The organism is Leptothrix discophora (genome assembly GCF_030705305.1).
GTDB lineage: Bacteria > Pseudomonadota > Gammaproteobacteria > Burkholderiales > Burkholderiaceae_C > Sphaerotilus > Sphaerotilus discophorus.
Genome location: NZ_JAUZEE010000014.1, coordinates 1 through 56,064, shown reverse-complemented (window position 1 = coordinate 56,064; position 56,064 = coordinate 1). Strand labels below are relative to the sequence as shown.

Sequence of the window (56,064 nt, the reverse complement as noted above, 5' to 3'; positions counted from 1 at the left end):
GCCCCTCGCGAATGAAAGCGGTGTTTGTCCTGACCTTGTCGAGCCCAAACCGAAGCCTCGCGACAAATCGTCGCGGGCACGGTTGATGCGTGGTGGGCCGCCGGCGCAGCCGTCTGGCGGTGCGCCGTGACACGATGAACCCCAACGACGAGGAGACCGACCCGATGCACGCCGCACCCCGCCCGATGCCCCTGCATGCCAGCATGCCCGAGGGCGATGCCACCGCCCCGGCGCTGGACCTGATCTTCATCGAGGGCTACACCGGCGAGACGGTCATCGGCATCCACCCGTCGGAGTTCCACCGCACGCAGCCGCTGGTGATCGACGTGCAGGCCGGCCTGCCGCGTGCGCTCGCCTGCGACAGCGATCACATCGCCGACACGATCGACTACGGCGTCGTGCGCGACCGGCTCGATGCGCTGATGCGCGACCACGGCGTCACGCTGCTCGAAGCCCTGGCCGAGCGCATCGCGCAGATGCTGCTGGTCGACTTCGGCGCGGCCTGGGTGCGCGTCAAGGTGGTCAAGCCGCGCAAGTTCGACAACGTGCAGGCCGTGGGCGTGCAGATCGAACGCCGCCGCGCGGCCGGTCAAGCGCAGCGAGCGGCCGCCCGTGCGCCGCAAGCCGGCGCGCAGGTGCTGCGCTGGATCGGCGCGGGCACCGTGCCGCAGGCCACGCCGCCGCGCGTGGCCGATGGCGACGAGGGTTCCTGGCGCTGAAGCGGCACCGGCCGGCCGTCACGAACTGACCACATGAGCCGGCCAGACCAGCCGGCCAGACACGAAAAAAGAGCGGGCCTGCCCTGACAGACCCGCTCGACAAGTTCCCCTGTTTCCCGGAAGACACACCGCCTTGCCGCGCCCGGTCGGAGCCGGCCGGCAAGGCCGTCATGGGCTCATCGAGTGAGCCAGCGGCAGGCGGCTCGCGCCTGCCGCGTCAACGCGTCACTTGGCCGCGAACGGGTGGGCGGCGCTGCCCTTGCGTGCGACGACCTCGGCGGCGGTCGGCGAGTTGGCCACGGCGCGGGCCAGGGCTTCCTTGGTCGCGGCGTAGTTGTAGTCCTGGATCTTGCGGTCGTCCTCGGCGGCCCAGTGGATGAACACGCCCACCGAGATGAAGACGTTGTCGGCCTCGTCGGCCGGGATGGTGCCGTCCTCGACGCTGTCGGCCACGGCCATGGCCACCGCACGCTGCGCCGGGCCGAACATCTGCACGGCCTGCTTGGCACCCTTGATGGTGACCTTGTTGAACATCACGGTCGCGGGCTTGCACAGCAGGTTGGGCGCCACCACCGCCAGCAGCGAGGTGAAGCCGTCCTTGTTGTTGGTCAGGCAGTTCGCGAAGGCGGTCTCGGCAGCGCTGCCGCGCGGGCCGATGATGAGGTCGATGTGGGCCACCTCGTTGCCGTCGCCGACGAGCGACTCTCCCACCAGCATGCGATCGATCTTTGCCATGATGTTTCCGTCTCCAATTGAAGGTTCTGTGGTGTGACGGCCGGCCACTCAGGACGGCGCCCCCACCCTCACCTAATCACGTTCCGTGCCACCCGGGGTGTCACCTGGGGACGGTCCCGATGCCTGGGCGTCAGGCGACCAGCGCGGCCAGCATCAGCGTGGCGACGGTGAGGTCGGCGCTGGTGCCGGGGTTGATGCGGCGCGACTTCAGGTCGTGGTCCCAGGCCGTCCAGGCCGGATCGGCATCGAGCGCCGCGCCACCCGCCGCCCGCTCCCGCCAGACCCTGGCGTCGACGAGGACACTGTGTGCCACGGCCTCGCCGTGCTTGCGAACAATGTGTGAATCGTGGTCGCTGGCCAGCCAGGCGAGGTAGAGCCGCTGCACCGCCGCGACCGAGGCCGCATCGGCCGGCACGTCGAACGGGTCGTCCGACGGTGCGGGCGCGACGCCCCTGCCGGCCAGCGCCGGCAGGCCCAGGTCGAACAGCTCGGCCAGTCCGTCGCGGTACTGGCGCGCGATGCGATCGCGGTCGGCCGCCAGCACCATGGCCTCGCGCAGCGTCACGCTGGGCGCCTCGTGCACGTCCTGCGCCTCGGCCGATCCCAGGCCGCCCGGATGGGCCTGCACGATGGCCCGGTAGGCGGCCTCGGCATCGGCGACGTCGAGGTCGGCCAGCACCGCCTGGACGGCCGTCCGCAGGTCACCCGGCGAGGTGCAGGCCTCGGCCGCCGCCGCGATCGGCGCGCACAGCAGCACGATGCCGAGGTTGGTGTTGCAGCCGACCCGCGACCAGCTCGCGGCGATGGCCGCCTCGATGCGCGCACCGACCGGCGCACGCGCCGCACACAGCCCGTCGACCGAGGCGGCGGCGCTGTCGAGGAAGGTCCGGGCCTGCATGCCGTGGCCGCCCGAGGCGGCGCTGACGTTGCCCGGCTTGCGCACCGCGACGTCCCAGGCGCAGGCGCGCAGGAAGGCGCGGCGGATCGCGGCGGTCGGCACGGCTCAGGCCCGCCGCATCGAGACGGCCCGCAGCGGAGCGGTCGCGACCGGCTGCGGCCTGGTGGCGGACAGGCCGGCCATCTTGCGGTCGATCAGGTCATCGACCAGGGCCTGCGCGACCGCGAAGGGCGTGACCTGCTGCAGACCACGCCAGGCGGCCACGCCGTTGACCTCCAGCACCTGCAGCGGGTGCCGGCCGGCGGCGGGCATGAGGTCGACGCCGGCATAGTCCAGGCCCAGCGCCGCGCTGGCGGCCTCGGCGATGCCGGCCAGTGCCGGCGTGAGTTCGGCCGCCTCGCAGCGCGCGCCCTGGGCGACGTTGTGGACCCAGTGTTCGCTGACGCGCCGCATCGCGGCCACCGCCCGGCCACCGATGACCATCACGCGCCAGTCGTGTCCGGGCTGCGCCAACGGCGGCAGGAAGCGCTGCAGGTAGTGGTGACCGCTGCGCTCGGCTGGCAGGTCGACCCAGCCCTCGGGCGTCGCGCCGACCTGCATCAGGCCCTTGCCCTGCGAGCCGAACAGCGGCTTGCGGACCAGCGCATGGCCGGCCGCGCCCTCGCGCACGAGGATGCGCCGGGCCCGCGCCGCCGACTCGGTCGCCCAGGTCGGCGGCATCGGGATGCCAGCGGCGTGCAGCAGCAGGCTGGTCATGCCCTTGTCGACGCTGCGCTCGATCGCGCGGGCCTCGTTGTAGACCGGCACGCCCAGCGCCTGCAGCGCATGCAGCACGGCCAGCCGCTGGGTGACCTGCTCGAAGCTGCCGGCGGCGATGCCGCGCACGATCACCGCGTCGGGCAGCGTGCGGCCGTAGCCGGGCAGCAGCAGGCCATGCGGGCCGGCGGAGGTGTCGATCTCGCAGTCGGCCAGGTCGATGCAGCGCCCGACACCACCGCGCGCGCGCAGCGCCTTCTGCAGCTGGCGCGTGTGCCAGCCGATCTCGTCGGTCATGATGGCCACGCGCAGGCGGTGGACGGCGGGCGGGCTCGGCAGGCTCATCGCGTGAGCCTCTCAGGCTTCTTGCAGCCAGTGGGGCAGCAACAGGCCCAGGTCGGTCCGGCCGGCATGGAAGGTCAGGCCGCTGTCGAGGTGGCTGACCCAGACCTCGGCCGGCGCGAACAGCATCGGGTCGATCTTGTAGAAGTCGTGGCCGGCCGCCTGGAACAGCTCGGCAAAGGGCTTGCCGTGGTCGGGCGAGTTGATCGCCGGCAGTTGCCGGGCCAGCGAGCGCGCCGCCTCGACGCTGCCGCGCACGGCCAGCCGGACCTGGCCGCCGTAGAGGATCGCGTCGTTGCTGCGGCCCATCGCGGCGACCCCGTCGGCGACCGGCGCGGGCAGCGGCGCGCTGGCGCTGCCATCGACGATGTCGGCCAGCGCGAAGTGCAGCGCATGGGCCTTGTGCAGCGCCACCTCCAGCACGCGGGCCACCACCTGGGTCAGGCCGGCCAGGCTGCGGGTGGGCGTGAGGATCACCGTCAGGCCCTCGGCCGGCAGGTGGCAGTCGCGCAGGATCTTGGCCAGCACGACCGGCGGCGGCATGCGGTCGACCTCCAGCACGATCACGCCGGCATCGCCGTCATCGACATAGCCCAGCTCGGCGTAGAGCGGCTCCTTGCGGGCCAGCGCGCGGGCCGGGCCGGAGCCGAGCGCGAAGAACTTCTTCGCGCCGGTTTCCTCGGCGCTGGCGGCCAGGCTCCAGCCGGCGTACTGGCTGCCCAGGCAGGCCAGCACCGGCTGCGCGCTGGCGACGTCCAGCCAGTGCGGCCAGCCGGCCTGCGGGGCCAGCCGCTGCGTCACCGTGCCCAGGCCGCCGAGGCAGACCTCGGCGATGCGCAGGCCGGCCTCGACGCTGCCCGGCACCGCGATGCCGGCGTCGATCAGGCAGACGCCCTCGGCCGTGCGGCTGACCGCCAGGCCCAACGCGTCGGCGCGCGCGAGCAGGTCGCGCACGATCGGCGCGGCAAGGCGGTTGACGGACAGGCGCGAGCCGGCCAGCGGCGGTGTGCGGGGAGGATGGACGGTGTCGGTCATGCAGGGATCTCGATCGGGAGGTCGGGCGTCTCGTCCTGCGCCGCCGGCGGCGCGTCGATCAGCAGGGCCTGGGCGGCGGCAACGCGGCGTTCCAGCAGTCGCCGCACCAGCGCGGCGTCGCCATGGGCCGAGGTCGCGACGACCTGCACGCTGCACACCGGGGCACCGGCGTGCAGCGGCTGCGGCCCGGCCGGCAGGTCGTGCAGGCCCAGCGTCGCCGCCTGGGCCTGCAGCCGGGCCACGCCGGCGGCACTGAGCAGGCCGTCGACGGGGCTGCGCACCAGCTCGCAGCCGCGCAGCCGGCCCTGCGCACCGCCGCGCCAGGCGGCGAGCGCCAGCGCATCGGGTGGCGCACCGTCGCGGCAGGCGCGCAGATGGGCCTGCACCAGGCCCGCGCCCGGACCGGCCCAGGTGCCGGCGGCGTGGTCGGGCTCGCCGGCGCCGTAGAGCACCAGGCTGGCGGTCGGCCGCGGGTTGATCTCCAGCACCTGCCAGCGCCCGGCCACCAGCAGCAGGTCAATGCCGACCAGGCCACGCAGCCGGAAGCGCCGCACCAGCCGGTCGGCCAGCGTCTGCAACTGGGCCTGCGATCCTGCCGTCCACGGCAAGGGGCCGATGACGCCGCCGTGGCCGTGCGAGGCGCCGTCGGGCCCGGCATGGGTCAGCAGCCGGTTCAGGCCGAGCAGCGCGGCCCGGCCACCGTCCTCGCCGGCCGCAGCGACCAGCGTCAGCGACATCGCCTCGCCCAGCAGCCGCTGCTGCCAGTACAGGCCGGGACCGCCGGGGGCCGCCGCCACGCCATCGGCCGGCTGGACATGCGCGCCGCCACAGGCGGCCAGGTCCTTGCGCAGCCAGCCCGGCGTGTTCACCGGCCGCAGCGAAACGGGCGGGTGCTCGATGCCCAGCGCCTTCAGTGCACCGAAGAAGCGTGCCGGGTCGCGCAGCACCGCGATGTCGGCGGCGGCGCTGCCCAGCACCGGCAGGTCGGCCAGGTCGGCGCCTTCGCGCGCGAAGCCGCTGCCCAGCAGCAGGCCCAGCGGCGCGGGCAGGCCCTGCGCCGCACACCCGCGCAGCGCCTCGGCCCAGGCCGCGCGCAGGCTGGCCGGGTCGATCTGCCAGACGCCCGGCTCGCCCCCCGTGGCGCGCGCCAGCGGCAGCCAGTGGCGGCAGGCCGCGCGGGTGTCGGCGTCGCCGAACAGGTCCAGGCCGATGACCTCGCAGCCGTCGCGCCGGGCGGCCTGCGCCAGCGCCCGCACCGACAGGCCGGCGACGACCAGGACCGGCGCGCTCATCCGGCCGCCGCCACGCTGACGGCCAGGTGGGCGCGCGCGGTCTCGAAGGCCTCGGCAAAGCCCAGCACCTGCGGGCTGCCGGCCTCGTGCATGCGCCGCATCAGCTGCTGCTGGGTCTGGTACTTGACGTTGCCGATCGCCAGCGCGCCGATGCCCAGGGCCGCGCTGCCGGGGATCGGGGCGTTGCGGGCCATCACGTCGACGCCGGCGATGCCGGCCGGCGGCACCGCGTTGACGTCGGCCGCCACCCGCAGCGAACCGGCCACGGCCAGGTCCTCGGCGGAGACGACCTGCACGCCGGCGGCGGCGCAGGCCAGGATCACGTCGGCCTCGGCGATCGAGGCCCGCACGGCCGCCCGGTCACCGCCGCTGACGCCTTCGAGCCGGACGCCGAAGCGCCGTGCGGTGGCCTGCGCGGCCTCGTCGGCCACGTCGATGCCGTTGCGGCTGGACAGCGCCACCGAGGCCCCGGCCTGCGCCGCCAGCACGCCGGCGATGCGGCCGACCGGCCCGGTGCCGCCCAGCACGACCACCCGCCGGCCGGCATAGCCGTCGGCATGGCCCTGCTGCTTCAGGCCAGCCTCGACGCAGGCGACCATGGCTGCCGCGGTCGTGTAGGCCCCGCTCGGGTCGGCCATCAACGAGACCGTGAACGGCCCGACCAGCGCCTGCTTCGCGGCGTCCAGCATGTCGGCGGCCAGCAGCGCGTCGCGCCCGCCGATGAAGATGCCGGTGCGCGCCAGGCCCTTCGGGCTGCGCGAGAAGACCGTGTCCTGCGTCAGCCCCCGGATGCCCGCCAGCGCCACGCCGCAGTACGGCGTGATGACCTGCCAGCCGGCGTCGGCGGCCATGTTGATGTCGAAGGGGCTCATCTGCGAGCCGGGCGTGAACATATGGAGGACGTAGGGGCGTTCCATGGCGGACCTGCGGGATGTCGTCGGAGGAATGGGCGCGGCTCAGGCCACGCAACGGGCCGGATCGGCGGACCACCGCGCGGCGAGTCGCTCGGACACGCGGGCGCCGCGGTTCAGGGGTGTGGCGATGCGCCACTGCAGGCCCGGCGCGATCTGGCCGGCGGCCTGCGCCGCGCCGATCAGTGCCTGGGCCCGCGCCGCCGAGGGCAGCAGCGCGAAGGCGGTCGGGCCCCAGCTGGTCTGGCCGATGCCCGCACCGGGTGGATCGGCGGGCGAACCGGCTGCCGGGCCCTCGCCGGGGACGGCAGCGGCCGAACGCAGCCAGCGCATCAGCCGGCCGACCGCCGGGCTGGTGTAGGGCTCGCCGTCCTGGGCCGGCGCGAAATGGCCGCCCAGCACGTCCTGGATCGCCGTCAGCCCAGCCGCCGCGACGCCGAAACCGGCCCCGGCGAAGCCCGGCAGCAGGCGCATCAGCGTCTCGTGGCAGATGGCGGCGGCCTGTTCGCGCGACAGCGGCGGCAGGCTGGCCAGCGCGGCCCGTTCGGCATCGCCCGACAGGCCGCGGCTGGACGGATCGGTCACGACCAGCACGCGCCAGCCTTCGGGCACCGCGATGCGCGACAGCAGCGGCGCGGGCGAGCCGTCGGCCAGCGGCCCGCCGTCGAGCAGCAGCCCGCCCGCGTCGAAGCCGGCGATGCCCACGCCCGAGCGCAGCCCCCGGCCCAGCCAGGCGGCCAGCGTGGCGCTCGGCAGGTCCAGCCCATGCCAGCGGCAGAAGGCCCGGCCGACCGCCAAGGCCAGCTGGGTGCCCGAGCCCAGCCCGGCATGGGCCGGCAAGCACGCGTGCAGCGTCAGGTGCAGGGCGGGTTCGTGGCGACCGCTGCGCTGGCGCAGCGTGTGCAGGTGGCGGGCGGCGCGTTCGACCTCGGCCTCGGGCACGCCGGGGTCGGCGCTGACGCCGGCACGGCCAGCGGCCGCTTCGGCACGTGTCGCGGCGCGCAGGCTCAGGCGGGTCTGCGGCGCGTCGACGGTCAGGCCGATGCTGCCGAAGGGCCGGCCGAGCGTGCCGGCCGGATCGAGGAATCCGAGGTGCAGCCGGGCCGGTGCCTCGACGCCAACCACGCGGGCGGTGCTGCCGGCCGGCGCATCGGGTGCATCGGGTGCATCGGGTGCATCGGCGGCATCCGTGCCGGGCGGCAGGATCGAAGGAGGTGGGGTTCTGCTGTGCATCGTGAAGCCGGTTAGCAAGCGATATTCCACATGTGGTTTACCCGCGAAACGGGTGCCTGGCCGCCGCCTCGGACGCCCCGGACACGCCCCGGACGCCCCCGGCCTGCGGGCCGGCGGCACACACTGTCACGCCGGCTGCGCCGATCATCGCCCCAGCCCACCCACCGCCTGCCATGCGCGTCCCCCTGCCCCACATGCCTGCCTTCCTGATCCGCCCCGGCGCCGAGCGCGATGCGCGGGCCTTGGCCACCGTCCTGAACCACTACATCGAGCACAGCACCTCGACCTTCATGACCGAGCCGGTCTCGGTCGACAGCCGGGTGACCTTCATCTGCGAACGCAGCGCCGAGCTGCCGATCTGGGTCGCCGAGCTTGACGGCCAGTGCATCGGCTGGGCCGCGCTGTCCCTGCACCAGCCCCGCAGCGCCTACGGCCACACGGCCGAAAGCTCGGTCTACCTCCACCCCGACCACCTGGGCTGCGGCTACGGCACCGCGCTGATGACGCAGCTGGTCGCGAGCGCCCGCCAGATCGGCTATCACAGCCTGATCGCCGGCGCCTGCACCGAACAGCTCGCCAGCATCCGCCTGCACGAGCGCGTCGGCTACACCCGTTGCGCCCACTTCCACGAGGTCGCCCGCAAGTTCGGCCGCTGGCTGGATGTGGTCTACCTGGAGCGGCTGATCGGGCGGGAGTGAGCGGGGGCCGTTCCATGCTGTGGCAAGCTCGGCGCGATGCAACCGCGAGGCCATGGCACATGCACGAGCATCCCCAGACCCGCTGCGCCCCCACCTGCGCCCATCCCGCCGTCCGGCTGCGTCCGCTGGTCCGCGACGACCTGGCGGCGTGGTTCGCGCTGCTGGCGCAGCCAGCCGTGCATGGGCCGACCAGCTGGAACGTCGGCCGCGCCGAGGACCTGATCGGCCATGTGCTCGGCAACGAATCGGACGCCGCCGACGCCCCCCGGCGCTGGGCCGTGCTGGCTCGGGACGGCGGCACGCTGCTGGGCACGGTCGGCCTGCATTCGGTCTCGATGGCGGACCGCCGGGCCGAGATCGGCTACGAGCTGGCCCCCGAGGCCAGGGGCGCCGGCATCGCCACGGCGGTTTGCCGGGGCGTGACCGACTGGGCGCTCGGGCCGGCTGGCCTGGTGCGGGTGCAGGCCACCGTGCGGGTCGGCAACGACCGTTCGCAGCGCGTGCTCGAACGCAGCGGCTACCAGCGCGAAGGCCTGCTGCGGTCCTACCGCCACGTGCGTGGCATCCCGGACGACTTCTGGATCTGGGCGAGGATCGGACCCTGAACCGGCTTCAACGGCGCCAGCCCTCCGATACCGGCACCCATACCGGCACCCACACCAGCACCGATACCAGCACCCACACCCACACGCCACACCGACCACGCTTGCCCATGCCCCGCCAGCTCATCTCTTCCGGCTCCCCCTTCGAGGCCGACATCGGTTACTCCCGCGCCGTGGTCGTCGGCGACTGGGTCTTCGTCTCCGGCACCACCGGCTTCGACTACGCCAGCATGGCCATCAGCGACGACGTCGGCGAACAGGCCGCCCAGTGCCTGCGCAACATCGCCCGGGCGCTCGAACAGGCCGGCAGCAACCTGCACGAGGTCGTGCGCGCGACCTACGTGCTGCCGGACGGCGACGACTTCCCGGCCTGCTGGCCGGCGCTGCGCACGGCCTTCGGCGAGGTCCGCCCGGCGGCGATGATGATCAGCGCCGGGCTGGCCGATCCGCGCATGAAGATCGAGATCGAGGTGACCGCCCTGAAGGGCTCGGCCGCCTGAGCGCCGGCACGGATCCCCGTCCCTTCCTCCACGCTTCCTCAACCACCCCACGGAACCCCATGAACTGGATCGACCTGGTCGCCACCCTTGCGGTGCTGCAATTCATCGTCTTCGGCCTCCTCGTCGGCGCGGCGCGAGGGCGCTACGGCGTGCACGCGCCGGCCGTCACCGGGCACGAGATGTTCGAGCGCGCCTACCGCGTCCAGATGAACACGCTGGAGCTGCTCGTGGCCCTGCTGCCGGCCCTCTACCTGGCCGCTCGACACTGGCCGGCCGGCTGGGTTGCCGCCGCCGGCGGCGTCTACCTGGTCGGCCGGATGGTCTACCGCCGCGCCTACCTGCGCGATCCGGGCAGCCGCAGCCTGGGCTTCGGTTTGAGCGCCTTCCCGATCCTGGCGCTGCTGGGCGCGACGCTGGTCGGCCTGGTGACGGGCCGATGAACGACGGCGCTGTCGATGCGGATTGACGCGGGTCAAGTCAGCAACGAACCTTTGCATCGGCAACAGCCCCACCCCTGGCCGATGCAGTCCGGTGGCCAGATACTCCGGCCGGCCGCGAAACGTGACGCAAACACGCATCGCGGACCGGTTCACTCACCCCTTGGAGCACAACACCATGTCGATGCAACGTCGCGTTTTCCTGATGACCGTGGCCGCCTCTGGCGCCGCGATGAGCCTGGGCGCCCGCGCCCAGACCATGGTTGACCCGAAGGACGCCCAGGCGGCTGCGCTCGGCTATGTCGCAGACGCCACGAAGGCCGACACGAAGAAGTTCCCGAAGTACGCGGCCGGCCAGAACTGCGGCAACTGCGCCATCTTCCAGGGCAAGGCCGGCGACAAGGCCGGCAACTGTCCGCTGTTCGCCGGCAAGCAGGTCGCGGCCGCCGGCTGGTGCAGCGCCTGGAACAAGAAGGCCTGATCCAGGGCCTGAACGAGACCGCCCACCCGCGGTCCCGGGCGCCGGCCTAGCGGTCGGTGCCTGACCCGGCGTCCGGCTCGGACGCCGACGGCGCGAGCGGCTCGCGCGGCAGCGTCAGCGTGAAGCGCGCGCCACGTCCCGGTGCCGAATCCACCCCCAGCGTCCCACCCATCAGCTCGGCCAGCGCACGGGCCAGCGCCAGCCCCAGGCCGGTGCCGCCGTGTTCATGGCTGATGCGCGCATCGGCCTGGCGGAATCGCTCGAAGATCAGCTCGTGCAGCTCGGGCGCGATGCCCGGACCCGTGTCGCTCACATGCAGCCGGATGACCGGCCGGCCGGCGGTCTCGGCGGTCTCGGCCGACAGCGTCACCCGGCCCTCGCGGGTGAACTTCAGCGCGTTGGACATCAGGTTGTTGAGCACCTGCTTGAGCCGCAGTTCGTCGCAGACCAGCGTGGCCGGCAGATCCGCCGCCAGGTCCAGGTCCAGCGCCAGGCCCTTCTCGTTGGCGGTGACCGCGAACAGCTCGGCCACGCCGCGCAGCAGCGGCGCCAGCTCGACCGGTGCATGGCGCACCGGCATCGCGCCGGCTTCCACCTTGGCCAGGTCGAGGATCTCGGTCAGCAGCGCATTCAGGTGCTCGGCCGACTTGCGGATCAGCCCGGCCTGTTCCCGATAGCGCGGGTCGCCGATGCGGACCTCCATCAGCTCGGCGAATCCGCGGATGCTGGTCAGCGGCGTGCGCAGCTCGTGCGAGATCGCGGCCAGGAACTCCGACTTCGCCTGGTTGGCCGTCTGCGCCCGCGCCTCGCTCGCGGCCAGCTCGCGGTTGCTGGCTTCCAGCCGCCGCACGCTGTTGGTGAAGGCGTAGAGCGCCAGCCCGACCGCGGCGGTCAGCAGGCCCATCAGCCCGACCAGCGCGTTGCGCATCGCCACCCAGTCGGCCAGCGCGTCGTCCAGCGACGCGCCCACCAGCACGAACAGCGGGAAGCCGGTGATGCGGCGCAGCGCGATCACGCGGTCGATGCCGTCGACGCCGCTGCGGGCCTGGTAGGTGCTGGTGGTCGCGAGCGCCGGCTGCGACATCGGCCCGGCGCCGGCGATGCGCTGGCCCATGCCGGCGCGTCGGCCGTCGACCACCCGGGCGCGCACCATCAGGTCCTCGCCGACCAGCGTCACCACGCCGTCGCGGCCCAGGTCGACGCTGCTGTAGACGGTCTCGAAATAGGCCGGATCGACCGAGGCGACGACCACGCCGAGCACGCGGCCGTCCGGCCCGTCGATGCGGCGCGAGAGCTGCAGGGTCCAGCGCCCCGAGACCTTGCCCAGCACCGGCTTGCCGATGAACAGGCCCTTGGCGAACAGGCCCTGGGCCGAGCGGTCGACCAGGCTGGGCGTGAGATGCGCCCGGATGTGCTCGCGCTCGCTCAGGTCGACGCGGCCGGTGCGCGAGCCGTCCGGATCGAGGTTGCTGCCCATGAAGTGCCCGTCCGGCCCGACCAGCGACAGCTGCACCAGGATGTTCGGCACCAGGCCGGTCTCCTTGGCGAACTGGGTCAGCTGGCGCAGCGGCTCGTCGCCACTGCGGACCGCCTCGCTGACCCGCTGCGTCGCCTGGTCGACCGTGGCGAACACGCGCACGCTCATTTCCTCCAGCGCGCGGGCCAGGTTCATGTTCTCGCGGGCCCGCGAGTCCAGCGCCTCCTGGCGCTCGTACTGCAGGAAGGCGGCGGTCGCGATCCAGGCGAGCGCGAGCAGCAACAGGCCCGCCAGCCCGATCGAGCGGCTCAGGGTGCGCTGCGAACGGCGGGCATCGGGACGGCTGGATGAGGTGGTGTCGGGGGCCAGGGTCGCGGTCAAGGGTGGGTTTCCAGCCTGGGCTGGAACCCAGGCGCGAGGATGGTAGCGGGGCCGACACGCCGCTCGGGCATGCTTGATGCAACACCACGTCCCGTGGCCCGGAACTTCGAAAGGAACACCATGTCCCGCATCCTCAACGCCCGCCTGCGCGACCGTGTGGGCCTGCACACGCTGCGCCTGTCGGGCGGCCGCATCGCCGCGATCGAGGCACAGCCCGGCCTCGTCGCCAGCGGGCTGGCCGACACCGACGCGGCCGGCCACCTGGTGGTCGCGCCCTTCATCGAGCCGCACATCCATCTGGACGCCGCGCTGACCGCCGGCCAGCCGGCCTGGAACATGAGCGGCACGCTGTTCGAGGGCATCGAGCGCTGGTCCGAGCGCAAGGCGCTGGTCACCCACGAGGACACCAAGGCGCGCGCCCATGCGACGCTGCAGATGCTGGCCCGCCACGGCATCCAGCAGGTCCGCACCCATGTGGACGTGACCGATCCGAGCCTGGCCGCGCTGCGCGCGATGGTGGAGGTGCGCGACGAGGTCCGCCACCTGGTCGAGCTGCAGATCGTCGCCTTCCCGCAGGAGGGCATCGAGTCCTACCCGGACGGCCGCCGGCTGATGACCGAGGCGGTGGCGATCGGCGCGGACGTGGTCGGCGGCATCCCGCATTTCGAGAACACCCGCGAGCAGGGCGTCGCGTCGATCCATTTCCTGATGGACCTGGCCGAGCGCCACGGCTGCCTGGTCGACGTGCACTGCGACGAGACCGACGACCCGCACTCGCGCTTCCTGGAGGTGCTGGCCGAGGCCGCCCGCCAGCGCGGCATGGGCGCACGCGTGACCGCCAGCCACACCACCGCGATGGGCTCCTACGACAACGCCTACTGCGCCAAGCTGTTCCGGCTGCTGTCGATGTCGGGCATCGGCTTCGTCTGCTGCCCGACCGAGAGCATCCACCTGCAGGGCCGCTTCGACACCTACCCGAAGCGCCGCGGCCTGACCCGCGTGCCCGAGCTGGACCGCGCGGGCATGACGGTCGCGTTCGCGCAGGACTCGATCCAGGACCCGTGGTATCCGCTGGGCAACGGCAACATCCTGCGCATCCTCGAAGCCGGCCTGCACATCTGCCACATGCTGGGCCACGTCGACCTGCAGCGCTGCCTGGACTTCGTCATCGACCACCCGGCCCGCCTGCTGGCCCTGGGCGAGCGCCACGGCATCGCCGAGGGCCGTCCGGCCAACCTGCTGATCCTGTCGGCCGACAGCGACGTCGAGGTGCTGCGCAGCCAGGGCCATGCGCTGCTGTCGATGCGCGAAGGCCGGGTGCTGATGCGGCGCACGCCGGCCGAGGTGACGCTGGCGACGTCCTGAGCGCGGCCTGTCGCCACGATGAACAGCCCGCTCGGCGCGGGTTCAGACACGTTCGGGAATCATCGCGGGATGACGCACGACACCTCCCCTGCCGGCCTGCCCGGCGACGCCCCCATCCTCATCATCGGCGCCGGCCAGGCCGCCACCTTCGCGGCCGAGGCGCTGCGCAGCGGCGGCCATGTCGGCGAGATCACCTTGCTGGGTGACGAGCCGATCGGTCCCTACCACCGGCCGCCGCTGTCCAAGGCCTGGCTGGCCGGCCAGAGCGGCGATGCCCAGCTCGCGCTGCGTCCGCCCGCGATGCTGGAGAAGAAGCAGATCCGCCTGCGCACCGGCAGCCGGGTCGTGGCGATCGACCGCGCCGCCGCCACCGTGACGCTGGCCGATGGCGAGACCCTGCCGTGGGCCGGACTGGTGCTGGCCACCGGCGCCAGCGCACGCCGCCTGCCCATCCCCGGCGTGGACACGCCCGGCGTCTGCGTGCTGCGCAGCAAGGCCGACGCCGACGGGCTGGCCGCCGGCCTGGCCGACTGCCGCGCCCAGGGCCGGCCGCTGGTCGTGATCGGCGGCGGCTTCATCGGCCTGGAGGTGGCCGCGACCGCGCGCCAGCTGGGTGTCGCGGTGACGGTGCTGGAGGCCGCGCCCCGCCTGCTCGGCCGGGTGCTGACGCCCCTGATGTCGGACTGGTACGCGGCGCTGCACCGCCGCCACGGCGTGGAACTGGTGCTGGATGCCCGCATCGAGGCGATCGAGGCCGAGGCTGGCCGCGTCAGTGCCGTGCGGCTGGCCGATGGCCGCCTGCTGCCGGCCGGCCGGGTGCTGCTGGGCGTGGGCGTGGCGGCCAACGACAGCCTGGCACGCGAGGCCGGTCTGGCGTGCGACCGCGGCATCGTCGTCGACGCCTGCGGCCGGACCGCCGACCCGCGCATCGTCGCCGCCGGCGACTGCACCGCCCGCCGGCTGGACGACGGCACGCTGCTGCGGCTGGAATCGGTCCAGAACGCCACCGAGCAGGCCCGCTGCGCGGCGGCGGCGCTTCTCGGCCAGGCGCGGCCCTTCACCGCGACGCCGTGGTTCTGGTCCGACCAGTACGACCACAAGCTGCAGATGGCCGGCCTGTCCCAGGGCGCCGACGCGGCCGTGCTGCGCGGCGATCCGGACGGCGGCACGCCTTTCTCGCTGTGGCATTTCCGGGCCGGCCAGCTGGTCGCGGTCGACACCGTCGACGACGCCCGCACCCACCTGCTGGCGCGCAAGCTGCTGGACGCGGGCCAGGGGCCGACGCCGGCCCAGGTCGCCGATCCGGCCTGTGACCTCGCGTCCGTGGCCACGCCGACCGGCGCAGGCTGAACGCCACCGCCCGCCCTTTCCACCCGCCCCTTTCCACCCGCCCCTTCACTTCCGCCCCTGAACGACCCGGCAGCGCCGCAAGGCCTGCCGGGTCGCTGCATGGCGGGGCTGGAAACCGCGCGCCGGACGGTTCGGCGGCGGCTCACAAGTCCACACAACTGGTCACCATCCATCGGCGGTTCTTCCATTTTTTTGGGATAAATTTCCCAATATGGAAGTTCACACCCGTCTCCAGACCGTGCTCGAAGCCGCTGTCGCGCGGCTGCTGCGGCCGCTGTTCCGCGTGCTGTTGCGCCAGTCGATGTCCTTCGTCGCCTTCGAGGCGATCGCCAAGCGCGTCTACGTCGAGGTGGCGATGCAGGACTTCGCCATCGAGGGCAAGAAGTCGTCGATCTCGCGCGCGTCCATCCTGTCGGGCCTGACCCGCAAGGAGGTCACCCGGCTGGTCGTCGAGGCCACGCAGCCGGTGCACCGCGAAGGCGCCGACGTGATCGAGGGTGAGCCGCCGCGCCAGCGCTACAACCGCGCCGCCCGGGTCCTGACCGGCTGGGTCCGTGACGCCACCTTCCACGATGCCGCCGGCAACCCGCGCCCGCTCGACCCGAACGACACCGCCACCGGCTTCGGCGCACTGGTGCGCCGCCACAGCGGCGACATGCCGGTGCGGGCGATGCTCGACGAGCTGCTGCGCGTGGGCGCCGTGCGCCGCACCGAGGACGGCCGCATCGCGTTGCAGAACGCGGCCTACGTGCCGGCCGACGGCCCGCTCGACAAGCTCGACATCCTGGGCCAGGACGTCGCCGACCTGATCGCGACCATCGACCACAACATCCAGCACGGCGCCGACAACCCGCGCTATCAGCGCAAGGTCATGTACGAGGCCATCCCGGCCGAGGCCCTGCCGGCCTTCCGCCAGCTCGGCGCCAGCCAGGCGCAGCGCCTGCTCGAACAGCTCGACCGCTGGCTGGCCGACCACGACACCGACCTGCCCGCCCCCGGCGACACCCAGGCAGGCCCGCGCCTGCGGGTCGGCCTGGGCATCTATTACTTCGAGGAGCCCGCCGCCGCGCGGACGCCCGACCCGACCGATCCGACTGGAGCATCGTCATGAGATCCAAGACCCTCGCGGCCATCGCCGCCAGCACCCTGGCCCTGCTGTTGACCGCCTGTGGTGGCGGCGGCGGTGGCATCGGCGGCACCGGCGCGGCCGGCAACGGCACCTTGCGCGTGTCCATGACCGACGCGCCGTCCTGCGGCTTTGACGAGGTCAACGTGACGGTGACCGAGGTGCGCGTGAACCCGAGCGCCACCGCGCCCGATGGCACCGGCGCCGGCTGGTTCCGCATCGTGCTGCCGAACCCGCAGAAGACGAACCTGCTGGACCTGCAGAACGGCGTCCTGCAGGAACTGGGCGAGATCCCGCTGCCGGCGGGCACCTACCAACAGATGCGGCTGGTGCTGGCGTCGAATACCGGTGCCACGCTCGCCAACAGCCTCGTGCTGACCGGCGGCACCGGCGCCGAGGTCGCGCTGGACACGCCGAGCGGCCAGCAGTCCGGACTGAAGATCAACACGACCGCCGACATCACCGTGCTGCCCGGCCAACGGGTCGACTGGGTCATCGACTTCGATGCCTGCAAGTCGGTGGTCAGGCGCGGCAATTCCGGCCGCTACAACCTCAAGCCGGTGCTCACCGCCTTCCCGCGCGTCACCGATGCCGGCCTGCGCATCGTCGGCTGGGTCGATCCGTCGCTGCTGGCCGGACCGGTGAGCGTGTCGGCGCAACAGGGCAACGGCGTGGTGGTCAAGGCGACCGCGCCGGTTGGCCCGGGCCTGCCCGATGCCGGTCGCTTCGAGCTGCCGGGCCTTGCCGCCGGCAGCTACAACCTGGTCATCAGCGCCGCCGGTCGCGTCACCGCCGTGATCACCGACGTGCCGGTCGCCGCGATCTCGCCGACGCAGGTCAACAGCGCGGCGTTGCCGATCGACCTGCCTGCGGCCGCCAACGCCGGGCGCACCGTCGCCGGCACCGTCACGACGACGCTGCCGCCGCCGCTGGCCGGCGAAGTCCGCGCCATCCAGACGCTGGCCGGCCCCAGGACCATCGAGCTGCGCTGGACCGCGATCGACGCCGACACCGGCGCCTGGACGATGGCGCTGCCCACGGGCGCGACCTACACGCTGCCCTACGCGGCGCTGCCGGTGGCATGGCCCTTCGCCCCGGACGCGGCCAGCGCCGGCCGCTACCGGCTCGAAGCCCGCGATGGGTCGGGCACGGTGAAGTCGGCCGACATCGACGTCAACGTCGCCGTTCCGGCCTTCCCCGCGGCACTGACGCAGGACTTCTCCTTCCTGCCCTGAGGGGCCTGCCCCGTCAACGCGCCACCGGCTCCACCCAGTCCGCCGCGAGCGTCACCGTTTCGCGCTGGTGGATGGCCGCCGAGCTGCTGCCGACGCGGATCTCGAAGGTGCCGGCCTCGGCCCACCAGGCCGCCCGGTCGACGTCGTAGGCGGCGAAGGCGCGCATGTCCAGGCTCAGGCTCACCGTGCGCGACTCGCCCGGCTGCAGCGCGACCTTGGCAAAGGCCTTCAGCTCCTGGGGCGGGCGGGCCAGCGTGCTGGCCGTGTCGTGCACGTAGAGCTGCACCACCTCGCTGCCCGCGCGCGGGCCGGCATTGCGCACCGTCACGGTGGCGGTCAGCGTGTCGCCAGGCTGCAGCGTCGTGCGGTCCAGCGCCAGGCCGGTCTGCTCGAAGCGGGTGTAGGACAGGCCGTGGCCGAACGGGAAGCGCACCGCATGGCCGCGCGCCTCATGGTGGCGGTAGCCGATGAAGACGTCCTCGCCGTAGCGCACATGGCCGTCGACGCCGGGGTATTGCGCCGGGTCGCCGAAGGCCACGGAGTCCTCGATGCGCAGCGGCCAGGTCTGCGGCAGGCGGCCGCCGGGCGCGGCCGCGCCGGTCAGCACGTCGGCGATCGCGAGGCCGCATTCCTGGCCCGGATACCAGGCCTGCAGGACCGCCGGCACCGCGTCCAGCCAGGGCAGCAGCAGCGGCGAGCCGCTCTGCAGCACGACGACGGTGTTCGGGTTGGCGGCGGCGACGCGGGCGATCAGCTCATCCTGGGCATGCGGCAGCGCGATGCCGGGGCGGTCCAGGCCCTCGTTGTCCCATTCGGCGTTCAGGCCGGCGAAGACGATGGCGACATCGGCCTTCGCGGCCGCGTCGACCGCGGCGGCGATGTCGGCCTCGCCCATCAGGCGGCTGGCACCGACCCGCAGCGCATGCACCCCGAAGCCACCGCCCTCGACCGCGGTGCTGAACTCGACCTGCAGCTCGACCACGTCGCCCGCCTGCAATGTGCGGTGGTGCAGCACCTCGTCGCAGCCGAAGGTGAAGTAGGTGTCGCCGCGCCGCCAGCCGGTCCAGGCATCGAGCACCGGCTCGCCGTTGAGCGTGGCGCGCGCCAGGCCGGTCGAGACCAGCGAGAAGGCGTGCAGGCCCTCGGCCTCGGCGACGAAGCGCAGCGTGGTGCGGGCCGAGAAGTCGTAGGGATCAAGCCCGGCGGGCAGGCTGCCGAACCACATGATCTCGGTGTTGGGCGAGGTCTGCGTGGCGACCACCGGGCCGTCGAAGCGGTCGTTGGCCCAGAAGTCCACCGTCATCGGCACCGGCATCAGCGGCGTCCAGCGGTGGCTGTCGGCACCGGGCCGGTGGACGAAGTCCACGCCTGGGCAGGCCGCCTGCAACGCGGCCATCGGCGCGCTGCGGTGGTGCGCGTTCACGTTCGCGCTGCCGCCGCCCATGATCTGCGGCGTCACGGCGGCATGGCCGATCAGCGCGACGGTCTGGCCGGCCTTCAACGCCAGCGGCAGGGCGTCGGCGTCGTTCTTCAGCAGCACCGCGCCTTCGGCGCCCAGGCGGCGGATCAGCGCGCGGTGGGCCGGCAGGTCGTCGTCGCGCTCGGCCGGGATGACCGGGTCGGCGAAGCTGCCGACCCGCTCGGCCAGCTGCAGCACGCGGCGGGCGCAGGCCCGCACCGCATCGGCCGGCAGGCGGCCGTCCTGCACGGCGGCGACGAGCTTATTGCCCCGCTCGCGGGTCGGTCCGGGCATCTCCAGGTCGCAGCCGGCCAGCACGCTGCGCACGGTGTCGTGGTGGGCCATCCAGTCGGTCATGACCAGGCCGTCGAAGCCCCACTCGTCGCGAAGCACCTGCGTGACCAGGCGGTGGTGGTCGGCCATGAAGGTGCCGTCGACGCGGTTGTAGCCGGTCATCACGCACTGCACCTTCGCCACCTTCACCGCGCGCTCGAAGGGCAGCAGGTACAGCTCGCGCAGCGGCCGCTCGGGGATGTCCGAGCTGACCGTCATGCGCTGGTACTCGCTCTCGTTGCCGACGAAGTGCTTGATGGTCGCGGCCACGCCGGTCGACTGCAGGCCGTTGACGTAGGCCACCGCCATCTCGGAGGACAACCACGGGTCTTCCGAATGGCACTCGAAGTTGCGGCCGTTGTAGACCGTGCGCTGCAGGTTGACGGTCGGCGCGAGCAGCACGCGCGCGCCCTTCAGGCGGGCCTCCACGCCCAGCGCCGCGCCGGTCTCGGCAATCAGCGCGGGGTTCCAGGTCGCGGCCAGCGCGATGCCGACCGGGAAGCAGGCCGTGCTGGGGCCGTCCTTGAAGATGCCGCCGCGCGCGCCGTTCGGGCCGTCGCTGACCTTGACAGACGGCACGCCCAGGCGCGGGATCGGGACGGTGGTCCAGAAGTCGGCGCCGGCCAGCAGGCTGACCTGCTCGTCCAGCGTCATGGCGTCCAGCAGGGCTTCGATGTTGACGGGTTCGGTCATGGGGTACTCGGTGTTGGATGGGGTGGATCAGGCCGGCAGGACCAGCGGGGTCCAGGCGGCGTTGGCGCGGCTGCTGGCCAGCACGGCCTCGACGAAGGCGAGGCTGCGCACGCCGTCGTCCAGGCCGGGCACGCGGGCCGGCGTGGCGCGGCCGGCGCGGGCGTCGCGCAGGTCCTCGGCGAAGTCGCGGTAGAGGTTGCCGAAGGCTTCGAGGTAGCCCTCCGGATGGCCCGGCGGCGTGCGGGTGGCGGCCGCGGCGACCTCGGGCAGGCCGGCCATGCCGCGCGTCAGGCGGCGCGCCGGTTCGCCGGCCGGGTGCCAGGTCAGCTCGTTGGGCCGGTCCTGGTCCCAGTGGATCGCTGCCTTCGTGCCATAGACGCGCAGGCGCAGGTGGTTCTCCTCGCCGCAGGCGACCTGGCTGGCCCACAGCAGGCCACGCGCGCCCTGGGCATAGCGCAGCTGGACCTGGACATGGTCATCGACCCGCCGGCCCGCCACGAAGGTCGTGCAGTCGGCGCTGATCTCGGCCGGGCTCAGGCCGATGACGAACTCGGCCAGCTGGGCCGCATGGGTGCCGATGTCGCCGAGGCAGCCGGCCGGTCCGGCCAGCGCCGGGTCGGTGCGCCAGGCGGCCTGCTTCTGGCCGCTGGCCTCGAGGTCCGAGGCCAGCCAGTCCTGCGCGTACTCGACCTGAACGATGCGCACCGTGCCGAGCTGGCCGGCGGCGACCATCGCGCGGGCCGCGCGGACCAGCGGGTAGGCGCTGTAGTTGTGCGTCAGCGCGAAGCGCACGCCGCGCGCGGCGGCGCGCTGGCGCAGGTCCAGCGCATCGGCCAGCGTGGTGGTCAGCGGCTTGTCGCAGATGACGTGGATGCCGGCCTCGATGAAGGCGCAGGCGACCGGGTGGTGCAGGTGATTGGGCGTGACGATGGCGACGGCCTCGATGCCATCGGGCCGCGCGGCTTCGGCGCGCGCCATCTCGCGGTAGTCGCTGTAGCAGCGGTCGGTCTCGATGCCGAGTTCCGCACCGCTGGCCCGGCACCGCGCCGGGTCCGAGGACAGCGCGCCGGCCACCAGTGCGTACTGGCCGTCGAGGCGGGCAGCGATGCGGTGCACCGCGCCGATGAAGGCGCCTTGCCCGCCGCCCACCATGCCCAATCTGATCGGGCGCCGCTCGCCGCGCGGGTCTTCTGACTGGCTCATCGCATGATCCTCCTCAGCCGATGCCGAGCATGCGGCGGTTGGCGGTCTCGTCGGTGCCGGCGGCCGCGAAGTCGTCGAAGGCCTTTTCGGCCACGCGGATCAGGTGATCGCGGATGAAGGGTGCGCCCTCGGCCGCGCCCTGCTCCGGGTGCTTGATGCAGCACTCCCACTCCAGCACCGCCCAGCCGCGGTAGCCGTGCTGGGTCAGCCGGCTGAAGATGCCGGTGAAGTCGACCTGGCCGTCGCCCAGCGAGCGGAAGCGGCCGGCCCGGTCCTTCCAGCCCTGGAAGCCGCCGTAGACGCCCTGCCGGCCGGTCGGGTTGAACTCGGCATCCTTGACGTGGAAGGCCTTGATGCGCTCGTGGTAGCAGTCGATGTAGGCCAGGTAGTCCAGCTGCTGCAGCACGAAGTGGCTCGGGTCGTAGAGCAGGTTGGCGCGCGGGTGGTGGCCGACCCGTTCGAGGAACATCTCGAAGCTGGTGCCGTCGCACAGGTCCTCGCCCGGATGGACCTCGTAGCAGACGTCCACGCCGGCCGCATCGAAGGCATCGAGGATGGGACGCCAGCGCCGCGCCAGTTCGTCGAAGGCGGTCTCGACCAGCCCGGCCGGGCGCTGCGGCCACGGGTAGAGGTAGGGCCAGGCGAGCGCACCGGAGAAGGTCGCGTGCGCGTTCAGGCCCAGGCGCTGCGAGGCCTTCGCGGCGAGCTTGAGCTGCTCGACCGCCCAGGCCGTGCGCTCGGCCGGCTTGCCGCGCAACGCGGCAGGCGCGAAACCGTCCATCGGCAGGTCATAGGCCGGATGGACCGCCACCAGCTGGCCCTGCAGGTGGGTCGACAGCTCGGTGACCTGCAGGCCATGCTGCGCGAGCGTGCCGCGCACCTCGTCGCAGTAGGTCTGGCTCTCGGCGGCCCGCGCGAGGTCGAACAGCCGCGCGTCCCAGCTCGGGATCTGCACGCCGGCATAGCCCAGCGAGGCCACCCAGCGGCCGATGCTGTCCAGGCTGTTGAACGGCGCCGCATCACCGGCGAACTGGGCCAGGAAGATGCCCGGTCCGCGGATCGGGCTCAGGGACGAATGGCTCGTGTTCATCGGACTTCCCTCGCGTTCAGACGCCCAGGTGCTCGCGCAGGCAGGCGCGGCTGCCACGCAGCGTGGCCTCGAAGTCGACCGGCTTGTCGTGCTCGAACACGAACAGGTCGACGCGCGACTTCAGCGCCGCGAACAGCGCTGGCCAGCCGACGATGCCCTGGCCCAGCACGGTCCAGCCGTCCTCGGCCACCGCCGTGCCGGGCGGGGCGATGTCCTTGGCATGCACGGCCAGCAGGCGGTCACCGTGGCGGGTCGCCCAGTCGAGCGGATCGGCACCGGCGCGGCGCACCCAGCCGAGGTCGGCCTCCCAGCCCAGCTGGGCCGGCGTGGCGGCCGAGAAGATCCAGTCCAGCGCCGGGCGGCCGTCGTAGCTCAGGAGTTCCCACTCATGGTTGTGATAGGCCACGCGCAGGTCCGGCAACTCGGCGCGCAGCAGGTCCGACAGCCCGGCCAGGCGCTGGCCCAGCGCGACCCAGCCGGCGCCGGTGGCCGGGCGTTCGCCCATCGGCAGCCACGGCATGACGATCAGCCGGCAGCCCGTCAGCCGGCAGGCCTCGATCAGGCGGACGCGCTCGTCGGCGTTCTCCAGCAGCGCCAGGCCGACGTGCATCGACGACAGCTTCAGCCCGTGCCGATCGAGCGTGGCGGCGAAGTCCGCCGCCGGCAGGCCGTGCGTGGCGACGCTCTCGACCCAGTCGAAACCGGTCTGCCGCAGCAGCGCCAGCTGGTGGTCGAGGTCGCCGGACTCGCGGATGGAATAGATCTGGACCGATGCCTTCATGGTCGACTCCTGGGCAGGACGTGGGGTGGGGTTCAGAACAGCTTCTGGTCCAGCGGTGCCGGACGTTCGCAGGTGGTGGACAGCGTGACCGGGCCGCCCTGCTCGGCGGCCTTCAGCGTGCTCTCCATGACCTCCAGCACGTGCAGGGCCATCTCGGCGCTGCAGCGGTGCGGGCGGTTCTCGGCGATGGCGCGGATCATGTCGACCAGGCCCAGGCCACGCGCATTGGCGTGGTAGGGGCGCTTGTCGGTGGCGCGCTGCCAGTCGTCGGTCTGGACGTTCCAGCGCACGTTGCCGCCGAACTTGTTGGGGTCCGGTCCGAGCAGCGTGCCGTTGTCGCCGTAGAACTCGAAGGGCTCGTGGCCATGCTTCCAGACGTCGAAGCTGCTGGTCAGCACGATCTGCGGGCCATGGGCGAAGTCGAGGTGGGCGATGACGTGCGTGGCCACGTCGACCGGCAGCTTCTGGCCGGCCCGCTCACCCAGCGGGATGGTGCGCACCGCGTGGGTCCGGTGGGCGATGGCACGCACCGACCGGACCGGGCCGAAGTGGTTGACCAGGTGGGTCAGGTGGTAGACGCCGACGTCGAACAGCGGGCCGGCGCCGGGTTGGTAGAAGAAGGCCGGGTTCGGGTGCCAGTGGTCCGGGCCGTGGTTCATGAAGAAGCCATAGCCGTGCCGCACCGGACCGATCGTGCCGGCGTCGAGCAGCGAGCGCACGGTCTGTGCGCCGGCCCCCAGGAAGGTGTCGGGTGCGCAGCCCAGGCGCAGGCCGGCCCGGCGGGCGGCTTCGACCAGTTCGAGGCCCTGCGCATAGGTCGCGGCCATGGGCTTCTCGGAGAACAGGTGCTTGCCGGCGCCCAGCACCTTCATGCCGATCGCGTGGTGGGCCAGCGGCGGGGTCAGGTTGAGGATGACCTGGGCCTCGCTGTCGAGCAGCTCATCGACCGACATCGCCACCAGGCCGAACTCGGTCGCGCGGCGCTGGGCCGCCGCCTTGTCGCCGTCGGCCACGCCGACGAGCCGCAGCTTGCCGCTGCGCTGGGCGCGCAGGATGTTGCGCAGGTAGGCAGGGAAGATGTTCCCGGTGCCGATGATGCCGAGGGTGGTGGTCATGGTGATGCGGTGGTCTGTGGGTGGCGGGTGAAGGAGGGCCAGGGGCTTGCGCCTCAGCGATCGAAGGCCAGCGGCGCGTGCGGGCCGGCGGCCACGGTGCCCCGCCAGATCACCTCGGCGAGGTGGCCGCGCTGCACCGGCAGGCGGGCGTCGTAGCACTCGTTGAGCAGCAGCCGGCAGCCATCGGCGCTGACCACGGTGATGGGCACGCGCACGGTGGTCAGCGGTGGCGAGGTGTAGCGGGCGAAGGCCGAGTCGTCGTAGCCGAGCACGGAGACATCGTCCGGCACGCGCAGGCCGGCCAGGGTCAGCGAGCTGATGGCGGCCATGGCCATCAGGTCGTTGGCGACAAACAGCGCCGTCACGCGCGATGCACCAGTCACCTCGCCCCGGATCGCCGGCATCAGGCGTCGCGTGGCCTGGTCGCCGGTCGAGAAGTGGAAGGTGCCGCCGCACTGGTGTTCGGGCCGCACGAGGATGTCGTGGCGAGCCAGTTCGGCATAGAAGCCGCGCATGCGGGCGGCGTTGTCCGGCGCATCGTCGGGGCCGGCGATGGTGGCGATCTCGCGGTGACCTTGCTGCATCAGCGCCCGCGCGGCCAGCACGCCGGCCAGCTCATGGTCGACCGAGAAGCAGCGGTCCTCGTGACCGGGCACCGTGCGGTTGACGATCACCGTGCCGGGCCGCCGCTGCAGCAGGCCGGCGATGTCGTCGTCGGTGAGGCTGTGGCTGGCGATCAGCAGGCCGTCGCAGTCGCGGTCGAGCAGGAAGTCGATGCCGTCGAGCGCCTCCTGGCGCATCGAGCCATGGCCGCAGCCGTTGGCCGCGATCATGTGCCGCCCGGCCGCGCGCAGCACCTCGTCGACGCTGCTGAGGATGGACGAATAGAACGCGCCGTCAAAGCTCGGCACGTAGACGCCGATCGCGCCCGAACGTCGCAGCGACAGCGCACGGGCGATGCTCGATGGCCGGTAGTCCAGCCGCTCGGCCGCCGAGCGCACGCGGGCGATGGTGTCTTCGGCGACGGAGCCGTTGCCGGACAAGGCGCGTGAGGCCGTGGCCACGCCCACGCCGGCCAGCTTGGCAACGTCCCGGATCGTGCTCATGTCTGCCCTTCGCCAGGCGCATGCGCCTGTCGATCCCCCGAGGGGATGGCGGTCCGGCTTGGGGCGGCCCGGCGCTCGTCCCGCCGCGATGACGAAGCGGGATGGCTCTGCGTGGCAGATCGCGCGCGCATGACCTCAGCCCGCCACCTGCAGGTCGAACAGGCTGACGGCCCGCAGGCCGTCGAGCGGGCCTTCGACGCGGATCTCGCGCGACTCGCCGGCCAGCAGGTCGATGAAGTTGTCGGCGAAGCTCGTGCCGGTCGCTTCGAGCCAGACGCCCTTGGCGGGCCGCGCGGCGGTGAGGCGCAGCAGGCCGCCGGGCAGGGTCTCGACCGCCAGCTGCGGGTCGCCGACCGGATGCCAGCGGTGCGGCTCGGGCCAGGCCATGGCGCGGGCCTGCAGGTCGTCGGCGTGCAGGTCCAGGGTCGCGACGACGGCGGCCTCGCGGTCCTGCAGCCAGCGCGCCGGCACGGCCAGCTCGGTGCTGGCGTTGCCAGGCAGATCGACGTGTTGCTCGTGTTGATCGAGGGTCTCGCCGTCCAGGGTGTGCAGCGTCCAGCTTGCCTTGGCGTCCAGCCGGCGATCCAGCGACGACATCGCCCAGGCACTCGCACCCGCGGCATCGCGCCGCACCGCGCAGGCCAGCGGCGCGAGCGCACGGCGGATCACGTGCCAGGCCGGCTTGCGCTGGCCGGCGCTGTCGACGATGGCCCAGCTCGACACCGGCCAGCAGTCGTTGAGCTGCCAGACCAGCGCCCCGCCGCAGGCCCGTGCACCGGGCCGCTGCCAGCGGCGCCGGAAGGCCTCGTAGGCATGGCGCATCGCCTCGGCCTGGACGAACTGCGTGGCCTGCACCTCGGCCGCCAGCGTCGTCACCGGCGGCAGGTTGTCGGCCAGGTAGACGGCCAGGCGGCGATGGCCGTCCGCGCCGACCACCGACGAGGCCTTGTTGTGCCATTGCAGCGTGCGGCTGCCGGGACGGCGCTCGGCCGCATCCGGGATGGCCGCATGCAGGACGTCCAGCGACGGGTGCGACTGCAGGCCGAACTCGCTGACGAAGCGCGCGCCGACCTCGGCATAGCGCTGGTAGGGCAGCATCAGCTGGTGCCAGACCTCCCAGCTGTGGCGGTCGCCGGCGCTCTTGTCCTGCGAGTTCTGCAGGCCGTCGCCGCCGGGCGTGTAGGGGCTGCCGGGCCAGTAGGGCCGCTGCGGATCGAGCGCGGCGCACAGCGTGGGCAGCAGCTGCTCGTAGATGCGGCGGGCCTCGAAGCGCACCGTGTCGCTGCCGGGGCCGTGCGCACCGACCGATTCGGCCAGCGTGTAGTCCTCGTTGTTGCCGCACCAGATCGCCAGGCTGGCCCGGTGGCGCAGCCGCGAGATCGCCGCGCGGGCCTCGGCCTCGACGCTGGCGACGTAGGCATCGTGGGCCGGGTAGAGGCCGCAGGCGAACAGGAAGTCCTGCCAGACCAGCACGCCCAGCTCGTCGCAGGCGTCGTAGAAGGCATCGTCCTCGTAGATGCCGCCGCCCCAGACGCGCAGCATGGCGTGGCCACCGTCGACCGCCGCCTGCACGCGGTCGCGGTAACGGGCCGGTGTGACGCGTTCGAGCAGCAGGTCGTCCGGGATCCAGTTGGCACCGCCGCAGAAGAAGGCGCGGCCGTTGACCTCGAAGTGGAAGCTCAGGCCCGGCTCGCCGGCCACCGGCTCCTGCACCAGCCGGATGCGGCGCAGGCCGAGGCGGCGCTGCTGGCGGGACAGCTCGACCTCGCCTTGCAGCAGCCGGGTCGTCAGCGTGTAGAGCGGCTGCGCGCCCTGCCCGGCCGGCCACCACAGGCGTGGCGACGCGATGGCGAGGCCGCAGCGGTGATCGGCGCTGGCGGCGGCGCGTTGGCGTGCCACCTCGTGGCCGTCCGCATCGACGAGCACCTGCTCGACCTCGATGCCATCGAGCACGCCCGACAGCCGCAGCTCGACGTCGACACGGGCACGCGCCAGGTCGTCGGCCAGCCAGACGGGGCTGTGCAGCGACTCGATGCGCACGTCGTCGGCCCGCAGCCGCACCGGCCGCCAGGGGCCGGCGGTCAGCAAGGTCGGGCCCCAGTCCCAGCCGTAGTGGTAGGGCGCCTTGCGCACGTAGAGGCGGCTGCTGTCGCCGTTCCAGAGCGGCCGGGTGCCCAGGCGGGCCTGCAGCATGCGGCCGTGGCGCAGCGCGCTGTCGCAACGCAGTGCCAGCCGGTGCGGGCCAGGCGCGAGGTCGACGTCGACCTCGACGGGCACGAACATGTTGTCGCTGCGGGCGATCAGCCGGCCGTCCAGCCAGACCTGCGCGATCGTGTCCAGGCCGTCGAAGCGCAGCGTCGTGCGGCGGCGGGCCTCGTCGGCACCGACCTCGAAGTCCAGCCGCCAGAGCCAGTCGCGCTCGGCCACCCACTGCACGTCGGCCTCGTGGCGGGCGAGGTAGGGGTCGGGGATGCGGCCGGCCTCGATCAGGTCGCGGTAGACCGTGCCGGGCACCTGCGCGGGCAGCCAGCCCTCGGTCGACGCCTGCAAGGCCGCGTCATCCAGCGCGGGATCGACCTCGCGCAGTTGCCAGCCGGCATGCAGCAGGCGGTCGATCGAGGGCGATGGCGTCATTGGCAGGTCCTTGCGCATGTCCGTCCTTCGGGTCGCGGGTCGCAGGTCGACAGTGGAACCGGTTTCGTCGCACGGCCATGAAAACCCCCGTCGACGGCGCCCGGCGGCGCCCTCGCGGGGGTCGCCGTCAGCTCAGAGCCGGTCTTCGCTGCCGGCGTCGAACATGGAGGCACGCGGCAGGTCGAAGCCGAAGTACACGGCCTCGTCCGGCTGGCCTTCCCACTGGTCGTCGACGATGGCCGACAGCGTGTTCTCGCCGACCGTGAACCAGATGATCTTCTGCGGGCCCAGCGGCTCGACCACCGAGATCGTGCCCTGGTGCGGCGTGTCCGGGCTCACCGAGTGAGCCAGCCGGACCTGCTCCGGTCGCACGCCCAGCACGACGTCGCCGTTCATCGCCGCCTTCTGGAACGGGTAGGCCGACACGTCGGTGCTGAAGGCCGGGCTCTCGAAGCGCAGGCCGCCGTTCGTGTTGAGCCTGCCGCGCAGCACGTTCATCGTCGGCGAGCCGAGGAAGCCGGCGACGAACAGGTTGACCGGGCGGCTGTAGATCTCGTCGGGCGAGCCGATCTGCTGGATCACGCCGGCCTTCATGACCGCGATGCGGTCGGCCAGCGTCATCGCCTCGACCTGGTCGTGGGTGACGTAGATCATGGTCGCGTCGAGCGTGCGGTGCAGCTGCTTCAACTCGCGGCGCAGCTCGGCGCGCAGCTTGGCATCGAGGTTGGACAGCGGCTCGTCGAACAGGTAGACCTTGGCGTCGCGCACGACCGCACGGCCGATCGCCACGCGCTGGCGCTGGCCGCCCGAGAGCTGGGCCGGGCGGCGCTTGAGCAAGGGCGTGAGGTGCAGCATCTCGGCCGCCTTGCTCACGCGCTTGTCGATCTCGGCCTTGGGGATGCCGGCCACGCGCGGGCCGAAGGACATGTTCTTCTCGACGTTCATCGTCGGGTAGAGCGCGTAGGACTGGAACACCATGCCGATGTCGCGGTCCTTGGGATCGGCCCAGGTGACGTCGCGTTCACCGATCCGGATGCTGCCCTCGGCCACCTCGTTGAAGCCGGCGATGGTGTGCAGCAGGGTGGACTTGCCGCAGCCCGAGGGCCCGAGCAGGACCAGGAACTCGCCATGCGCGATGTCCAGGTTCATGCCCTTGAGGATGGTGTTGCCCCCGAGCACGATGTCGAGGTTGTCGATGGTGACGCTGGCCATGATGGTTGTCTGCTCTCGTTTCGTGTTACCCAGCCACCGGGCCTGCAGGCCCGGCGTCGTTCGTCAGGCACGAGGCCCTGCGCAGGCAGGCCCTCGTGTCCGGTCTCACCCTTTGACCGCGCCTGCAGCGATGCCGCGCACGAACCAGCGACCGGAGAAGAAGTACACCGCCAGCGGCACCAGCGAGGTCAGGATGGTGGCGGCCATGTCGATGTGGTAGCGACGCTCGCCCAGGGTCGTGTTGACCAGGTTGTTGAGCTGCACCGTCATCGGGTAGTTTTCCTTGCCGGCGAAGATCAGGCCGAACATGAAGTCGTTCCAGATGCCGGTGACCTGCAGGATCACCGCGACGATCAGCATGGGCGTGGCCATGGGCAGCATCAGCTGGAAGAAGATGCGCCAGAAGCCGCCGCCGTCGATGCGCGCGGCCTTGAACAGCTCCTGCGGCACGGCCACGTAGTAGTTGCGGAACAGGATGGTCAGCACCGGCATGCCGAAGATGCAGTGCGTCAGCACGATGGCCCAGTAGGTGTTGTAGAAGCCGCCCATGCGGAACCACGTCACCAGCGGGAAGATCATGATCTGGAAGGGCACGAAGGCACCCAGTAGGATGATCCCGAACAGGATGTCGCCCCACTTGTTGCGCCAGAAGCTCAGCGCATAGCCGTTGAGCGCGCCGAGCAGCACCGAGATGAGGGTGGCCGGCACGACGATGCGCACCGAGTTCCAGAAGCCGCCCTGGATGCCATTGCAGGCGATCGAGATGCAGGCGGTGGACCATGCCTCGACCCAGTTGCCGAACTGGGGGATGGCCGGCAAGCCGAACAGCACGGCCTGGCGGACCTCGTCGGCGGTCTTCAGCGACGTGATCAGCATCACGTAGAGCGGCAGCAGGAAGAAGGCCGAGACGCTGATCAGGAAGGCATAGATGCCGATGCGTGCGGGCGTGAACAGCGGCTTGCGGGGACGCTGCGAGGGCGTCGCGGGGGCGCTCAGGGGCTTGCTCATGGGGAACCCTTTCAATGGCCGGCGTTCTGGCGAGCCTCGACCCGCGAGCGCCAGTACAGCAGCGGTGCCAGCACCGAGAACACGGTCAGCAGCAGCACCACCGAGGCGGCCGAGGCCAGGCCGATGTTGTTGCGCCCGAACAGGTGGTCGATGATGAATTTCGCCGGCACCTCGCTGGCATCGCCAGGCCCGCCGCTGGTCATCACCAGCACGATGTCGTAGGTGCGCACCAGCGCCACGGCCAGCAGCACCAGCGCGGTGGCGTAGGCCGGGCCGAGCTGCGGCAGCACGACGCTCAGGTAGTAGCGCGGCCGCGAGACGCCATCGAGCCGGGCGGCCTTCCACTGCTCCTCGTCGACGCCGCGCAGCGCCGCCAGGATGATCGCCATGGTGGTGCCACTGCCCTGCCACACCATGGCCAGGCCGATGGCGAAGATGGCGGTCTCGGGTCGCACCGTCCAGTCCAGCCGGAAGCTCTCGAAGCCCAGGCCGACGACAACGCCCTGCAGGCCCATGGTCGGGTTGAACAGCCACTGCCAGATCAGGCCGGTGACCACGAAGCTCATCGCGTAGGGGTAGAGGAAGATGGTGCGGAACCAGCTCTCGGCCTTGACCTGCTGGTCGATGAAGATCGCCATCAGCGTGCCGAGCACGATCACCGCGCCGATGTAGACGAACACCAGCACGCCCATGTTCTGCGCCGCGACGGTCCAGCGGTCGGTCTCCCACAGCCGGACGTACTGCGCCATGCCGACGAAGTCGGAGGCGGTGAACATCTTCGACGACGTGAGCGAGATGCGGATGCTCCACAGGACGGAGCCCACATAGGCCAGCAGGGCCGTGATCGCCATCGGCAGCAGGGCCAGGTGGACGGCCATGTGCAGCCGTCGGGGTCGCTTGTTCGCCGCCATGTCGGGGCACTCCATCGGCAACAGTCAGCCCGCAGGCGGGCCCTGATGGGCGCCTGCAGGCGGGAATGGGGAGTCACGGTCAGACGGCGCGCGCCTCGGCGCGCCGTCTGGCGGTCGGCGCGGGATCGACGGTGTCGACCCCGCGCCAGACCGGGCAGGGTCAGCGCTTGACGGCGACCTGCATCGCCTTCAGGGCGTCGTCGACCGACTGGTCGGAGTTCCAGAACTTGCTCACGGCGTCCTCGAAGGCACCCACCGCATCCGGTGCCAGGAACTGCTCGTGGGCCTCAAGCAGACGACGCTCCTTCAGCGCCTTCACGCCCGTTGCGGTGCAGGAGTCGACCTTGGACAGGTCCACGTCGGTGCGGATCGGGATCGAGCCCTTCTTGTTGTTGAAGGCGACCTGGCCTTCCTTCGAGTACATCATTGCGGCCAGCTTGGCCTGGGCTTCCTTCACGCCGGGCTTGTCGCTCTTCGGGAAGACGAACACGTCACCGCCGATCACGTAGGGCGTCGTCGGGCCGGCAACCAGGGCGCAACCGAAGTCCTTGCCCTGCGACTTGCCAGCGTTGATGAACTCGCCCTTGGCCCAGTCACCCATGAACTGGAAGGCGGCCTTGCCCTCGATCACCATGCCGGTGGCCAGGTTCCAGTCGCGGCCCGGCGAGCCCGGGTCGACGTACTGCTTGAGCTTCTTGAAGTCTTCCAGCGTCTTGCGGAATTCCTTGCTCGACAGGTCCTTGTCCTTGTGCACCTTCAGCCACAGGTCCTTGCCGCCGTTGGCCAGCATGACGCCGCGGAACATGATGTTTTCCTGCCAGCCCTGGCCACCCAGCGCCAGCGGGATCACGCCCGGAACCTTGGCCTTGACCTGGTCCAAGGCCGCGATGACTTCGGCCATGTTCTGCGGTTCCTTGGTCACGCCGGCCTTGGCCAGCACGGCCTTGTTGGACCACACCCAGAAGGGCATGTGCAGGTTCACCGGCACGGCGTAGTAGTGGCCGTCGACCTTGATCGAGGTCTTGATCGAGTCGGGCAGCGCAGCGTCCCAGTTTTCCTTCTTGGCCAGGTCGTCCAGGTTGTTCAGCAGGCCGGCCGAGATGGCTTCGCGGTACTGGTTGGAGTAGTTGAACTGGGCAGCAGTCGGGGGATCGCCACCCTGCATGCGGTTGATGATCACGGTGCGGGCCGCACCACCACCGCCACCGGCGACGGGGTTGTCCTGCCAGTTGCCGCCCATCTTGTTGTACATGCTGGCGAACTCCTTGATCGCGGCAGCTTCGCCACCGGAGGTCCACCAGTGGATGACCTCCGCCTTCTGTGCCTGGGCGGCACCGACCAAGGCAAAGCCCGCGATCAGCGCGGCGACGAGTCGAGTGGGTCGAACGATCATGTTGTCTCCTGTTGGATGGGAAGAGCGGGGAATGCTCGAACTGCAGCGGTGGGGTCGTGGCCCCGAAGACCTGCCGCTGCCGCAGGCTTGAGAAATGGGGGTCGCGTCAGCCCTGCCGGCGCTGGCGCAGGAAGGCCTGGAGGTGGCGTGCGCTGTCCTTGAGCGTGCGCACCTGGGTGTCGTAGTCGACGTGCACCAGGCCGAAGCGGCGCTCGTAGCCGAAGGCCCATTCGAAGTTGTCCATCAGCGACCAGACGTAGTAGCCGCGCACGTCCACGCCCGAGCGGATCGCGCGGTCGACCGCCGCGAAGTGGCGCTGCAGGTAGCGGGTGCGCTGGGCGTCGTCGACGCGCGGACCGTCCGGGCCGTCGACCACGCGGTCGTCGCTGGCCATGCCGTTCTCGGTGATGTGGATGGGCGGCAGGTTGGCGTAGCGGGCCTTGAAGCTGACCAGCAGTTCCTCCAGCCCCTGCGGATGCACCTCCCAGCCCATCTGCGTGCGCTCGACGCCAGGCCGGTCCACCAGGTCGAAGCCGCCGCGGCCATCGGCCTTCACGGTGCTGCGGAAGTAGTAGTTGATGCCCAGGAAGTCGATCGGGCGCGAGATGACGGCCAGGTCGCCGTCCTGCATCTGCGGCTGGCTGCCGGGCCACAGGCGGTCGAACAGCTCCTGTGGGTAGCTGCCCTGCAGCAGCGGCTGCAGGACCCAGTCGTTGTGCTGCATCTCGAACATCCGCACGGCGTCGAGGTCCTCGGCCGAGCCGGTGGTGCCGCCGCCCGGGCCCTCGCCGGGCGTGCCGCCACGGCCGATGTTGGCAACGATGCCGCGCTGCGCGCCGGGGTCGTTGGCCGCCAGGTGTGCCAGTGCCAGGCCGTGGCCGAGCAGCAGGTGGTGCATGGCCTGGGTGGCCAGCTTCGGGTCCGACTTGCCGGGCGCGTGGTGGCCGTTGCCGTAGCCCAGGAAGGCCGAGCACCACGGCTCGTTGAGCGTTGCCCACTGGTGCACCTTGCCGGCCAGGCGTCGGCTCATCAGGTCGGCGTAGTCGGCAAAGCGGTAGGCAGTCTCGCGGTTGAGCCAGCCGCCGGCATCTTCCAGGTGCTGCGGCAGGTCCCAGTGGTAGAGCGTGACCATCGCCTTCAGGCCACGCGCGGCCAGGCGGTCGAGCAGGCGCTCGTAGAACGCGATGCCGCGCTCGTTGGGCCGGCCGTCGGCGTGCATGACGCGCGGCCAGGCGATCGACAGGCGGTAGGCATCGACGCCCAGGCCGGCGATCAGGTCGACGTCGTCGTCGGCGCGGCGGTAGTGGTCGCAACCGGGCTCGCCGGTGTCGCCGCCGAGCACCTTGCCGGGCGTCGCGCAGAACGTGTCCCAGATGCTGGGCAGGCGGCCGTCGGCCTGGGTGGACCCCTCGATCTGGAACGACGCCGTGGCCACGCCCCAGGTGAATCCGGGCTTCGACATCATCGAGTCGGCGGGCGGCGCGATCGGGTTCGGTACAGCGGCAGAGGTCACGTCGGATCGGCTTCGGGCTGGCTGCGGAGTCCCCGGGAGGACCCCCGGAGATTCATGGATATGGAACCGGTTCGCCACCCAGAGTGGAACAAGTGGAACCGTTTCCATTCAATTAATTTAATCAGCCTTTAAATCACCGGGCATCCGAGCAAACCCGAGTTCGACGGCCCGACCGGGGTTAACACCGGCCGGATTCAACCCAATGAAGTCAACAAGTTACGCACCAGATCAGGGATCTGATGCGGCCGCTGCGTGGCCCGTTCGACGTAGACATGGACGAATTCACCCACCGCCGAGGCGAGCGGATCGGCCTCCCGGAACAAGCCGATTTCATAGCGCACGCTGGAACGCCCGAGGTGCAGGACCCGCAGGCCGGCCTGCACGGTGTCGGGGAATGCGATCGACGAGAAGTACTGGCAGCGCGTCTCGACCACCAGGCCGATCACCGGACTGCGGGCGATGTCGAGCACGCCGGCCTCGATCAGGTGGCGGTTCACCGCCGTGTCGAACCAGGCGTAATAGACGACGTTGTTGACATGCCCATAGGCGTCGTTGTCGCCCCAGCGGGTGGGGATGGCGATGAAGTGCCGGTAGCGGGCACGGTCGGTCGGCTGGGGCCGGGAGGACGGGTTCACGGGCGTGTTTGCGAGGTGGATGCGGACGTCAGGCGCCAGGAGAACGGCGCAGGGGTGACGGGCTTGACAGGTTGGTCGGGTGTGAAAGGGAGCGCCGACATGATTCCCTCATCCGGTCGACTCGCCTGTCGGGGCCTGCCCTGGGGTCACACCGACGCGCATCGACAATCGCCGGACATGTCCAGCCCACCACGCGCCCCCGACCGGCAAGCCGCCGTCGCCACCGCCCTCGCCGGCCTGCTCTGCCTGGCCACCGCCATGGGCATCGGCCGTTTCGCCTTCACGCCCCTGCTGCCGATGATGCTGGCCGATGGCGTGGTCGACCTGCGCGGTGCCAGCACGCTGGCGACGGCCAACTACGTCGGCTACTGGCTTGGCGCGCTGGCCTGCGCGCTGCAACCCTGGCTGTGGCGACGGCTGGGCCGCAGCCAGCCGCTGCTGCAGACCCGCGCGATCCGCATCGGCCTGGTCGCGACGCTGCTGCTCACCGCCGGCATGGCCCTGCCCTGGCCGGCGGCCTGGCCGTGGTGGCGCTTCATGGCCGGGCTGGCCAGCGCGCTGGTCTTCGTCTACACGTCGGGCTGGTGCCTGGCCCGGCTGACGTCGCTGGGCTCGCCGGCGCTGGCCGGCGTGATCTACGTCGGCCCCGGCCTGGGCATCAGCGTCAGCGGCCTGGCGGCCAGTGCGATGGTGGCGCACGGCTGGCTGGCCTGGCAGGGCTGGCTGGCGATGGCCGCGCTGGCGGTCTTGCTGATGGCACTGGTCTGGCCGCGTTTGCACGGCAGCGTCGGCGTGACCGGCGGCGTCGCGCAGGCCGACGCACCGACCCGCCGCGGCGCGCTGGCGGCGTTCGCGCTGGCCTACGGGCTGGCGGGCTACGGCTACATCGTCACCGCCACCTTCCTGCCGGTGATCGCGCGGCAGGCGCTGCCGGGCTCGGTCTGGCTGGACCTGTTCTGGCCGCTGTTCGGCCTGGGCGTCTCGGTCGGCGCGCTGCTGACGCTGCGCCTGCCGATGCACTGGGATCGCCGCCACCTGCTGGCCGGCTGCTACGCCATGCAGGCGCTGGGCGTGGCCCTGAGCGTGGTGCTGCCGACGCTCGCCGGCTTCGCGCTGGGCAGCCTGCTGCTGGGCCTGCCCTTCACCGCGATCACGCTGTTCGCGCTGCAGGAGGCACGCCGGCTGCGCCCGCACGGCGCCGCCGCCTTCATCGGCCTGCTGACCGCCAGCTACGGGCTGGGCCAGATCGCGGGGCCGCTGCTGGTGGCCGCCGTGCTGGCCCGCAGCGCGACGCCGCACGAGGGCTTCACGGTCTCGCTGATGAGCGCGGCCGGCGCGCTGCTGGCCGGGCTGGCGATCTACCTGGTGCTGGCGCGCCGCCGGCCGGCCTGAGCGGGCCCGCCGGGGCGCGGGCGGTTCAGCGCTCCAGCGCCTCGTCGAGCATCTCGATCCAGTGCCGCACCGGCGTGTCGGTGCCGGTCTGCAGGTGCTGGATGCAGCCCACGTTGGCGCTGATGATGGCCTGCGGCCGGTGCGCATCGAGCGTGCCGATCTTGCGGTCACGCAGCTGGTAGGCCATGTCGGGTTGCAGCACGGAGTAGGTGCCGGCCGAGCCGCAGCACAGGTGCGGGTCCTGGGTCGCGAGGTGGACCTCGTAGCCCAGCTCGGTGAAGGCGGCCTCGACGCCGCCGCGCAGCTTCTGGCCGTGCTGAAGCGTGCAGGGCGGGTGGTAAGCGAGCTTGCCGCGGGTGGGCGCGCCGGACGGGCGCAGGCCCAGGCGCGACTTTAGCGCCGGCAGCAGGTCGGGCAGCAGCTCGGACAGGTCGCGCGCCACCGCGCTGATGCGGGCGGCCTTGTCGGCATAGGCCGGGTCATGGCGCAGCGCATGGCCGTATTCCTTGACCGTGACGCCGCAGCCCGAGGCGTTGAAGACGATCGCCTCGACCGGCTGGTTGTCGCCGATGCCCTCGACCAGCGGCCACCAGGCGTCGATGTTGCGGCGCATGTCCGCCAGCGCGCCGTCGTGGTCGTTGAGGTGGGCCCGGATCGCGCCGCAGCAGCCGGCCTCGTCGGAGACCAGGGTCTGGATGCCGCAGGCATCGAGCACGCGCGCGGTCGCGGTGTTGATGTTGGGCGCCAGCGCCGGCTGCACGCAGCCCATCAGCATCAGCACGCGGCGCGGGTGGCTGCGGGTCGGCCAGCGACGCGCATGGGCCTGCTGCTCGGGGCTCGGGCGCGGCGGCACCTTGTTCTTCAGCGAGGCGGGCAGCAGCGGGCGGACCATCTGGCCGAGCTTGAGCGCGGGCGCGAACAGCGGCGAGGTCATGCCCTCGCGCAGCGCGGCGCGCACCAGGCGCTCGCCGGCCGGGCGCTCGACCTTGGCCTCGACCACCGAGCGGCCGATCTCGACCAGCTGGCCGTACTGCACGCCCGACGGGCAGGTGCTCTCGCAGTTGCGGCAGGTCAGGCAACGGTCCAGGTGCTGCTGGGTCTTGCGGGTCGGCGTCTCGCCTTCGAGCACCTGCTTGATCAGGTAGATGCGGCCGCGCGGGCCGTCCAGCTCGTCGCCCAGCAGCTGGTAGGTGGGGCAGGTGGCGGTGCAGAAGCCGCAGTGCACGCACTTGCGCAGGATGGCCTGCGCGGCCTCGCCTTCGGGCGTGCCGGCGTATTCGGGGGCGAGATGGGTTTGCATGGGTCGGGGTCGGGTGCGCCGCAGGTCAGAGGTCGGGGTAGAGCCGGCCCGGGTTGAAGACGCGATCGGGGTCGAAGCTGGTCTTGAGTTCGCGGTGGATGCGGTCCAGCGGCGCGGCCAGCGGCTCGAACACGCTCGCACCGGCCAGCAGCGCGGCCTTGTCGCGGGCGCGGTAGAGCGTGGCATGGCCGCCGGCCCGGGCCGCGACGGCACGGATGTGGGCGGCCGGCTCGCGGCTGACCCACCAGCGCTGCGCGCCGTGCCATTCGATCAGCTGCTCGCCCTGCAGCGGCACCGGCGCGGCGCCGGCCGGCACGCTGATGCGCCACAGGCCGGCACCGTCGAGCAGGCTGCGGCGGGCCTGGTCGAAGAACTCGTCGGTCTGGTCGCGCAGGCCGCCCCAGAAGCGCTGTGCCAGCGGCGCGTCGATGACGTCGCCGCCCTGCGACTGGAAGCCCTGCACGGCCGCATCGACCGCCGCCCTGGCCCCGCCCAGGCGCAGCACCAGCGCGCCCTGCCACCAGGCGCTGGCCTGCAGCGGCAGCGGCTGGCCGCCCCAGGCCTGCAGGCGCTCGATCGCGTCGGCCTCGCTGCAGTCGAAGCGCAGCGTGGCGCTGGCTGGCACGACCGGCAGCACCTTGAGCGAGACCTCGCAGATCACGCCCAGCATGCCCATCGAGCCCGCCAGCAGGCGCGAGACGTCGTAGCCGGCGACGTTCTTCATGACCTGGCCGCCGAAGCTCAGCACCTCGGCCTGGCCGTTCAGCAAGGTCGCGCCGAGCACGTAGTCGCGCACGCCGCCGACGCTGGCGCGGCTGGGACCGGCCAGGCCGGCCGCCACCATGCCACCGACCGTGCCGCCGCGCTGGCCGGGACGGTCCGGATCGGGGAAGCGCGGCGGCTCGAACGGCAGGCACTGGCCGCGTTCGGCCAGCGCGGCCTCGATGTCGGCCAGCGGCGTGCCGCCGCGCGCGGTGATGACCAGCTCGCTGGGTTCGTAGCTGCTGATGCCCGACAGCTCGCGCGTGTCGAGCCGGTCGCCGCGCACGGCCTCGCCGTAGAACGCCTTGCTGCCGGCGCCCTGGATGGCCAGGACGCGGCCGTCGGCCCGGGCGGCGCGCACGCGCTCGACCAGGCTGTTCAATGCCTTGCTCATCGTGATGTGTGGACCGGAATCGGTTGAAGGGGGACGGGCTGCGGGCTCGACGCGGTCACCGGGACGCGTCAGAAGCGCGGCAGCTCCGCGAACGGCAGCAGGCCCTTCTTGACGTGCATGCGGCCATATTCGGCACAGCGGTGCAGCGTCGGGATGACCTTGCCGGGGTTGAGCAGCCCGCGGGCGTCGAAGGCCCGCTTGACCGCGAACATCTGCTCGCGTTCCTCGGGCGAGAACTGCACGCACATCGAGTTCAGCTTCTCGACGCCGACGCCGTGCTCGCCGGTCACGGTGCCGCCCAGCATCACGCTGGTCTCGAGGATGTCGGCGCCGAACTGCTCGGCCCGGTGCAGCTGGTCCGGGTCGTTGGCATCGAACAGGATCAGCGGGTGCAGGTTGCCGTCACCGGCATGGAAGACGTTGCAGCAGCCGAGCCGGTACTTCTTCTCCATCTCGGCGATGGCCAGCAGGATCTCGGCCAGCTTCTTGCGCGGGATGGTCGAGTCCATGCACATGTAGTCCGGGCTGATGCGCCCGCTGGCCGGGAAGGCATTCTTGCGGCCGCTCCAGAAGCGCAGCCGCTGGGCCTCGTCGCGGCTGACCTCCAGCCGGGTCGCGCCACAGGCCGACAGCACCGCCTGCATGCGGCCGATCTCCTCCTCGACCTCCTCGGGCGTGCCGTCGCTCTCGCACAGCAGGATCGCGGCGGCATCGAGGTCGTAGCCGGCATGCACGAAGTCCTCGACGGCGGCGGTCATGGGCTTGTCCATCATCTCCAGGCCGGCCGGGATGATGCCGTTGGCGATGATCTGCGCGACTGCCTCGCCGGCGCTCTGCACGGTCGGGAAGCTGGCCATGATGCAGCGCGCCAGGCGCGGCTTGGGCACCAGCTTCACGGTCACCTCGGTGGTCACGGCCAGCATGCCCTCGCTGCCGACGACGATGCTGAGCAGGTCCAGCCCGGGCGCGTCCAGCGCAAGGCCGCCAAAGGTCACGGGTTCGCCGTCGATGGTGTAGCCACGCACCTGCATGACGTTGTGCAGCGTCAGGCCGTACTTCAGGCAATGCACGCCGCCGGAGTTCTCGGCCACGTTGCCGCCGATGGTGCAGGCGATCTGGCTGGACGGGTCGGGCGCGTAGTACAGGCCCAGCGGCGCGGCGGCCTCGCTGATGGCGAGGTTGCGCACGCCGCACTGCACGACCGCGGTGCGGCTGCGCCGGTCGATCGAGACGATGCGGTTGAACTTGGCCAGCGACAGCGTCACGCCCAGCGCATTGGGCATCGCCCCGCCGGACAGGCCGGTGCCGGCGCCGCGCGCGACCACCGGGACGTTCAGGCGGTGACAGGCCTTGAGCACGGCGGCGACCTGGGCCTCGGTCTCGGGCAGCGCCACGACCAGCGGCCGCTCGCGGTAGGCGGTCAGGCCGTCGCACTCGTAGGGCACGGTGTCCTCGGACTGCCACAGCAGTGCATGGGCCGGCAGCAGCGGGGCCAGCGCGGCGACCACCTCGGTCTGGCGGCGACGGCGTGCGGCGGCGTCGGGCTGCAGCAGGACTTCGGTCGGCGCGAACTCGTTGGCCGCATCTCGCGACAGGGGGGCGTTCATCGGTGCAGGGACTCCACTCGCATGCGGGCACGGGGCCTGCGGACTCGGGCCGCCACTGTAAACCGGCCCGCTTCGGTCACGTCGGCCACTGTAGGACGACCGACACGGCAGCGTCCTGAATCTTGCGGTGCCTGCGCGTGAAAAGAATTTCAGACCGCCGCGCCGGGCTTGAGGCTGGCGGTCAGCCAGTCCACGAAGGCGGCGCATTCCCAGCGCGCCAACGCACCCGGTGCCCAGCACAGGTGATGGCCGTTGGGCGAGGCCACGCTGCGCGGCGACAGCCGCACCAGCCGGCCGCTGTCGAGCCAGGCCGCACCCAGCTGCAGCCGCAGCAGCGCGACGCCGAAGCCGGCCGCCGCCGCGTCCAGCACCAGGCCGACGTCGTTGAACTGCGCGCCGACCGCCGGTTCGGCGCGGTCCAGCCCGACCGCCCGGAACCAGGTCGACCAGGGTTCCAGCGGGCTGCGGATCAGCCGCGCGCGGTCGATCGACCCGGCCCGCTCGAAGCCGTCGAAGGGGCCGTGCTCGTGCAGGTAGTCGGGGCTGCAGGCCGGCGTGACCTCGTCGCCCATCAGGCAGACCTGCTCGACGCCGGCATAGCCGCCCGGCCCGTAGCGGATCTCCAGGTCGGCCTGCTCGGCCGTCACGTCGGCCAGCGGGATGGCGACCTGCAGGATCAGCTCGATCTCGGGGTAGGCGTGGCGGAACATCGGCAGGCGCGGCATCAGCACCTGGCGCGAGAAGGTCGGCGTGACCGCCAGCCGCAGCCGCGTCGGCGCGGTCGCGGCGGCCGGCACCGGGTCGAGCTGCTGCAGTGCGCGCAGGCCCTCGCGCACCGGGGCGAGCGCGGCCTGGCCCTCGGCCGTCAGGCTGAAGTCACGCCGGAACAGCTGGCGGCCGAGCAGCCCTTCGAGCTGGCGGATGCGGTGGCTGACCGCGCTGGGCGTGATGTGCAGCGCCTCGCCCGCCGCCGTGACGCTGCGCAGCCGCGCCAGCGTCTCGAAGGCCAGCAGGCAGTGGATCGGCGGGATCACGGCCGGCGCGTGAACACGGTCAGCACGCCGGTGTAGCCGTAGAGGTGATGGCGCGCGATCTCGCCGCCGGCGAAGAAGCCGACCAGCGGCACGTCGCCCAGCGCATGGCGGATCAGCTGCAGCTCGGCCGAGGGCGCGCCGAAATGCGCGCCTCCACGGCCGTTGCAGCTGACGTAGATGGCCCCGGCGATGTGCGCGGCCGGGTCGTCGAGCGGGCCGTCGGCGGGCGGCGCAGCCGGGTCGTCGGGGCAGAGTTCCTCGCGGATCTCGGCGCAGATGCGCACCAGGTCGCGCCGCGCCGCCTCGACATGGCGCTGGCAGAAGGCCAGCCGCATGCCCGCCTCGACCCGGTCGGCGACCGCGAAGCCCTGGCGCGACGGGTCCAGGCCGATCAGGTGGCGAACGCGGGTGTCGGCCCCGAACTGGCCGCCGCGCGACAGGCTCTCGTCGGCCGCATCGCTCAGGCCGGCCAGGGTCTGGCGCAGCACCGGCAGGGCCAGCCTCGGTTCGTCCAGCGTGATGCCCAGCTCGCGCAGCAGCACGTCCAGCGCGGGCTCGCCGTCCAGCGTCAGCACGATGTTCTGCTCGGCCTTGGTGATGCGGTGGCTCGGACCGATCGGCTGGCAGCCCTGGGTCACGCGCGAGATCAGCCCCACACCCGGACCGAAGGCGACGCCGGAGACGCCGCCCTCGTAGACGCCGCCGCTCCAGGCCGCGCCCGGCGCCGGCGCGCACAGCTGGACGGCGCGGGTGCGCGAGGCCGCCAGGCCGCCGAACAGGTAGCCGCTGGCGGTGCGGCCGGCGAGTTCATGGATCAGCTCGGCCAGCTCGGGCACATGGCCGTCGGCATGGACCAGCGCGGCATGCACCGAACCATCGAGCGCGCCCGAAGGCAGGCCGTGCTCGCCGTTGTAGAGCGTGAAGCTGCCGGGCGGCAGCGCGGCCAGCATCAGCGCCAGCGCGGGCTCGTCGTCGTATTCGACGCCGCTGGCGCAGATCGAGACGCCGACCGTGCCGACCCAGGCCACCGTCGGCCAGCGCAGCCGCAGCTCGGCCAGCAGCGCCTCGGCCTGCGCCGCGTAGCGGTCGCTCAGGTAGATCCAGCCCAGCGTGGCGCGGCTGCGCTCGGCGCCGGCCTGGGCGTCGATCTGCGCGGCCGCCAGCGCCAGCGCCATGTGCGGATCGGGATGGGTCGCGTGGGCATGCCAGAAGGACGGGACCACGAGGGGCGGGGCGGTGCTCATGGCAGAAGCGATGTCGTCAGCGAGGGCGCGGGGGGGTCGACGCGCGGGACCGGCGGCGGATGCACGCGCGGCTTCAGGAGCCGGCGCGCGGCGTGGCCTTGCGCGGGGCCGTCTTCCCGGCAGGCGACTTCTTCGCGGCGGCCTTGGGTGCCGGAGCGGCCTGGGCTGCGGCCTGGGCTGCGGCCTTTGGCGCGGCCCGGCGCGGTGCCGGCGCGGCGGCCTGGCGCACCGCCTCGGTCATCGGCTTGGCGGCTTCTGACGCGGCTTCGGCTGCGGCTTCGGCTGCGGCTTGTGCGGCCTGCACCGCCTGGGCCGTCGCGTCGCTGGTGGCCTCGGTGGCCTGGCGGGCCGCCTCGGTCGCCTGGCGGGCCGCCTCGCTGGTCGCCTGCATGGCCTGGCTGGCCAGCGCGGTGAACTGCTGAGTCAGGGCGCCCCACCACTGCATCGGGTCGATCGCCGGGCCGCTGCCATCACTGGCTGCCGCACCGGCGGGCGGCGCGTCGTCGCTGTGGGCCTCGTCGATCGGCGGGGTCGCCTTGGCCGTGGCGGCAGCCCTGAACGCCGATGCCGGCGCGGCCGCGGGTGTGGGTGCAGGTGTGGGTGCAGGTGCGGGTGCAGGTGCAGGTGCGGAGGCCGCCCTGGTGGCCTCGGCCGCCGCGGTGAAGATGTCCGGCACCTTGACCTTGAGCGCCTCGGTCAGGTCGCCCATCGACACGTTCATGCCCTTGAGCGCGCCGAGCGTCATGCGCTGGACCTCCAGCGCCTGCACGGTCGCGCCAATCATGCGGGCGTTCTGCTCCAGCCAGAACTGCACGGTCTTGAGTTCCTCGATGCGGCGCTCCAGCTCTTCCGGGTCGAGCGTCGGGGCGATCCACTGGCCCATCGACGGCATGGACTTGCCGGCGTTCTTGACGAGTCCCTGCAGGAACTCGAAGCCGGGTACGAACTTGCCGAAAGCCTCGCTGGCCTGCTGGTAGGCCTGGGCGTAGCCGCTGGTGTCGGTCATGGTGTCTCCGTCGGTGCGTGGGGCGTCGTCGTGTGGGCAGACCAGCGCTCGTCCGGTCTTGCTGGGATCGTAGCGGCGGCCCGCTCGCTTGTGGGCGCTGGAGAACGCGCGCCGGAGCGGATCAGGGCGACGACGGCGGCCGGCGCGGGTAGGCCACCCACTCGACCTGGAAGCCCTGCCCCTCCAGCAGCGCGGCCACGCCAGCCTGGCCGCTCAACTGCAGCGCACCGAGCGCGGCGAACACGCGGGTGCCGCGCCGGTGGAGGGCCGCGATCTGCTCGGCCAGTGCGCTGTTGCGGGCCTCCAGATCGGTCCAGAGGCGCCGCTCCAGTGCCGTCTGGCGGCAGTTGCAGCGGCGCTCGAAGAGGTTCAGCTCGCTCAGCACGGCGCTGTCCCAGCCGTCCTCGGCACGCCGCAGCGTGGCCAGGGTCTCGGGTCGGGCGACGGCGTCGAGCGCCTGGCGGACCCGCTCGGCGACCTCGCCCGGCCCATCACCCAGCAGCGGCGCGAGCTGGCGCTCGGGTGTCTCGAGCGCAGACAGCGGCTTGCCCAGCGATTCGGCCAGATCGGCGATCGAGCCTGCGATCGCGTGGCCGGGGTCATGCCCTTCGGCCCGCATCTGGCCGGCCAGCAGCGACAGGGCGCGCAGTTCCGGCCGCCAGGTTGGCGGCGGCGCCAGGCAGGCGGCGTCGAGCGCACCCTGCAGCGCCGCTTCCAGCTCGTCGGGCAAGGCCGGCAGTCGGCCGGCGCGACCGCTCGGACCCGGCAGCGGCTGGCGGGCCATGGCCTGCAGGCTGTCGAACACGGTGGCATCGCTCAGGTCCAGTTCCAGCACGACGCGGTCGACGGCGGCGACCGCCGCGCGCACCTCCGGCCCAGGCACAAGCCAGTCACGCAGGGCGGCGGGCGGCAGGGCGTAGAGGTAGGACTCGCGCGGCACGGCCTCCTCGTCGGTGTCCTCGCGGTGATCGACGTCGGTCAGCCGCAGCAGCACGCCGCGGCTGGGCGAGTTCGCCAGCAGCCGCTCGTACTCGTCGTCACCCAGGGCCGTCGGCAAGACCGGGCAACCGGGGCGTGGGTTGCCCTCGGCATCGCGGGCGCCGATGTCGGACGCCAGCAAGGCGAGCGCCTGCGGCAGCAAGGGCGAGGCCAGCGCCTGGCCGGCTGTGGCTGCCGCCAGCGTCACCGCCGCTGCCAGGGCCAGCCAGGTGCGTCCGGTGCGGCGCAGCCCGCGCGCGTCAGCCACGCACCACCACCGACTGGCGCAGCGGGCCGAAGACCGGATGGCCTTGCGCGTCGAGTGCCTCGACCTCGACCAGATCGCCCTCTTCCAGCCAGCGCGGCGAGCCGGCCTCGGCGATGCATTCGGCCCGGCTGGCCACGCCAGCCGAGGCATCGGCTGCGCCGATCGGGCCGCAGCTGAGCACCGTGCCGGTGACGATGGGCCGCTCGCGCGCCAGCATCGACAGCAACTGGCCGACATGCCAGTGCTGGCCTTCACCGCTGGCCAGCTGCGCTTCCCGCTGGCCGTTGACCCGCAGCCCGATGCGCAGGCCCAGGCGGCCGCGCATCCAAGCGCCTTCGAGCTCGTCGAGCGTCACCAGCGCCGGGGCCCAGCCCGCCGGCAGGCTGGCCGCTGCACCATCGGCCGTTTCGCGCAGGGACCAGGCATTGACCAGGCCGACCAGCCGCACGCCTTCCAGCGCCTGATCGGGCGTCGCGCCGGCGGCGATGTCGCCCGTCAGCACGGCCCAGTGGACCTCGTGGTCGATGCCGCCGTCGAGGCTGCGCACGCTCAGGTCCTGGCGGGCGCCCAGGCCCAGGTCGGACGGCCGCTCGCGCAGCAGGGGCGCGCTGCGCAGCGAATCGGGCACGGCCTGGCCCAGGCCGACGCACTGGCGTTCGCGGGCGGCCGGGTAGGCACCGGCCTGGACCCAGCGCGGTGCACGCGGCAGCGGCGCCATGCACATCGCCGGGTCGAAGGGGAAGGCGTGGCGCGCCTTGCCATGGTTGAGCGTGTGGGCCAGGTCCTGCAGCTGCGGGGCGAGGAAGTTCCAGTCGTCCAGCACGGCCTGCAGCCGGCTGGCGATGCCGGTGGCGTGCAGCGCCTGCGTCAGGTCGCGCGAGACGACGACCAGCTGGCCATCGCGCGAACCGTCCTTGTAGCTTGCGAGTTTCATGTGCGGAGGAAGGTGTCGTGGTGGACGCTGAAGGAGCGTCCAGGCCCTCCCGGCATTGTAGATTTCGGGTTCTCCCGGACCGGCCGGCAGCGCCGCTGCCAGACGCCCGGGAACCGGTGGATGAGCGGCCAGGCCGCCGTCGCCGTGAAACCCGACACGCCAACGCCTTGACCCACGCCCCGACCGTTCCTGCCCTTGTGCGCCGTCCGATGCGCCCGCGCCACGCGCCGCTGCTGTGCCTGCTGGCGGTGCTGGGCCTGCATGTCGTCGCCCTGCGCGACGCACCCACCTGGCTGGCCCGGCCGGCGCAGGCGGCCTCGCTGCCCGTGACCTCGCCAGCGCCGGTCCGCAGCGTGTCGACGCGCAGGCTGGAGGCCCCGACGCTGCCGACGCCGGCTGGCGTGGCCGAGGTCGTGCCAGCGGTCGCCCCGGCGAAGGTCGCCCAGGTCGCCCGAACCGCCCGTGTCGAAAACCAGCTGAAGCCTCTTCCGGTCGTCGTTGCCTCGAATGACTTCCCTGCCAGCGCCACCGCCAGTGCGACGGTGGCAAGCGCCGCGGCGGCAGCGCCAGCCCCAGCCGCACCCGCCACAACCGCCGCCAGTGCAGCCAGCGCAATCAGCCCGCCGGCGCCCGTGCGGCTCGACTACGCGCTCAAGCGCGGTGCGATCAGCGGCGAGGCGCGGCTGGTCTGGCGTCACGATGGCCAGCGCTACACGCTGGACCTCGAAGGCCAGCTGCCGCTGATCGGCACGCTGATGCATCAGCACAGCGAAGGCGGCTTCGACGCCGCCGGCCTGGCGCCGCTGCGCTACACCGAGAAGCGGCTGCGGCGCAGCGAGCGGGCGGTCAGCTTCAACCGCCCGGCCGACGGCCAGCCCGGTCGCATCACCTTCTCGGCCAGCACCGGCGAGGCCGCGCTGCGTGCCGGCGCGCAGGACCGCGTCAGCTGGATGGTCCAACTGGCCGCGCGGCTGGCCGGCACCGCCACCCTGCCGCCCAGCGGCAGCCGCATCGAGATGGACGTCGCCAGCGCCGGCGGCGACGTGCAGGACTGGCACTTCGTGCTTCAGGGCCGCGCCGCCGACGGCAGCTGGCACTGGCGGCGCGACACCGGCGAGCCCGACGCGACCCAGGCAGAGGTCTGGACCGATCCGGCCGGCGGCCACTGGCCGCGCCGGGTCCGGCTGACCGAGCGGCAGGGCGAGCCCATCGAGCTGGTGCTGCAGCGCCGCTGAACCCGTCGGTCCGGCCCGCCCTTCACGTCCTGCCCGTCCGGCCCGTCCACCACGCGGACGGCAGGACTTCACGAACGGCGCGCCCCGCGCTTCAGAAACCGGTCCACAGGCCGAAGAAGCTGGCAAGCCCGCGCAGTTGCCGCCCCCGCCTGCTTGAAAGGCAGCGGCCCTGCCCCATGTCCAGATTCAACGCCAGATCCGAACCGGAGAAAAACCATGCAGATGCTCTACAACTCGGAGAACTACGCGGTCGTCCACTTCGAGGTCGACGTCGCCGCGCCGACCGGTTTCCCGATGCTGCCCGACATGCCCGAAGGCATCGCGCTGACCCGTGGCGGCTACGAGATCGTCGACAAGCATGCCCGCCGCGAGATCTTCATCGAGGGCGCGCTGGCCGAGCACTTCAAGGAAGGCGTGCAGGCGCTGATCTCGGCCTCGCCCAGCGACGAGGACGTCGACGACTACCTGGCCGGCTACACCGTGCTGGCCCAGCAGCCGGTCGTGCTGCACTGAGCCAGCCGGCGGCCGGGCGCGGCCTTCGGTGCCTCCCTAGAATCCCGGGATGACTTCCGCGCCCCCCGCCCCTGCCTACACCCGCAGTGCCGCCCTGCCGGCGCTGCTCGCCCAACGCATCCTGGTGCTCGACGGGGCGATGGGCACGATGATCCAGCGCTACAAGCTCGACGAGGCGGCCTTCCGCGGCACGCGCTTCGCCGACCACCCGAGCGACCTGAAGGGCAACAACGACCTGCTGGTGCTGACCCGGCCGGACGTGATCGGCGAGATCCACGACCAGTACCTGGCCGCCGGTGCCGACCTGATCGAGACCAACACCTTCGGTGCCACCTCGATCGCCCAGGAGGACTACGGCCTGGGCCACATCGCCTACGAGATGAACGTGGCCGCTGCCCGTCTGGCACGGGCCTCTTGCGATCGACATGCCAGCGCCGACAAGCCCCGTTTCGTGGCCGGCGCACTTGGCCCGACCCCCAAGACCGCCAGCATCAGCCCGGACGTCAACGACCCCGGCGCCCGCAACGTCGACTTCGAGTCGCTGCGCGCGGCCTACCTCGAACAGGCCCGTGGCCTGCTGGACGGCGGCGTCGACCTGTTCCTGGTCGAGACCATCTTCGACACCCTCAACGCCAAGGCGGCCATCTTCGCGCTCGACGAGCTGATGGAGGAGACCGGCGAGCGGCTGCCGGTGGTCATCAGCGGCACCGTCACCGACGCGTCCGGCCGCATCCTGTCGGGCCAGACGGTCGGCGCGTTCTGGCACAGCGTGCGCCATGCGCGCCCGCTCGCCATCGGCCTGAACTGCGCCCTCGGCGCGACGCTGATGCGGCCCTACATCGAGGAACTCTCGCGCATCGCCGGGGAGACCTTCGTGTCCTGCTATCCAAACGCCGGCCTGCCCAACCCGATGAGCGACACCGGCTTCGACGAGACGCCCGAGGTCACTGGCCGGCTGGTCGAGGAATTCGCCGCCGCCGGCTTCCTGAACATCGCCGGCGGCTGCTGCGGCACGACGCCGGCCCACATCGCCGAGATCGCCCAGCGGGTCGGCCGCTACCAGCCACGCTGCGCCCAGCATGCGACCTTCAGCGCCTTGATCCACGCATGACCGCGACGCCCATGACCGCCCAGACCGCCGACTTCTCCGACCGTCCCGCCCCGCCGCCGATGCGCCTGTCCGGCCTGGAGCCGGTCGAGATCGGCACCGGCACGCTGTTCGTCAACATCGGCGAACGCACCAACGTGACCGGCTCGAAGGCCTTCGCCCGCATGATCCTGGAAGGTCGATTCGAGGACGCGCTGAGCGTCGCGCGCCAGCAGGTCGAGAACGGCGCCCAGGTCATCGACATCAACATGGACGAGGCCATGCTCGACAGCAAGGCCGCGATGGTGAGGTTCCTGAACCTGATCGCCGGCGAGCCCGAGATCGCCAAGGTGCCGATCATGATCGACTCGTCCAAGTGGGACGTGATCGAGGCCGGCCTGAAATGCATCCAGGGCAAGGGCATCGTCAACTCGATCTCGCTCAAGGAAGGCGAGGCCGAGTTCAGGCGCCAGGCCCGGCTGGTGCGGCGCTACGGCGCGGCCGCCGTGGTGATGGCCTTCGACGAGAAGGGCCAGGCCGACACCTTCCAGCGCAAGACCGAGATCTGCGCGCGCGCCTACCGCGTGCTGGTCGACGAAGTCGGGTTCCCGCCCGAGGACATCATCTTCGACCCCAACATCTTCGCGATCGCCACCGGCATCGAGGAGCATGACAACTACGCGGTCGACTTCATCGAGGCGACCCGCTGGATCAAGTCCCACCTGCCGGGCGCCAAGGTCTCGGGCGGCGTGTCCAACGTGAGCTTCTCCTTCCGCGGCAACGAGCCGGTGCGCGAGGCCATCCACACCGTCTTCCTGTACCACGCGATCCGTGCCGGCATGGACATGGGCATCGTCAACGCCGGCATGGTCGGCGTCTACGACGACCTGGAGCCGGTGCTGCGCGAGCGCGTCGAGGACGTGGTGCTGAACCGCCGGCCCGATGCCGGCGAGCGCCTGATCGAGATCGCCGAGAGCGCCAAGGGCGCCGCCCGCGACGAGTCGACCCGGCTGGCCTGGCGCGGCACGCCTGAGCAACCGGTGACGGTGGCTCAGCGACTGAGCCACGCGCTGGTTCACGGCATCACCGACTTCATCACCGTCGACACCGAGGAGGTCTGGCGCGAGATCGAGGCCCGCGGCGGCCGACCGCTGCACGTCATCGAAGGCCCTCTGATGGCCGGCATGAACATCGTCGGCGACCTGTTCGGCGCGGGCAAGATGTTCCTGCCCCAGGTGGTCAAGAGCGCCCGCGTGATGAAGCAGGCGGTGGCCCACCTGCTGCCCTACATCGAGGCCGAGAAGAAGGCACTCGTCGACGCTGGTGGCGACGTCAAGCCCAAGGGCAAGATCGTCATCGCCACGGTCAAGGGCGACGTCCACGACATCGGCAAGAACATCGTCACCGTCGTGCTTCAGTGCAACAACTTCGAGGTGGTCAACATGGGCGTGATGGTGCCCTGCCAGGACATCCTGGCACGCGCCAAGCTCGAAGGCGCCGACATCATCGGCCTGTCCGGCCTGATCACGCCCAGCCTCGAGGAGATGCAGCACGTCGCCGCCGAGATGCAGCGCGACGCCTGGTTCCGCGAGCGCGCCACGCCGCTGCTGATCGGCGGCGCAACCTGCAGCCGCGTTCACACCGCCGTGAAGATCGCGCCGAACTACGAAGGTCCGGTCGTCTACGTGCCCGATGCCTCGCGCAGCGTGGGCGTGTGCTCGGACCTGCTCAGCGACGAGCGCGCCGCGCGCTACATCGCCGAGCTGAAGACCGACTACGAGCAGGTCCGCACCCTGCACGCGAGCAAGAAGGCCACGCCGCTGGTGACGCTGGCGCAGGCGCGCGCCAACAAGCACGCGATCGACTGGTCGGCCTACGAGCCGCCGGCACCCAAGTTCATCGGCCGGCGCGTGTTCCGCAACCACGACCTGGCCGAGCTGGCCGCGTGCATCGACTGGACGCCCTTCTTCCAGACCTGGGATCTGGCCGGCAAGTACCCGGAGATCCTGCGCGACGAGGTCGTCGGCAGCGAGGCCGTGCGGGTCTTCAGCGACGGCAAGCGCATGCTGCAGCGGATCATCGAGGGTCGCTGGCTGCAGGCCAATGGCGTGATTGCGCTGCTGCCGGCCAACACGGTCGACGACGATGTCATCGAGGTCTATGCCGACGAGCGCCGCACCGAGGTGCTGCTGCGCTGGCAGCCGCTGCGGCTGCAGACCGAGCGTCCGGTGATCGACGGCGTGAAGCGGCCCAACCGCTCGCTGGCCGACTTCATCGCGCCCAAGGGGACGAAGGCCGATCACATCGGCCTGTTCGCGGTCACGGCCGGCCTGAACATCGAGAAGAAGGAAGCCCAGTTCCTGGCCGACCACGACGACTACAGCGCCATCATGCTCAAGGCCCTGGCCGACCGGCTCGCCGAGGCCTATGCCGAACGCCTGCACCAGCGCGTGCGCACCGAGCTGTGGGGCTATGCGGCCGACGAGGCCCTGAGCAATGAGCAGCTGATCGCCGAGGCCTACCGCGGCATCCGTCCCGCACCCGGCTACCCGGCCTGCCCGGACCATGCGGTCAAGCGCGACATGTTCCGCGTGCTGGACGGTGCCGACATCGGCATGGCCCTGACCGAGAGCCTCGCGATGACACCGGCGGCGAGCGTCAGCGGCTTCTACCTGGCTCACCCGGAGGCGACCTACTTCAACGTCGGCCGCATCGGCGAGGACCAGCTGGCCGACTACGCCGCCCGACAGCAGCTCGCGCTGGACGAAGCCCGCCGCCGCCTGTCGCCGCAGCTGGGTTGAAGCGCCATCCGGGACCGGCCGGCGCACCCGCCGGCCGAGGGGCTCAGGCCACCACCAGGTTGTCCCGGTGGATCAGCTCGGATTCGTTGGCGTAGCCGAGCAGGCCCTCGATCTGCGACGAGGGCTTGCGCATGATCAGGCGGGCCTCGCTGGCCGCGTAGTTGGCCAGGCCGCGCGCGACCTCGGCACCGGCGGCCGAGCGGACCGCGATGACGTCGCCGCGCACGAAGTCGCCCTGCACCTCGATCACGCCGATCGGCAGCAGGCTCTTGCCCTCGTCGCGCAGCTTGAGCACGGCGCCGTCGTCGATCACCACCGATCCCTTGAGCTGCAGGTGGTCGGCCATCCACTGCTTGCGTGCCGCAACCTTGGCGGTCGTGGCCACCAGCAGCGTGCCGATCGGTTCGCCCTCGACCAGCCGCAGCAGCGCATCGGGCTCGCGGCCCCAGGCGATCACCGTGGAGGCGCCGCTGCCGGCCGCGCGCTTGGCGGCCAGGATCTTGGTGATCATCCCGCCCTTGCCGATGCTGGAGCCGGCGCCTCCGGCCATCTGCTCCAGCTCGGGCGTCCCGGCGACCGCCTCGTGGATGAAGCGTGCCGCCGGATCCTTGCGCGGGTCGGCCGAGTACAGGCCCTTCTGGTCGGTCAGGATGATCAGTGCGTCGGCATCGACCAGGTTGGCCACCAGCGCGCCCAGCGTGTCGTTGTCACCCACCTTGATCTCGTCGGTCACGACCGTGTCGTTCTCGTTGATGACCGGCACCACGCCCAGGCCCAGCAGCGTCAGCAGGGTCGAGCGGGCGTTGAGGTAGCGCTCGCGGTCGGCCAGGTCGGCATGCGTGAGCAGCACCTGCGCGCTGCCCAGGCCCTGCTCGCTCAGCGAGGTCTCGTAGATCTGCGCCAGCCCCATCTGGCCGACCGCGGCAGCGGCCTGCAGCTCGTGCAGTTCCTTCGGGCGGGTTGCCCAGCCCAGCCGCTTCATGCCTTCGGCGATGGCGCCGGAGGACACCATCACGACCTCGCGGCCCTGCCGCACCAGCGCCGCGAGCTGGATGCACCAGGCGTTGATCGCGGCGGCATCGAGGCCGCGGCCTTCGTTGGTCACCAGGCTGGAGCCGACCTTGACGACGATGCGGCGGGCGTTCTTCAGGACTTCGCTCATGGGACGGTCAGGGCTGCGGTGGACGGGATCGGCAGGGTCGCGGCGCTCAGCGGAAGCGCGGGTCGTCGGCGTCGGGCTTGGGCGCGGCCTCGCTCAGGTCCTCGGTGGGCAGGAAGCGCACGTCGACGTCCTCGGGCGGATGGTCCTGCAGCGAAGCCACGTGCTGGTAGATCGCCCGGATCAGCGGCTCGCAGCCCTCGCGGGTCAGCGCCGAGATCTCGAACACCGGCCCCTTCCACTTCATGCGCTTGAGGAAGTCCTTGACGCGCCCGGCGCGTTCCTCGGCCGGCACCATGTCCAGCTTGTTGAGCACCAGCCAGCGGGTCTTCTCGTACAGCGATTCGTCGTACTTCTTCAGTTCCTTGACGATCGCCTTGGCCTGCGCGACCGGGTCGACGTTGTCGTCGAAGGGTGCAAAGTCGATGACGTGCAACAGCAGGCGCGTGCGCTGCAGGTGACGCAGGAACAGGTGGCCCAGGCCGGCGCCTTCGGAGGCGCCCTCGATCAGGCCGGGAATATCGGCCACGACGAAGCTCTGGCTCGGACCCACGCGCACCACGCCAAGGTTGGGGTGCAGCGTCGTGAACGGGTAATCGGCGATCTTGGGCCGCGCGTTCGAGATCGCGGCAATCAGCGTCGACTTGCCGGCGTTGGGCATGCCCAGCAAGCCGACATCGGCCAGCACGCGAAGTTCCAGCCGCAGCGACTTGACCTCGCCCGGCCAGCCGGGTGTCTTCTGGCGCGGGGCGCGGTTGGTGCTGGTCTTGAAATGCAGATTGCCGAAGCCGCCGTCGCCGCCCTTGGCGATCAGCACGCGCTCGCCGTGCACCAGGAGTTCGGCGAGCTTCTCGCCGGTCTCGGCGTCCAGGATCATCGTGCCCACGGGCATGCGCAGCACGACGTCATCGCCGGCGGCGCCGAACTGGTCGGAGCCTCGTCCGGCCTCGCCGTTGCGGGCCTCGTGGCGGCGCGTGTAGCGAAAGTCGACGAGGGTGTTCAGGTTGCGGTCGCCGACCGCGTAGACGTGGCCACCACGTCCGCCATTGCCTCCGTCGGGACCGCCGAAGGGGATGAACTTCTCGCGCCGGAAGCTGGCGCAGCCGGCGCCACCGTTGCCGGCCGTCACGTCGATGGTGACTTCGTCGACGAATTTCATGGATACCCCTTCGTTGGATGGCGTGACGGCCGGAAAGCCGGTCGCAACGTCACGCGATCCGCTGCCGACGCAAGCAGCGTCGACCAAGCAAAAAAGCCCCGGCACGCCGGGGCTCTTGTCGTGCGAGAGCGTTCGCTCAGGCCGGCGTCACCGACACCGTCTTGCGGTTCAGCGAGCCCTTCACGTCGAACGTGATGGTGCCGTCGACCAGCGCGAACAGCGTGTGGTCACGGCCCATGCCGACATTGGTGCCGGCGTGGAAACGCGTGCCGCGCTGGCGCACGATGATCGAGCCCGCGCTCACCACCTGGCCGCCGAACGCCTTGACGCCCAGCATCTTGGGCTGTGAGTCACGGCCGTTCCGAGTGGAACCGCCGCCTTTTTTCTGTGCCATTTCTCAGCTCCTGGATGAGGTGCAACTTCCGCTTCAGCCCTGGACCGCGCTGATTTGCAGCTCGGTATAGGTCTGGCGATGACCCTGGCGCTTCTGGTAGTGCTTGCGACGACGCATCTTGAAGATGCGCACCTTGTCGTGCTTGCCTTGTGCCACGACCGTGGCGGTGACCGTTGCGCCTTCAACCAAGGGCGTGCCCACCTTCAGTTCTGCGCCGCTTCCGAGCGCGAGAACTTCGTTGATCACGATCTCTTGGCCAACTTCCGCAGCAATCTGTTCTACCTTGATCTTCTCGCCGGCAGCAACCTTGTATTGCTTGCCACCGGTTTTTATGACCGCGTACATATCAGCCCTTTCAAATACAAAGAACATCTTCGCGCGGACCGCCCACCAAGACAGGATGCCTGCGGGTCACGAGGCTAGGCGCACCCAAAAAGGCACACACCAGCTCCACGCGAAGCCCGCGAGTCTAGCACATCGCCTGTCGCGCGGATGTGGCAGACCGCAAGCGTGGCCCCCAGAGGAAATGATGCACTTCCTATAATCTTGGTCTGCGCCACGCTGGCCGCGTCCCGGGACGCCACGACTCGCGGCGATCCGACCCTCCTACCCGCCACCCCGTGAGCCTCGCCACCGCACCGAATCCGACCTTGCCCGCGGCCCTGATGGCCGACGAGATGGCCCAGGTCGACGCCGTGATCCATCGCCGCCTCGCTTCCGAGGTCGTGCTGATCAACCAGATCTCCCACTACATCGTCAGTGCCGGCGGCAAGCGCATCCGACCATTGCTGGTGCTGCTCTTCGCCCGCGCCCTCGGCTTCCAGGGTCACGAGCGCTTCGAGATGGCCGCCACCGTGGAGTTCATCCACACCGCAACATTGCTGCACGACGATGTGGTCGACGAGTCCGACCTGCGGCGCGGCCGCAAGACCGCCAACGCGATCTTCGGCAATGCCGCGAGCGTGCTGGTCGGCGATTTCCTGTACTCGCGCTCGTTCCAGATGATGGTGTCGGTCAACCGCATGCGCGTGCTCGACGTGCTGGCCGAGGCCACCAACGTGATCGCCGAAGGCGAGGTCCTGCAGTTGCTGAACATGCACGACCCGGACGTCACCATCGACGCCTACCTGCGCGTGATCCGCTACAAGACCGCCAAGCTGTTCGAGGCCAGCGCCCGCCTGGGCGCCGTGCTGGCGGGTTGCAACGATTCGACGGAAGAGAGCTGCGCGGCCTACGGTCGCTGCCTGGGCACCGCCTTCCAGCTGATCGACGACTTGCTGGACTACGAAGGCGCCACGGCGCAGTTGGGGAAAAACGTCGGCGACGACCTTCGCGAAGGCAAGCCCACGATGCCGCTGCTGCTGGCCATGCAGGCCGGCACCGAGAACCAGCGTCAGCTGATCCGCCATGCCATCGAGCACGGCGAGGTTGAGCGCCTGGACGAGATCGTCGCGATCGTGCGCAGCACCGGTGCCATCGAGGCCACCCGCAAGGCCGCGCACGATGAGGCGCAAAAAGCACAGGACTACATTTCTTCGCTCCCCCCTTCCCAATTCAAGGAAGCCCTCCTATACTTATGTGTTCAGGCAGTGGAGCGAACTTCTTGACGCGGCAAGCGGCAAAAACGAGCAAGACGGTCTGACCTCTTGGGGCAAGTGGGCGATCTGGAAGCAGATGGTCCGAGGCCCAAGAAAAACGGGGTGTAGCTTAGCCTGGTAGAGCGCTACGTTCGGGACGTAGAGGCCGGAGGTTCGAATCCTCTCACCCCGACCAGAATTTCCGTTGCAAATCAAGGACTTACGCAGTTCTCGATTTGCTAACCGGATAGCAGCAGTGGCAAATCAGTGGCAATCGTTGTCACTTCGTATGCCACTAGCGCAATCATCCCCCTCGTCCTTGCCTATACGCCTGTTCCTCAACTACGGAATACAGCGTCATGGCATCCATCGAGAACCGCTCCAAGGTTCAAGTCACGGTCAAGAACCGCGACGACCTCACCAAGTCCTTCGAGTACAGCGCAGCCGAGGCCGTCAAGGCTTACGTCGCGCAACTGAAGGCGCAAGGCCTCAAGCCCAGGCTGGCAGTAAGCGTCCGCCAAAGTCACCTTGACCCCGGCACGGCCGGCGCTCAGGTCCCAG

49 protein-coding genes, 1 tRNA gene and 1 pseudogene are annotated in these 56,064 nt (G+C 71.4%); 18 read left to right on the top strand and 33 right to left on the bottom strand.

Annotation, left to right across the window (positions count from 1 at the left end):
* Positions 1–134: 134 nt before the first annotated feature.
* The gene (locus Q8X39_RS19055) at positions 135–719 is read left to right on the top strand and encodes a dihydroneopterin aldolase (protein WP_369538127.1); all 585 of its coding nucleotides are present in this window, start codon (positions 135–137) and stop codon (positions 717–719) included.
* Between the two features lie 225 nt (positions 720–944).
* Here the strand turns inward: Q8X39_RS19055 and fae are convergent, their stop codons facing one another.
* The 7 genes from fae to Q8X39_RS19020 form a co-directional block, all read right to left on the bottom strand.
* On the bottom strand, positions 945–1,454 hold the full coding sequence (gene fae, locus Q8X39_RS19050) for a formaldehyde-activating enzyme (RefSeq protein ID WP_305751276.1): 510 nt from the start codon (positions 1,452–1,454) through the stop codon (positions 945–947).
* Between the two features lie 130 nt (positions 1,455–1,584).
* Positions 1,585–2,454: a triphosphoribosyl-dephospho-CoA synthase gene (locus tag Q8X39_RS19045; protein WP_305751275.1), complete on the bottom strand. Its 870-nt coding sequence runs from the start codon at positions 2,452–2,454 to the stop codon at positions 1,585–1,587.
* Between the two features lie 3 nt (positions 2,455–2,457).
* Positions 2,458–3,453 (bottom strand): ATP-grasp domain-containing protein, encoded by a 996-nt coding sequence (locus Q8X39_RS19040; protein ID WP_305751274.1) that lies wholly within the window; start codon positions 3,451–3,453, stop codon positions 2,458–2,460.
* A 12-nt stretch (positions 3,454–3,465) separates the two neighbouring features.
* Complete coding sequence (gene mch / locus Q8X39_RS19035) at positions 3,466–4,485, bottom strand: methenyltetrahydromethanopterin cyclohydrolase (protein WP_305751273.1); 1,020 nt, start codon at positions 4,483–4,485, stop codon at positions 3,466–3,468.
* Positions 4,482–5,777 (bottom strand): ATP-grasp domain-containing protein, encoded by a 1,296-nt coding sequence (locus Q8X39_RS19030; protein WP_305751272.1) that lies wholly within the window; start codon positions 5,775–5,777, stop codon positions 4,482–4,484. Before Q8X39_RS19030 ends, mch begins: the two co-directional genes overlap by 4 nt.
* Entirely contained in the window at positions 5,774–6,694 is a 921-nt protein-coding gene (locus tag Q8X39_RS19025) for an NAD(P)-dependent methylenetetrahydromethanopterin dehydrogenase (protein ID WP_305751271.1), read from the bottom strand. Before Q8X39_RS19025 ends, Q8X39_RS19030 begins: the two co-directional genes overlap by 4 nt.
* Positions 6,695–6,733: 39 nt before the next feature.
* Complete coding sequence (locus Q8X39_RS19020; protein WP_305751270.1) at positions 6,734–7,921, bottom strand: GHMP family kinase ATP-binding protein; 1,188 nt, start codon at positions 7,919–7,921, stop codon at positions 6,734–6,736.
* Positions 7,922–8,115: 194 nt separating this feature from the next.
* Here Q8X39_RS19020 and Q8X39_RS19015 point away from each other — a divergent pair, with 194 nt between their 5' ends.
* The 5 genes from Q8X39_RS19015 (at position 8,116) to Q8X39_RS18995 (ending at position 10,639) form a co-directional block, all read left to right on the top strand.
* Complete coding sequence (locus Q8X39_RS19015) at positions 8,116–8,619, top strand: GNAT family N-acetyltransferase (RefSeq protein ID WP_305751269.1); 504 nt, start codon at positions 8,116–8,118, stop codon at positions 8,617–8,619.
* Positions 8,620–8,678: 59 nt separating this feature from the next.
* On the top strand, positions 8,679–9,224 hold the full coding sequence (locus tag Q8X39_RS19010; RefSeq protein WP_305751268.1) for a GNAT family N-acetyltransferase: 546 nt from the start codon (positions 8,679–8,681) through the stop codon (positions 9,222–9,224).
* Between the two features lie 107 nt (positions 9,225–9,331).
* Positions 9,332–9,721: a RidA family protein gene (locus tag Q8X39_RS19005; protein ID WP_305751267.1), complete on the top strand. Its 390-nt coding sequence runs from the start codon at positions 9,332–9,334 to the stop codon at positions 9,719–9,721.
* Between the two features lie 59 nt (positions 9,722–9,780).
* Entirely contained in the window at positions 9,781–10,161 is a 381-nt protein-coding gene (locus Q8X39_RS19000; RefSeq protein WP_305751266.1) for an MAPEG family protein, read from the top strand.
* A gap of 175 nt (positions 10,162–10,336) precedes the next feature.
* Complete coding sequence (locus Q8X39_RS18995) at positions 10,337–10,639, top strand: high-potential iron-sulfur protein (protein ID WP_305751265.1); 303 nt, start codon at positions 10,337–10,339, stop codon at positions 10,637–10,639.
* A 46-nt stretch (positions 10,640–10,685) separates the two neighbouring features.
* Here the strand turns inward: Q8X39_RS18995 and Q8X39_RS18990 are convergent, their stop codons facing one another.
* Positions 10,686–12,497: a sensor histidine kinase gene (locus Q8X39_RS18990; protein ID WP_305751264.1), complete on the bottom strand. Its 1,812-nt coding sequence runs from the start codon at positions 12,495–12,497 to the stop codon at positions 10,686–10,688.
* A gap of 120 nt (positions 12,498–12,617) precedes the next feature.
* Here Q8X39_RS18990 and codA point away from each other — a divergent pair, with 120 nt between their 5' ends.
* The 4 genes from codA to Q8X39_RS18970 all read left to right on the top strand — a co-directional run bounded on the left by codA (position 12,618) and on the right by Q8X39_RS18970 (position 17,573).
* The gene (gene codA / locus Q8X39_RS18985; RefSeq protein ID WP_305751263.1) at positions 12,618–13,862 is read left to right on the top strand and encodes a cytosine deaminase; all 1,245 of its coding nucleotides are present in this window, start codon (positions 12,618–12,620) and stop codon (positions 13,860–13,862) included.
* 69 nt (positions 13,863–13,931) lie between these two features.
* On the top strand, positions 13,932–15,212 hold the full coding sequence (locus tag Q8X39_RS18980; RefSeq protein WP_305751262.1) for an NAD(P)/FAD-dependent oxidoreductase: 1,281 nt from the start codon (positions 13,932–13,934) through the stop codon (positions 15,210–15,212).
* Between the two features lie 211 nt (positions 15,213–15,423).
* Positions 15,424–16,323, top strand: a complete 900-nt coding sequence (locus Q8X39_RS18975) for a DUF6502 family protein (protein ID WP_305751261.1) — start codon at positions 15,424–15,426, stop codon at positions 16,321–16,323.
* Complete coding sequence (locus Q8X39_RS18970; RefSeq protein ID WP_305751260.1) at positions 16,320–17,573, top strand: DUF4382 domain-containing protein; 1,254 nt, start codon at positions 16,320–16,322, stop codon at positions 17,571–17,573. The genes Q8X39_RS18975 and Q8X39_RS18970 overlap by 4 nt, the downstream gene beginning before the upstream one ends.
* Positions 17,574–17,586: 13 nt before the next feature.
* On the opposite strand, the gene Q8X39_RS18965 is transcribed toward Q8X39_RS18970, so the two are convergent.
* The 13 genes from Q8X39_RS18965 to Q8X39_RS18905 form a co-directional block, all read right to left on the bottom strand.
* Positions 17,587–20,058, bottom strand: a complete 2,472-nt coding sequence (locus tag Q8X39_RS18965; protein ID WP_305751259.1) for a glycoside hydrolase family 3 C-terminal domain-containing protein — start codon at positions 20,056–20,058, stop codon at positions 17,587–17,589.
* Positions 20,059–20,085: 27 nt separating this feature from the next.
* Positions 20,086–21,261 (bottom strand): Gfo/Idh/MocA family protein, encoded by a 1,176-nt coding sequence (locus Q8X39_RS18960; protein ID WP_305751258.1) that lies wholly within the window; start codon positions 21,259–21,261, stop codon positions 20,086–20,088.
* A 13-nt stretch (positions 21,262–21,274) separates the two neighbouring features.
* A complete protein-coding gene (locus tag Q8X39_RS18955) occupies positions 21,275–22,330 on the bottom strand; it encodes a sugar phosphate isomerase/epimerase family protein (protein ID WP_305751307.1) in 1,056 nt (351 codons plus the stop codon).
* Positions 22,331–22,367: 37 nt separating this feature from the next.
* Positions 22,368–23,132, bottom strand: coding sequence for a sugar phosphate isomerase/epimerase family protein (locus tag Q8X39_RS18950; protein ID WP_305751257.1), 765 nt, complete (start codon positions 23,130–23,132; stop codon positions 22,368–22,370).
* 32 nt (positions 23,133–23,164) lie between these two features.
* Entirely contained in the window at positions 23,165–24,247 is a 1,083-nt protein-coding gene (locus tag Q8X39_RS18945) for a Gfo/Idh/MocA family protein (RefSeq protein WP_305751256.1), read from the bottom strand.
* 53 nt (positions 24,248–24,300) lie between these two features.
* Positions 24,301–25,353, bottom strand: a complete 1,053-nt coding sequence (locus Q8X39_RS18940; protein ID WP_305751255.1) for a LacI family DNA-binding transcriptional regulator — start codon at positions 25,351–25,353, stop codon at positions 24,301–24,303.
* Between the two features lie 135 nt (positions 25,354–25,488).
* On the bottom strand, positions 25,489–27,987 hold the full coding sequence (locus Q8X39_RS18935) for a beta-mannosidase (RefSeq protein ID WP_305751254.1): 2,499 nt from the start codon (positions 27,985–27,987) through the stop codon (positions 25,489–25,491).
* Between the two features lie 132 nt (positions 27,988–28,119).
* Positions 28,120–29,199: an ABC transporter ATP-binding protein gene (locus tag Q8X39_RS18930; RefSeq protein WP_305751253.1), complete on the bottom strand. Its 1,080-nt coding sequence runs from the start codon at positions 29,197–29,199 to the stop codon at positions 28,120–28,122.
* Between the two features lie 105 nt (positions 29,200–29,304).
* Complete coding sequence (locus tag Q8X39_RS18925) at positions 29,305–30,207, bottom strand: carbohydrate ABC transporter permease (RefSeq protein ID WP_305751252.1); 903 nt, start codon at positions 30,205–30,207, stop codon at positions 29,305–29,307.
* Between the two features lie 11 nt (positions 30,208–30,218).
* Complete coding sequence (locus Q8X39_RS18920; RefSeq protein WP_305751251.1) at positions 30,219–31,085, bottom strand: carbohydrate ABC transporter permease; 867 nt, start codon at positions 31,083–31,085, stop codon at positions 30,219–30,221.
* 193 nt (positions 31,086–31,278) lie between these two features.
* Positions 31,279–32,511, bottom strand: coding sequence for an ABC transporter substrate-binding protein (locus tag Q8X39_RS18915; protein ID WP_305751250.1), 1,233 nt, complete (start codon positions 32,509–32,511; stop codon positions 31,279–31,281).
* A gap of 106 nt (positions 32,512–32,617) precedes the next feature.
* Complete coding sequence (locus Q8X39_RS18910; protein ID WP_369538128.1) at positions 32,618–33,976, bottom strand: GH1 family beta-glucosidase; 1,359 nt, start codon at positions 33,974–33,976, stop codon at positions 32,618–32,620.
* A gap of 242 nt (positions 33,977–34,218) precedes the next feature.
* On the bottom strand, positions 34,219–34,659 hold the full coding sequence (locus Q8X39_RS18905) for an acyl-CoA thioesterase (RefSeq protein ID WP_305751248.1): 441 nt from the start codon (positions 34,657–34,659) through the stop codon (positions 34,219–34,221).
* A 177-nt stretch (positions 34,660–34,836) separates the two neighbouring features.
* Between Q8X39_RS18905 and Q8X39_RS18900 the strand changes: the two genes are divergently transcribed.
* Positions 34,837–36,051 (top strand): YbfB/YjiJ family MFS transporter, encoded by a 1,215-nt coding sequence (locus Q8X39_RS18900; protein WP_305751247.1) that lies wholly within the window; start codon positions 34,837–34,839, stop codon positions 36,049–36,051.
* Between the two features lie 25 nt (positions 36,052–36,076).
* Here Q8X39_RS18900 and glcF read toward each other — a convergent pair whose 3' ends face one another.
* From glcF to Q8X39_RS18860, 8 genes are all read right to left on the bottom strand, one after another.
* On the bottom strand, positions 36,077–37,351 hold the full coding sequence (glcF, locus tag Q8X39_RS18895; protein WP_305751246.1) for a glycolate oxidase subunit GlcF: 1,275 nt from the start codon (positions 37,349–37,351) through the stop codon (positions 36,077–36,079).
* 25 nt (positions 37,352–37,376) lie between these two features.
* Entirely contained in the window at positions 37,377–38,507 is a 1,131-nt protein-coding gene (gene glcE / locus Q8X39_RS18890; RefSeq protein WP_305751245.1) for a glycolate oxidase subunit GlcE, read from the bottom strand.
* Between the two features lie 68 nt (positions 38,508–38,575).
* Positions 38,576–40,114 (bottom strand): FAD-linked oxidase C-terminal domain-containing protein, encoded by a 1,539-nt coding sequence (locus Q8X39_RS18885; protein WP_305751244.1) that lies wholly within the window; start codon positions 40,112–40,114, stop codon positions 38,576–38,578.
* A gap of 149 nt (positions 40,115–40,263) precedes the next feature.
* Entirely contained in the window at positions 40,264–41,148 is an 885-nt protein-coding gene (locus tag Q8X39_RS18880) for a LysR substrate-binding domain-containing protein (protein ID WP_305751243.1), read from the bottom strand.
* Complete coding sequence (locus Q8X39_RS18875; protein WP_305751242.1) at positions 41,145–42,392, bottom strand: FIST signal transduction protein; 1,248 nt, start codon at positions 42,390–42,392, stop codon at positions 41,145–41,147. Before Q8X39_RS18875 ends, Q8X39_RS18880 begins: the two co-directional genes overlap by 4 nt.
* A gap of 73 nt (positions 42,393–42,465) precedes the next feature.
* The gene (locus tag Q8X39_RS18870; protein WP_305751241.1) at positions 42,466–43,398 is read right to left on the bottom strand and encodes a PhaM family polyhydroxyalkanoate granule multifunctional regulatory protein; all 933 of its coding nucleotides are present in this window, start codon (positions 43,396–43,398) and stop codon (positions 42,466–42,468) included.
* A gap of 121 nt (positions 43,399–43,519) precedes the next feature.
* The gene (locus Q8X39_RS18865; RefSeq protein ID WP_305751240.1) at positions 43,520–44,644 is read right to left on the bottom strand and encodes a TraB/GumN family protein; all 1,125 of its coding nucleotides are present in this window, start codon (positions 44,642–44,644) and stop codon (positions 43,520–43,522) included.
* Positions 44,637–45,578, bottom strand: a complete 942-nt coding sequence (locus tag Q8X39_RS18860; protein WP_305751239.1) for a fumarylacetoacetate hydrolase family protein — start codon at positions 45,576–45,578, stop codon at positions 44,637–44,639. Before Q8X39_RS18860 ends, Q8X39_RS18865 begins: the two co-directional genes overlap by 8 nt.
* Before the next feature lie 209 nt (positions 45,579–45,787).
* On the opposite strand from Q8X39_RS18860, the gene Q8X39_RS18855 reads away from it, so the two are divergent.
* The 4 genes from Q8X39_RS18855 (at position 45,788) to metH (ending at position 51,214) form a co-directional block, all read left to right on the top strand.
* Entirely contained in the window at positions 45,788–46,813 is a 1,026-nt protein-coding gene (locus Q8X39_RS18855) for a DUF3108 domain-containing protein (protein WP_305751238.1), read from the top strand.
* Positions 46,814–47,029: 216 nt separating this feature from the next.
* On the top strand, positions 47,030–47,326 hold the full coding sequence (locus Q8X39_RS18850; RefSeq protein WP_305751237.1) for a BTH_I0359 family protein: 297 nt from the start codon (positions 47,030–47,032) through the stop codon (positions 47,324–47,326).
* A gap of 49 nt (positions 47,327–47,375) precedes the next feature.
* Positions 47,376–48,437: a homocysteine S-methyltransferase family protein gene (locus tag Q8X39_RS18845; RefSeq protein ID WP_305751236.1), complete on the top strand. Its 1,062-nt coding sequence runs from the start codon at positions 47,376–47,378 to the stop codon at positions 48,435–48,437.
* Positions 48,438–48,448: 11 nt separating this feature from the next.
* The gene (gene metH, locus Q8X39_RS18840; RefSeq protein WP_305751306.1) at positions 48,449–51,214 is read left to right on the top strand and encodes a methionine synthase; all 2,766 of its coding nucleotides are present in this window, start codon (positions 48,449–48,451) and stop codon (positions 51,212–51,214) included.
* Between the two features lie 43 nt (positions 51,215–51,257).
* On the opposite strand, the gene proB is transcribed toward metH, so the two are convergent.
* The 4 genes from proB to rplU form a co-directional block, all read right to left on the bottom strand.
* A complete protein-coding gene (proB, locus tag Q8X39_RS18835; protein WP_305751235.1) occupies positions 51,258–52,376 on the bottom strand; it encodes a glutamate 5-kinase in 1,119 nt (372 codons plus the stop codon).
* Positions 52,377–52,422: 46 nt separating this feature from the next.
* Positions 52,423–53,532 carry an Obg family GTPase CgtA gene (gene cgtA / locus Q8X39_RS18830; protein ID WP_305751234.1) on the bottom strand — a complete coding sequence of 370 codons (1,110 nt, stop codon included), beginning with the start codon at positions 53,530–53,532 and terminating at the stop codon, positions 52,423–52,425.
* Between the two features lie 136 nt (positions 53,533–53,668).
* A complete protein-coding gene (gene rpmA / locus Q8X39_RS18825; RefSeq protein WP_305751233.1) occupies positions 53,669–53,926 on the bottom strand; it encodes a 50S ribosomal protein L27 in 258 nt (85 codons plus the stop codon).
* 33 nt (positions 53,927–53,959) lie between these two features.
* Complete coding sequence (rplU, locus tag Q8X39_RS18820; protein WP_130483388.1) at positions 53,960–54,271, bottom strand: 50S ribosomal protein L21; 312 nt, start codon at positions 54,269–54,271, stop codon at positions 53,960–53,962.
* Between the two features lie 320 nt (positions 54,272–54,591).
* Between rplU and ispB the strand changes: the two genes are divergently transcribed.
* From ispB to Q8X39_RS18805, 3 genes and pseudogenes are all read left to right on the top strand, one after another.
* Positions 54,592–55,533 (top strand): octaprenyl diphosphate synthase, encoded by a 942-nt coding sequence (ispB, locus tag Q8X39_RS18815; RefSeq protein ID WP_305751305.1) that lies wholly within the window; start codon positions 54,592–54,594, stop codon positions 55,531–55,533.
* A gap of 89 nt (positions 55,534–55,622) precedes the next feature.
* Positions 55,623–55,699, top strand: a tRNA-Pro gene (locus Q8X39_RS18810).
* 163 nt (positions 55,700–55,862) lie between these two features.
* Positions 55,863–56,064: pseudogene (locus tag Q8X39_RS18805) on the top strand (hypothetical protein); the annotation flags it as partial.

Excerpts from the sequence above, each read along its gene's own strand:
- Q8X39_RS18975 (WP_305751261.1), top strand. The coding sequence starts at position 15,424 with ATGGAAGTTCACACCCGTCTCCAGACCGTGCTCGAAGCCGCTGTCGCG.
- Q8X39_RS18940 (WP_305751255.1), bottom strand. The coding sequence starts at position 25,353 with ATGAGCACGATCCGGGACGTTGCCAAGCTGGCCGGCGTGGGCGTGGCC.
- Q8X39_RS18855 (WP_305751238.1), top strand. The coding sequence starts at position 45,788 with ATGCGCCCGCGCCACGCGCCGCTGCTGTGCCTGCTGGCGGTGCTGGGC.
- Q8X39_RS18910 (WP_369538128.1), bottom strand. The coding sequence starts at position 33,976 with ATGATGTCGAAGCCCGGATTCACCTGGGGCGTGGCCACGGCGTCGTTC.
- cgtA (WP_305751234.1), bottom strand. The coding sequence starts at position 53,532 with ATGAAATTCGTCGACGAAGTCACCATCGACGTGACGGCCGGCAACGGT.
- Q8X39_RS18960 (WP_305751258.1), bottom strand. The coding sequence starts at position 21,261 with ATGAGCCAGTCAGAAGACCCGCGCGGCGAGCGGCGCCCGATCAGATTG.
- Q8X39_RS19000 (WP_305751266.1), top strand. The coding sequence starts at position 9,781 with ATGAACTGGATCGACCTGGTCGCCACCCTTGCGGTGCTGCAATTCATC.
- Q8X39_RS18920 (WP_305751251.1), bottom strand. The coding sequence starts at position 31,085 with ATGGCCGTCCACCTGGCCCTGCTGCCGATGGCGATCACGGCCCTGCTG.
- mch (WP_305751273.1), bottom strand. The coding sequence starts at position 4,485 with ATGACCGACACCGTCCATCCTCCCCGCACACCGCCGCTGGCCGGCTCG.
- glcE (WP_305751245.1), bottom strand. The coding sequence starts at position 38,507 with ATGAGCAAGGCATTGAACAGCCTGGTCGAGCGCGTGCGCGCCGCCCGG.
- Q8X39_RS18965 (WP_305751259.1), bottom strand. The coding sequence starts at position 20,058 with ATGACCGAACCCGTCAACATCGAAGCCCTGCTGGACGCCATGACGCTG.
- Q8X39_RS18915 (WP_305751250.1), bottom strand. The coding sequence starts at position 32,511 with ATGATCGTTCGACCCACTCGACTCGTCGCCGCGCTGATCGCGGGCTTT.
- Q8X39_RS18925 (WP_305751252.1), bottom strand. The coding sequence starts at position 30,207 with ATGAGCAAGCCCCTGAGCGCCCCCGCGACGCCCTCGCAGCGTCCCCGC.
- Q8X39_RS19040 (WP_305751274.1), bottom strand. The coding sequence starts at position 3,453 with ATGAGCCTGCCGAGCCCGCCCGCCGTCCACCGCCTGCGCGTGGCCATC.
- fae (WP_305751276.1), bottom strand. The coding sequence starts at position 1,454 with ATGGCAAAGATCGATCGCATGCTGGTGGGAGAGTCGCTCGTCGGCGAC.
- Q8X39_RS18860 (WP_305751239.1), bottom strand. The coding sequence starts at position 45,578 with ATGAAACTCGCAAGCTACAAGGACGGTTCGCGCGATGGCCAGCTGGTC.
- Q8X39_RS18850 (WP_305751237.1), top strand. The coding sequence starts at position 47,030 with ATGCAGATGCTCTACAACTCGGAGAACTACGCGGTCGTCCACTTCGAG.
- metH (WP_305751306.1), top strand. The coding sequence starts at position 48,449 with ATGACCGCCCAGACCGCCGACTTCTCCGACCGTCCCGCCCCGCCGCCG.
- Q8X39_RS18950 (WP_305751257.1), bottom strand. The coding sequence starts at position 23,132 with ATGAAGGCATCGGTCCAGATCTATTCCATCCGCGAGTCCGGCGACCTC.
- glcF (WP_305751246.1), bottom strand. The coding sequence starts at position 37,351 with ATGCAAACCCATCTCGCCCCCGAATACGCCGGCACGCCCGAAGGCGAG.
- Q8X39_RS18875 (WP_305751242.1), bottom strand. The coding sequence starts at position 42,392 with ATGAGCACCGCCCCGCCCCTCGTGGTCCCGTCCTTCTGGCATGCCCAC.
- Q8X39_RS18970 (WP_305751260.1), top strand. The coding sequence starts at position 16,320 with ATGAGATCCAAGACCCTCGCGGCCATCGCCGCCAGCACCCTGGCCCTG.
- Q8X39_RS18945 (WP_305751256.1), bottom strand. The coding sequence starts at position 24,247 with ATGACCACCACCCTCGGCATCATCGGCACCGGGAACATCTTCCCTGCC.
- Q8X39_RS18885 (WP_305751244.1), bottom strand. The coding sequence starts at position 40,114 with ATGAACGCCCCCCTGTCGCGAGATGCGGCCAACGAGTTCGCGCCGACC.
- Q8X39_RS18995 (WP_305751265.1), top strand. The coding sequence starts at position 10,337 with ATGTCGATGCAACGTCGCGTTTTCCTGATGACCGTGGCCGCCTCTGGC.
- Q8X39_RS18845 (WP_305751236.1), top strand. The coding sequence starts at position 47,376 with ATGACTTCCGCGCCCCCCGCCCCTGCCTACACCCGCAGTGCCGCCCTG.
- codA (WP_305751263.1), top strand. The coding sequence starts at position 12,618 with ATGTCCCGCATCCTCAACGCCCGCCTGCGCGACCGTGTGGGCCTGCAC.
- ispB (WP_305751305.1), top strand. The coding sequence starts at position 54,592 with ATGGCCGACGAGATGGCCCAGGTCGACGCCGTGATCCATCGCCGCCTC.
- Q8X39_RS18980 (WP_305751262.1), top strand. The coding sequence starts at position 13,932 with ATGACGCACGACACCTCCCCTGCCGGCCTGCCCGGCGACGCCCCCATC.
- Q8X39_RS18935 (WP_305751254.1), bottom strand. The coding sequence starts at position 27,987 with ATGACGCCATCGCCCTCGATCGACCGCCTGCTGCATGCCGGCTGGCAA.
- Q8X39_RS19020 (WP_305751270.1), bottom strand. The coding sequence starts at position 7,921 with ATGCACAGCAGAACCCCACCTCCTTCGATCCTGCCGCCCGGCACGGAT.
- Q8X39_RS19015 (WP_305751269.1), top strand. The coding sequence starts at position 8,116 with ATGCCTGCCTTCCTGATCCGCCCCGGCGCCGAGCGCGATGCGCGGGCC.
- Q8X39_RS19055 (WP_369538127.1), top strand. The coding sequence starts at position 135 with ATGAACCCCAACGACGAGGAGACCGACCCGATGCACGCCGCACCCCGC.
- Q8X39_RS19010 (WP_305751268.1), top strand. The coding sequence starts at position 8,679 with ATGCACGAGCATCCCCAGACCCGCTGCGCCCCCACCTGCGCCCATCCC.
- Q8X39_RS19005 (WP_305751267.1), top strand. The coding sequence starts at position 9,332 with ATGCCCCGCCAGCTCATCTCTTCCGGCTCCCCCTTCGAGGCCGACATC.
- Q8X39_RS18930 (WP_305751253.1), bottom strand. The coding sequence starts at position 29,199 with ATGGCCAGCGTCACCATCGACAACCTCGACATCGTGCTCGGGGGCAAC.
- Q8X39_RS18900 (WP_305751247.1), top strand. The coding sequence starts at position 34,837 with ATGTCCAGCCCACCACGCGCCCCCGACCGGCAAGCCGCCGTCGCCACC.
- Q8X39_RS19025 (WP_305751271.1), bottom strand. The coding sequence starts at position 6,694 with ATGGAACGCCCCTACGTCCTCCATATGTTCACGCCCGGCTCGCAGATG.
- rplU (WP_130483388.1), bottom strand. The coding sequence starts at position 54,271 with ATGTACGCGGTCATAAAAACCGGTGGCAAGCAATACAAGGTTGCTGCC.
- Q8X39_RS18870 (WP_305751241.1), bottom strand. The coding sequence starts at position 43,398 with ATGACCGACACCAGCGGCTACGCCCAGGCCTACCAGCAGGCCAGCGAG.
- proB (WP_305751235.1), bottom strand. The coding sequence starts at position 52,376 with ATGAGCGAAGTCCTGAAGAACGCCCGCCGCATCGTCGTCAAGGTCGGC.
- rpmA (WP_305751233.1), bottom strand. The coding sequence starts at position 53,926 with ATGGCACAGAAAAAAGGCGGCGGTTCCACTCGGAACGGCCGTGACTCA.
- Q8X39_RS19030 (WP_305751272.1), bottom strand. The coding sequence starts at position 5,777 with ATGAGCGCGCCGGTCCTGGTCGTCGCCGGCCTGTCGGTGCGGGCGCTG.